The sequence below is a fragment of the Actinocrinis sp. genome (genome assembly GCF_035938995.1).
Taxonomy (GTDB): Bacteria; Actinomycetota; Actinomycetes; order Streptomycetales; family Catenulisporaceae; genus DASZGI01.
This window is the reverse complement of sequence record NZ_DASZGI010000053.1, coordinates 1-53,371: the sequence shown is the minus strand read 5'-3', so window position 1 is coordinate 53,371 and position 53,371 is coordinate 1. Positions and strand designations below refer to the sequence as shown.

Sequence of the window (53,371 nt, the reverse complement as noted above, 5' to 3'; positions counted from 1 at the left end):
GGCACCGTGGAGAGGTTCAGCCCGGCCAGGTCGTTCCGCGACTCGTATCCGTCGTCGCCGATGTAGGTCGCCGGGGTGAATCCGGACTCGGCGAGCATCGTCGTGTGCAGGGCCTGGCTGAGCTGGTTCGACGCGGCGTCGTTCGCTCTGCCGCCCACCGAGGCTGAGGCCTCGATGATCTGGAAGCCGTGGCCGCTGCTGGCGTACCCGTCGGCGTGGATCGAGATCGCCGCGTCGGCGTGCGCGTTGTTGCCGATGGCCGCCCGGATGTTCACGCACGGTCCGACGCCGGTGTCGTTGGGGCGGGTGAGGACGACCTTGACCCCGCGTGCGGTCAGCAGCGCGTCGAGGCGCTCGGCCACGTCGAAGTTGAAAGCGTGCTCGGTGTAGCCGTCCGGGGCCGCAGTGCCCGTCGTGTCGCACGCCTTGTACTGGCCAAAACCCATCGGGACCAGCGCGTTGACGATCGAGGGATTCGCCGCGTTCCCGCCGTTGTGGCCCGGGTCGATCGCCACGACCTTGCCGGCCAGCCCGTCGGCTGCCGGACCGGACGATCCGGCGGCGCTGGGCGAGGCGGCTTTGGCCGACGCGCTAGCGCTGGTCTGAGGGCTCGCGGTCGTGGCGCTTGCGGGAGCGGAAGGTGAAGACGCCTGACCGACCGCGCCTGCGGCAGCCGGGGCTTGCGCGGTGGCTGCGGGAGACCCGCTCGCTCCACATCCGGCCAGCGCAGTCGTCAATCCGGCGGACACGACGATCGAGAGCACGGAGGCCCTAGGGGAGGGCACCGGAATGCCGGGTCGTCGTGCCATAGTCCGGGCCTCCGCAGTCGCCTCGCGTCCTTACTCGTGCGGCGGCCGGTCATCCCGGACGACCGCATGAGCACCGACCCTAGCGTGCGGTCGTCCGTTAGGGGACCAGCGTCAGCCCTTTCGTACACACTGGATACATGTGCAGAAGTATCAAGACGCTCCGCGCGCCCATGACGCCGGAAGTCGGCGAGGACGACATCAAGGCCGCGGCCTTGCAGTATGTGCGCAAGATCTCGGGATTCCGGGCACCCTCCGCACGCAACCGCGAGGCCTTCGAACGCGCCGTGGACGCAGTCGCCGACGCGACCCGGCAGATGCTCTCCGACCTCGAGGTGCGCACGCCCGCCCCTTAGTCCTCGCGCCTAGTTGTCGTAGGGCGCGAAGCTGTAGGCCGCGGGAGCCACGTTCTGGCCGACGTCGAGCTGGATGACCGCGTGGTCGGTGAGCGGGATGGAGCGCGGGTTGCCGGAGTACTGCTTGCCGTCCACGTAGCTGGTCACCGTGCCCTCGTCGGTGCCCACGGCGGCGGTGCCCAGCGGCTGGTGCCACACGTCGAAGAAGTCGCCGAGGACGAAGGGCCGGTGCTGCGCGGTCGGTGCGGCGACGTGCACGACACCGTCGGCCGCCCCGGTGTGCAGCCAGTAGTAGCACCGCGCCGAGACAACTTCTTCGCCGGTGCCCTTGACTGCGGGCCGGGTCTGCGGCTGAACGACGCCGACGGTCGCCGGCACGGGGCTGCTTATGCCGTTCACCAGGATCGACAAGTGGACGGTGATCGGGACGTCGCCGTGCTTCGCGGTGTCGCAGCTGATGTCGCCGACCGGCGGCACCGGCGCCTGGGCGGCCGCGTTCGCGGTGCCGCCGTTGTTTCCGGACTGGGTGCCGACGCCGGAGTGTGCGCCGAGGGCGATGACGACGCCGACCGCCGCGACGAGGGGAACACCGACGATCAGCGCGGTCTTGCTCGGCGAGAGCTTCCTGGCAGGGGAGGGGGCGGCCCGCCTGCGGTCGCGCGTGCGCATGGTGCGGTTCCTGCCTTTCGACGGATTTCGGGTGAGGGAGGATGGAGCGAGAAGCACCCGGGCGAGGGGGAGTGCGGCCCCCTCACCCGGGTCGTTTTTCTCTGGACTCAGTGCGTTCGGGTCATCAGCTCTGCGGTCCGCCCGAGACGGTGTAGGCGTCCCAGTCGTAGAGGAAGCCCTTGACGTTCGGGCCGTCCGTGGACGGGTTGCCGTGGTCGTCGACCAGAAGCAGGTTCTGGTTCAGGGCCTGGCTGATGTAGCCGTGGTCCAGCTTGTACTTCAGGTCCAGCGTGCCGATGTGGTAGGCCGACTCGCTGGCGTTGGAGAGGTTGAAGTTGCCGAGGAGCATCATGGTCACCCGGCTGCCGGTGACGTTCATCCAGCCTTCGAACGTGTACAGCGCGGAGCTGCGCAGGCCGCTGGAGTCGGTCGAGTTGAACTCGTGACCCATGCAGCACTGCCCGTCGTACGGGCTGGTGCTGTTGTCCGCGATGTGCGCCGGGCTGACGACGCTCTTCGCAGTCTGGTCGAAGGTGGCGCCGGCGATCGTGCTCCAGATCCCCATCAGGTCACTGGAGTGATGGCCCGAGTAGACGAACGCCCGAGCGATCGCCGAGTTCCCTCCCGAGCCGACCGTGGTGAAGCAGCCGCCCGAGTTGGTCAGACCCGCCGCGTTCAGCTGGGAGGCGACGGTGGAGTCGTTGAACGAGGTCAGCATCGAGTCCCAGGTGGACGCTCCGAAGTACTGGATCGCCGCGATCTCGGTGTCGACGCCGCCGTCCCGGTAGTTGGGGTTGTTGCCCTTGCTGAAGTTGCCGAAGCCGCAGATGCCGGAGGAGAAGTTGTTCGCATCGTTGTAGGTGTAGTTGCTGCCGTAGCCCATGGCCGCCTCGAGCAGGTTGACCTTGTTCTGCTCGGTGGAGCTCAGCTCGGTCCACGCGGGACCGTTCTTGAGCAGCAGCAGGGCCTGGGCGACCGGGGCCTGGCCCCACATCTCCAGACCGCCGTCAGAGTCGGGTTCGTTGCCGCCGGCGATCATGTTGCGGACCTGGGCGAGCAGCGCGCTGTCCACCGAGGTGCCGCCGGAGGAGAGCGTGCCCGGCTGGACCTTGTCGACCAGGGCCAGGTAGTAGAGGACCTTGGCCTCACCGATGTTGACCGGACCGGTCCCCGGCCGCGGCACCGCCGAGGTCGGGGCCGCCCAGGCGAACAGCGGCGCGGCCACGGAGCTGTCGATCAGCGACTGCTGGAACTGGCCCGGTCCGGTGCTGCCGGACGGCGACGGGCTCGGCGAGGTCGACGGGCTCGACGACGGCGAGGTTGACGGGCTCGTCGAAGGGCTCGAAGACGGGCTGGTGGACGGGCTCGAAGACGGGCTCGACGACGCGCTCGAGGTCGGGCACGGAGACGGTGACGGCGGCGGTGGGTTGCCTCCGGAACCGGTCGCGGTCACGTTGGTCGGCGCGATGTAGTGGCTCGCATAGTCACCCGAGAAGGTGAAGCTCGTGCTGGAGCCGTTGGCGATCGTGCCGTTGGAGGAGGTGTTGGTGAAGGTCTCGTGGTTCCCGGTACTGGTCAGGTTGGCGTTCAGGAAGCTCTCGATGTTCATCGACGAGTCGAGGTCGAGATCGACCTGCCAGCCGGAGACATCGCTTCCCGAATTGTTCGCGACGGTGACCTGATCGGTGTATCCGCTCCCCCAGTCCTTGATCTTCGTGACCGTTGCCGAGAGGCTGGCGGCACCGGTGGGGGATCCGCTCGGCGACGCGGACGGGCAGCTGGAGGGACTGCTGCTCGGGGAGCTCGACGGGGACGTGGACGGGGAGGACGAGGGTGAGCTCGAGGGAGACGTCGACGGGGACGACGACGGCGAGTTCGACGGAGACGTGGACGGCGAGGACGACGGCGAGCCGGGGGTCTGCGGTCCGGCGGTGGACAGGGTGAAGTCCGCGAACTCGTCGGTGGTGGTCTTGCTCGGGCTCCAGGAGGTGTCGTGGCCGCCGTGGAAGGTGGAGAAGAACACCCCGGAGTTGGCGCCGGGCATCGGCTCTGTCTGTTGGCAGACGTTCTTGCCGTCGCTCCAGACGGTGATCGAACCGGTGGTGATGTTCACCAATTGCTCGATCGAGTGCCAGTTGCCGTCGGCAGGGAAGGTCCAGTTGCCTAGGCAGAGGTCAGCGCCGAACCCGGAGCCGGATGCGGTGTAGAAGTACACCTCTCCGTTCGGGGCGCTGCTGGAGCCGCCGCGCCACATATAGCGGGTGGACCAGCCTTGGGCGCAGTGCTGCCCGCCGCTTTCACAGCCGGGCACGCCACCGCCCCAGAGACCGGGCATCTTCCCCGCCGTCTTCTTACCGAAATCGAAGCCGACCGGGAACTTGTAGTAGTACTTCAGGTCCAGCGTCGGGCTGTTGGCCAGCGCCGTCTGCCCGTTGGTGGTCAGGTCCTGGTACATCTGGCCGCCGCCGAGACCGCACCCACAGCTGGGCGGACCGCTCGGCGCCGGATACACGACGTGGAGCGCTTGGCCTCCGCCGGGTGTGGTCGGGTCGGAGATGGGCGTCATGTTTCCGTAGCCCCAGTTGCAGGTGAAGCTGCCGGAGGCGCCGTTGCACTGCTGGGTGTCCGAGGTGAGACCCCAGTTCGAGTCCCAGCTGGACGTGTGGAAGTTGTCGAACGTCCCGGTCCACGCCGGGCTGGTGCTCGCGGGGGAGGCCGTGGTGCTCGTCCTCGGTGCGGCGACGGCGACCGCGGTCGCCGCCACCGTGAGGAAGCCCACGGTCAGCATCAGGGCGCGTATGGCTCGCCCCGACATCCTTCTTCTGAGGGGTTGCATGACTGCTTCGCCGGATCCTTTCGGTCGCATGACTGCGTCAGGTGGGAGTCCGACCGCGCGCCTGGACAACCCGGAGCAGGTCGTCGGCTTGGTGAGTGCCGACGGCTGATCCGGGCGGGGGCGGGGCTTCTCGGCAGAAGGGGGCATGCCCGTCTGACACGCGTGATCGCGTGCAGCCGCGGTATGTGCGGGGCAGGAACGTGGACGCGCCGAATCCACGTTCGGGCTCCGCAATATCGACGTAACCGTCACACGGGGTCACTGCCGTGGCAAGGTTGGCGAGAGTAAAATTTTCAGAAACGTGACTAGTATTCAGATATATGAAAACTTTCACATCGGGCTGGGCGGGTCTCGCCGACTCTTGACGCTGTACAGGGCTCCGCGTATGGTGCGGACACCAGCAAATGTTCATCATCTTGCAAAGTGTTCACGTGCATAAAAAGTTCCTCAGGGGAATCGGCCCCCGTGCGGCGGGGCCGGTCCGAACTCATCCGGTGAACGGAGCAACGATGGTATTCCTGCAAGGACGCAGGACCCGGCGTGCGGGCGGGAACAACTCTGCCGCCGGGGCGCAGCTTGCGGGCGGGGCGCGAAGCGCGGACGAGGCCCGGTCCGGCGCCGCGACCCGCGATGGCAAGCAAGAACGAGACGTGCGCAGCGGCGAAAACCCTCAGCGCCGCCCCGAATCTGGTCAGACGGGGTGTGATCGGGCGGTGCCGCGCCCGAACGCGCCGCGAGCGACAACGCCACATCGAACCGCGAGGCGCCATATGGCGCGGCGCCGACCCGCGCCGGGTCGGATGACCTCGGGCAGGGTCCGCTTCGCGGCCATCGGGCTCACCGCGCTCGCGCTGACCGCCGGAACCCTCAGCGGCTGCGGCAGCTCCTCCTCCCCGGCGGCATCTGACCCGAACGCCGCCGCGACCGGGCCGCTCACCGTCTGGGTCCGCGGCTCCGGCGACTCGCTGAAGGCCTATCAGAAGATCTTCGACGCCTTCACCGCCAAGACCGGCATCCAGATCAAGCCGTTCATGACGCTGACCGACTTCGAGACCAAGCTGTCCGCCTCGGCCGCCGCGCACAAGCTGCCGGATGTCGTCCTCGACGACGCCGCGCAGCTCGGCTCGTTCGAGACCCAGGGCATCATCCAGCCGATCAAGATGTCGGACATCACCGGCAGCGACCAGATCGTGCCCACCGCGTTGAAGTCGGCGACGGACTCGCAGGGCCAGACCTACGCCGTCCCGTTCTCCGCGCAGGCGAACGTGCTGCTGATCCGCAAGGACTGGCTGGACAAGCTGCACCTCCAGGTCCCCACTACCTGGGCCGACGTCGCGAACGTCGCAAAGGCATTCACCACACAGGACCCCGACGGTGACGGCAAGAACGACACTTACGGCATCGACGTGCCCGGCACCACCAGCCGCGGCTACATCTCCTGGTGGTGGTCATCGATGCTGTGGCAAGCCGGCGGCGACTACGTCAAGAGCGACGGCAACGGCAAGTACACCGCGACCCTCGACTCGTCCGCCGCCGTCACCGCGGCCACAGAGTTCGAGACGCTGGCGTGCACCGACAAGGTCATCGAGCCTGGCGCGCTCAACGACGACACGACCGCGACGAACAAGGCCTTCCAGACCGGCGTCGCGGGCATGTACCTCACCGGCCCGTACGCGTTCGCCACGATGGACGCGACGTCGGTGAAGGGCAAGTACATCGTCGTCGCGCCGCCCGCGGGACCGGCGAACGCCGAGACCCTCGCCGAGGGCACCGACGCGTACCTCATGACCGACTCCAAGTCGAACGAGGCCAAGCAGCTGCTCTCGTTCATGATCACGCCGCAGTCGCAGATCATGGGCATGACCGCGGTTCCCACGGCGACCATCGTGCGGCTGCCGATCAACAAGAACGTCGACGCCGCGGCCGTGCACAAGGGCGACCCGCGCTGGGCCCTGGCCGAGCAGGTCTACCAGAGCGAGGGCCACTACGAGTACGACAACATGCCCAACTGGACCGCGCTGCGCCAGGAGACCTCGAACGAGCTCAACGCGATGATCGCGAACTGCTCCGACCCGGCGTCCGCGATGGCCGGGCTCAACGGCAAGTTCGAATCCCTCCTGCACCAGCAGGGCGTAGCGGGCTGAGCGGGCGACGACGGAGACCACTGATATGGCAGTCCCGACCGGCGTGCGCGAGGACGCGACCTCCTCGCGCACGCCGCCCACGACTGGCGCGGCGTCTGGGGGCAGGCGCCGCGCCGCTCCCGCCCTCCGGGGCTCCCGGCGCGGCGGGCATCCGTTCCTGCCGTGGCTGTTCCTGGCCCCGGCGCTGGCCTTCTTCGCCGTCTTCCGCTTCTGGCCGACGGCGTGGGGCATCTACCTGAGCTTTTTCCACGTCCGGCCGTACCTCGGCAACCAATGGGTCGGGTTCGGCAACTTCACCCGCGCGTTCTCCGACGCGGACCTGCACTCGGCGGTCTGGCACTCGCTGATCGACGCCATCGGCTCCGTCGTCGGCTCGGTCTTCCTCGGGTTCTGCCTCGCGCTGCTGCTCGAGGGGCCGGCCCGGCACCTGCGTATTCTGCGCACCGCCGCGTTCCTGCCGGTGGTCGTGGCGATGGTGGCGGTCGCCGAACTCTGGAACTCGCTGCTGTTCCCCGGGCAGTACGGCGCGGTCAACTCGATCCTCGGCGACATCGGGCTCGGGCCGCTGCCGTTCCTCAGCAGCCCGCACTCGTCGCTGGCGACCGTGATCGGGGTGCAGATCTGGAAGGCCGCCCCGTACGACATGCTGATCTTCGTCGCCGGGCTGGCCGGGATCGACGAGCACCTTTACGAGGCGGCGGCGATCGACGGCGCGCGGGCCTTCCAGCGCCTGCACTACGTCACGCTCCCCTCGCTGAAGCCGATCACCACCATCGTGCTCACCCTCGGCGTGATCCGCGGACTGCGCGTCTTCACCGAGATCTACGTGCTCACCAACGGCGGCCCGGCCGGCTCCAGCCAGACCATCGTGCCCTATGACTATCTGCAGGCGACCACGAACAACGACATCGGCTACGCGTCCGCGATCTCGGTCCTGCTGCTGCTCGCCACGATCCTGCTCACGCTGCTGGTCCGCTGGTGGCGGGCGAAGGTGGAGGACTGACCCATGGCCATCGTCGGATCCTCCGCCACCGCCCTCGGGCTGCGCATGCCGCGCCCGCGCGGCGGGGTGCGCAAGCGGAACAACGCGGCCCGGCGCGCCGCGCGGCTGTTCGCCTACGCCGTCGTCCTCGCGGTCTTCCTGCTTCCGCTCTGGTCGATGGTCGCCACCGCGCTCAGCTCGGCGACTTCGAAGCTGGGCAGCATGGACCTGATCCCCAACGGGTTCACCACCGCCAACCTGTCGTCCGCATGGCATTTCGGCATCGGGCGCGGCCTGGCCAACTCCCTCATCATGGAGGGCGCGGGACTGACACTCCAGCTGTCGGTGTCCGCGCTCGCGGCCTACGCGCTGGCCCGTAAGAAGTTCCGCGGCGCCGCGATCGTCATGGTCGCCATCATGGCGACGATGATGATGCCCGAGGAGGTCATCGCCATCCCGCTCTACCTGATCATCGGCAAGATCCCGAATCCGGTCACCGGCGGCACCCTGCTCGACTCCTACGGCGGCCTGATCCTGCCGCTGGTCGGCTGGGCGCTGCCGATCTACATCCTGACCGGGTTCATGAAGCGGATCCCGATGGAGCTGGAGGAAGCCGCGCGGGTGGACGGCGCCGGGGAGCTGCGGATCTTCTTCCGCGTCATCCTGCCGCTGTGCAAGCCGGCGCTGGGCACGTGCGCCGTCTTCGGTTTCCTGATGATCTGGGACCAATACCTGCTGCCGCTGCTGGTGATCCAGACCCCGTCGATGAACCCGCTGACGGTCGTGGTCACCTCGCTGCAGTCCAGCCAGGAGCTTGGCGACGGGGTCAAGCTCGCCGCGGCGACCATCCTGATGGTGCCGAGCGTCCTGTTCTACCTGGCCCTCCAGCGCTACTTCGAGCGCGGCGTGCTCACCGGTTCGATCAAGGGATAGATAGGTTCGTCAGATGCCCCCAGACAACCCACCCGCCACTGCGCCGTACACCACAGCACGCCACGACGGCCCGAAGATCGTCGAGGTGACCGTCACCCCGGTGGCGGTGCTGGACCCGCCGCTGCTCAACGCGTCCGGCGTCCACCAGCCGTACCAGCTGCGGGCCGTCATCGAGCTGCGCACCGACGCCGGTATCGTCGGGCTCGGCGAGGCGTACGGCGACGATCCCACGCTGGCCAACCTGCGCCGGGCCGCGCCCGCGCTGGCCGGCCTGGACGTGTTCGACCTCAACGGACTGACGAAGCGGGTGGCGGTGGCGCTCGGCGCGGTCGAGCCCAGCGCCCCGACCGACCTGGTCGGCGCCGCCTCCCGGCAGAAGACCGTCGCCCAGACCGTCGGCGCGTTCGAGGTCGCCTGCTACGACGCGCAGGGCAAGGCGACCGGCCTGAGGGTGTGCGACCTGCTCGGCGGCGCGGTGCGCGAAGCAGTGCCCTACAGCGCCTACCTCTTTTACCGCTGGGCCGTGCACCCCAAGGGCGCGACGCCGGACGACTATCCCGACGACGACTGGGGCGACGCGCTCGACCCGGACGGCATCGTCGCCCAGGCCAAGCGTCTGGTGGACACGTACGGTTTCGGCTCGCTGAAGCTGAAGGGCGGAGTGTTCGAGCCGGAGGCCGAGGCGGACGCGATCGTGGCGCTGTACGAGGCCTTCCCGGGCCATCCGCTGCGCCTCGACCCCAACGCGAACTGGACGGTGGAAACCTCGAAGCGCATCGCGCCGCGGCTCGAGCCCTACCTCGAGTACCTGGAGGACCCGACCGCCGGGAATCCCGGTATGGCGGAGGTGGCTTTCAGCACCACGCTTCCGCTGGCCACCAACATGTGCGTGACGTCGTTCGAGGAGATCCCTGAGGCGGTGGCGCTCGGCTCGGTGGCGGTGGTGCTGTCCGACCACCACTACTGGGGCGGCTTCCGCGCCTCGCAGCGGCTGGCCGGCATCTGCGAGACCTTCTCCTGGGGCCTGTCGATGCACTCGAACACGCACCTGGGCATCTCCCTGGCGGCGATGACGCATCTGGCCGCTGCGACGCCGAACCTGACCTACGCCTGCGATACCCACTCCGTGTGGCAGCGCGAGGACCTGATCGAGCCGGGCGCCCTGCGCTGGGACGCGGGCTCGCTCAGCGTCCCCACCGGACCTGGGCTCGGCGTGGAGCTGGACCGAGACGCCCTGCGCCGTCTGAACGAGCAGTACGAGACCTGCGGCATTCGGGTGCGCGACGACGCCTCGGCCATGCGCCGGCACGACCCCACCTGGGTGCGCCGCAAGCCGAGGTTCTGATCTGACGCGGAGCGCGCCCGCCGCCCCTCGTTGGGCGGCGGGCGCGAGTCTGTAGTGCCGCACTCCCTGCGGCGCTCGCTGCTATGCGGTGCGCACCGCGGCCACCGCCTCCCGTACCGCCGCCAGGTCGGCGCGGGAGGCGAGGCCGGCATGATAAAAGCGCAACTCGGTAGAGCCCGCCTTGCGGAGGTCTGCACACCAGGCAGACAGGTCGGCGCGGTTGCCGCCCATCCCGGCCACGGCGGACACGGTGCTGACGACGGACTGGTGCGGCTCTGCGCGTTCCGCGTACGCGCGGACCATCCCCAACGAGGCTTCCGAGCGGACGTTGCAAGGGACCACGGCGCCGTCCGCGCCGAGCGGACCGAACAGGGACGCGGGGGTGGCGCCCGGGTTCGCGCTCAGTGCCAAAGGATCCGGCTGCGCGTGGACCAAGACGGTGAGATCCGGCCGGACTGCGCACACGGCTCCGATCACCTCGTCCCGGAACTGCTCGGCCGCTCGGGTGCGCATCGTGGCGACGGCCTCCGCGAGGCTGGGATCGGTCAGCTCGGCGCGCGGGCTGGCACCCGCGATGACGCGGTCGAGGGCGTCGCACACCGCGACGCGCAGCGCCTGGCTGTTGATCCCTGCTTCCTTGTAGCCGTGCGTGCAGCCTGCGCAGAAGCAGAGCGAGAGGAGCAGCTTGCTCGGCGGGTCGAACGTGACGCCGGCGGTCTTGTCGTGCGCGTGGAGGTGGTCGAAGCCGTACCAACCGCAGGATTCGAGCTCGATGCCGTCGACCCCGTCCTGCTCGGCGACCTCTGCCGCGAGGGTCGCGCAGTAGTCGCGCACCGCCTCCGAAGAGATGCACAACGCCCACGGGTAATGATCCCCGTAGGCGTTCATGATGGAGTCTTCCGGATGCAGCGTGCCAAGCCGCTGATTGTGCGCGAGGACCACCCACGCGTAGACGCTCAGGCCGGCTCGGCGGAGGTCGGCGGCGGCCTGCGGGAAACTGCGCGGCGACCAGAACGCCTCGACCGGTTGAAGCCGTTTGCCCAGCCACCGCCGGCGATCCGGGAGGTAGTAGACGGCCGAGTGCGCGGCGGTGACGACCTTGTGCTCGGGGTGCTGAGGAGTCAGTGCCCGCACGGTGTGGTACGCCGCGGCGAGAGTGACCCGGCCGGCGCCGAGGTCCTTGATGCGTGCGGCGCAGTCGGGGTCTCCGACGGCGTCCCAGGGATAGAGGTTGACGCCGACGCTCGCCGGTCGCCGGTCGACGGCGCCGTCGATGAGCTCTGACACAGAGTTGTCTAACGCAGCATTGCCTAACCCAGTGTTGCCTGACGCGGTGTTGCCGGACACAGTGTTGCCTGAAACAGCGCCGCCTGTCGTCGTCACGCCATTTTCTCCCGCGCCCGCTCCAGCAGGGCGAGCAGTTCGGCCACGTGCGCCGGGTCCGGTTCGGTGAGCGGAGCCCGCACGGGGCCGACGGCGTGGCCGACGGCACGCGTGGCGGCCTTCACCAGGGAGACCGCGTAGCCGGAGCCCTTGCGTCTCAACTCCACCAACGGCCGGTAGAAGGAGTCGACGAGCTGGGCCAGCGTCGCGGTGTCTTCCTTCTCCAGGGCGCGCTGGAAGGCGAGCGCGATGTCGGGGGCGAAGCAGAACACCGCGGAGGAGTACAGCGGGACGCCGATCGCCCGGTACGCCTGCTGCGTCATCTCCGCCGTGGGCATCCCGTTGAAGTACCGGAAACCCTTGTGCAGGCCCGCGCCGCGCACCGTGCTGACGATCCGCAGCATCAGGTCGAGATCGCCGCGTCCGTCCTTGAAGCCCACGATGTTCGGGACCTGCGCCAGCTCCACGACCGTCTCCGGAGCGAAGACGGTGGCGTCGCGCTGGTAGAGGATGAGGTCCAGCTCCGTGGCCTCGGCGAGCGCCGTGTAGTGGCGCAGGAGGCCGTCCTGGCTGGACTCGGCGCCGTACGGGGGCAGCACCAGCAGGCCGTTCGCGCCGGCCCGCTCGGCCGCGCGCGCGTACTCGATCGCGAGCGCGGTGCCGTAGCCGGTGCCGCTCACCACCGGGACGCGGCCGCGCGCCGCCTCGACCGCGACCGTGACGCACGCCTCGTACTCGGCCGGCGCGAGAGCCGGGAACTCGCCCGTCCCGCAGGCCGCGAACACCGCGCCGGGGCCGTCCTCCAGCCGGGCCGCGACATGGTCCCGATATGCCGCCGGGTCGAAGGCGCCGTCCGGGCCGAACGCGGTGACCGGGAAGAACAAGAGGCCGCCGAGCCGATCGGCGAGGCGGGCGGGCTCGGCTATAGGCGGCACCAGCGCGTGTCCCTTCGAGAAGTCCGACGGACGCGCGCGGCGCCGCGCGAACCATCGAGTCAAGCTACTTTATTCATCGTTGTGAACAATGTCCAGGAGACTGAACAACCTGAACTGTAAGGGGCTGACGCGGGGGCGTCAAGGTACCAGGTAGATTCTGAACTGTGAACAATAGTCGCACTTGTGAACGCACCGCACCGGTGCCACGATGGTCACGGCGGCGTCGCTGCGGCGTTGTCCGGACGGCGACGACTGCGTCCGCCGTGTCGGACAGCGGTGCTGTTGATCGAGCGCTACTTGATTGAGCGCCGCTTGAACGACGATATTGCTAGAAGGGCATGGACGTCGCTCGGCTTGCTCCGGGAGACGGCGGCGCCCTCGGCCTTGTCGAACCTGTGAAGAACACATTGGCACGGCCTCGACCTGGAGGGCCTATTTATGGACAGCACGCCAACCAGGGGCGGTACGCCCGACGGTTCAGGGGCGCAGCGGTCCGCGACGTCACCCGCGGCCGCGAGGGCGGGGACGAGCGCGCCCACCGCGGTGAAGTCCGCCGACCGCACCGTGGAGCTGCTCGAACTGCTCTCCCGCACCGGGGAGCCGCTCACGCTCAGCGAAATCCACCGGGAGCTGTCCTACCCCAAGTCCAGCCTCTTCGTCCTGCTGCGCACGCTGGTCGCGCGCGGGTGGGTGGAGACCGACCGGCGCGGCACCGGCTATTCAATCGGCGTGCGCGCGCTGCTGGTCGGCACCTCATACCTGGACCGCGACCCGGTCATCCGCGCGGCCACGCGCGTCCTGGAGCAACTGCGCGCCGAGGTCGACGAGACGGTGCACCTCGCCCGCCTCGACGGCTCCGACGTGGTCTACCTGGCCAGCCGGGAGTCCGCGCACCAGCTGCGGCTCACCTCCCGCGTCGGCCGGCGCCTTCCCGCGCACGCCACGTCGCTGGGCAAGGCCCTGCTGGCCGAGCGCACCGACGCCGAGGTGGACGCGCTCCTGCCGGGCGACCTCGTCGCGCTCACCCCGCTCACCCTCGCGGACCGGCCCGCGCTCTTCGCGGACCTGGCGCTGACCCGGGCCCGCGGGTACGCGGCCGAACGCAACGAGAACACCCAGGGCCTGGGCTGCTTCGCGGTCGCCCTCGACTACCGCCATCCGGCCGTCGACGCGATCAGCTGCTCGGTGCCGCTGGTGCGCTTGGACGACGCGGACCACGCGGCGACCGTGTTGGACGCGGTCCAGCGCAACGCGAAGGAACTCAGCTCGCTGCTGCGGACTGTGTAGCGCTGCGCCCGTAGTAGCGCTGTGCTCGTACCGACCCGGTGACCGCGCGGACCTGTAGCCAAAAGGCACGCAGCGTCGGCTTAGGCGCGGCGTCCGGGGAGGCTCGCGGCGTCGACTGAAAACGTTTGCTGAAACGCGGTGCCCGCTGAGCTGCTGTGCTCGATGAAACGCAGTGCTCGATGAAATACGGTGTTCGATCAAACGCAGTGCCAGCCGCGCTCTAGGGCCGCCGGGCCGATGCAATCTGAACGCACCCTCTGGAGGAGTCGGAGCTTGTCCACGATCCTGATCACCGGCGCCGCCGGTGGAGTCGGCACCTTGATGCGCCCTCGGCTGGCCCGGCCCGGCAGAACGCTGCGCCTGCTCGACATCGCACCGCTCGAACCGGCGGGGGAGGGCGAGGAGACGGTGCGGGCCTCCATCACCGACCTCGAGGCGATGACGCGGGCCTGCGACGGCGTCGAGGCGGTGATCCACCTCGGTGGGATCTCGCTGGAAGCGCCGTGGGCGCAGATCATCGACGTCAACATCAACGGCACCTACACCGTCTTCGAGGCGGCGCGGCGGGCTGGAGTGCCCCGCGTGATCTTCGCCTCGTCCAACCACGTGGTCGGCTTCCACACCCCCGACGAGTTTCCGCTGTCCGAGGCGACCATCCCGCTCCCGGACACCTACTACGGCGTATCCAAGGTGGCCGGCGAGGGGATCGGAGCGCTGTACGCCAAGCGCTACGGCCTCGACGTCATCAGTATTCGAATCCTTAGCTGCTTCCCGAAGCCGCGGTCGCTGCGCATGCTTTCCACCTGGCTTTCGCCCGACGACGGCGCCCGTCTGCTCGAAGCCTGCCTCACCGTCGAGAAACCCGGTTACCGCGTCGTCTACGGGGTATCTGCCAACACTCGGGGAGGCTGGGTCTCCCTCGACGAGGCCCGCGCCCTCGGGTACGAGCCGAAGGACGATTCCGAGGCGTACGCGGCCGAGCTGATCGCCCGCGACGGCGAGCCCGACCCGGGCGACCCGGTCTTCACCTACCTCGGCGGCGACTTCACCCTCCCCAAGCTCAACGCGGAAAACCTGTGAGGACCCGGTGACTAGCGACACTTCCACCGTTCAGGGCTACGACCCGCGTACCGGCGACCCGGCCGGCGACCCCGTCCCGCAGACGACGCCGCGCGCGGTCGCCCACATCGCCGTCGCGGCCGCGGACGCCTTCGACGCCTGGCGCGAGACCGACCGGACGACGCGCGCGGCGGCCCTCGAAGCGGTCGCGGACGCGCTCGACGCGAACGTCGCCGAGCTGGTCGCCCTCGCCGACCGCGAGACCGCGCTCGGCGAGACCCGGCTGACCGGCGAAGTCGCCCGTACCACCGGACAGCTGCGCCTTTTCGCGAGCGTGCTGCGGGACGGCGGCTACCGCGACATCGTGGTCGAACACGCCGAGGCGCCCCGGCCCGACCTGCGCCGGATCGCCCGCCCGGTCGGCCCGGTCGCCGTCTTCTCCGCCTCCAACTTCCCCTTCGCCTTCTCGGTCGCGGGCGGCGACACCGCTTCCGCCCTCGCGGCAGGCTGCCCGGTCGTGGTCAAGGCGCACGAGGCGCACCCGCGCACCTCGCTGCGCACGGCCATGATCGTCGCCGAGGCACTGGACTCGGCCGGGGCGCCCGAAGGGGTGTTCGCCATCGTCTTCGGTTTCGAGGCCGGGATCGCGCTGGTCCAGCACCCGGCGATCGCCGCGGTCGGGTTCACCGGCTCGGCGCGCGGCGGCCTGGCGCTGGCGAAGCTGTGCGCCGAGCGGCCGAAGCCGATCCCGTTCTACGGCGAGCTCGGCTCGGTCAACCCGGTCTTCGTGCTGCCCGGTGCGGCGCAGGCCCGGCCCGAGGAGATCGCGCGCGGCTACGCGGCCTCGCTCACGCTGGGCGTCGGCCAGTTCTGCACGAACCCCGGCCTGCTCTTCGTCCCCGCCGACGGCGAGCGGCTGCTCGAAGAGATCTCGGCCGCGGTCGCGGAGACCACCGGCGGCCCGATGCTGGCCCAGCGGATCCACGACGGGTTCGTCGCCGGAGCGCAGGAGCTGGCCGCCCGCCCCGAGGTGCGCACGCTGGCCGAGGGCAAGCCGGGGGACGGGCCGTGGTCCGCGACCCCCGTCGTGTACTCGGTGACCGCGGAGGACTACCTGCGCTCGGCCACGGAGCTGCGCGAGGAGCACTTCGGCCCGCTCGGGCTGGTGATCACCTACACCTTCGGTAGCGGGCCGGACCCGTTCAACCTGCTCGACGTCGGAGCGCTCGGCGACGGCCAGCTGACCGCGTCGATCCACCTCGACCCCGGCGACGAGGCGGACATCACCTTCGGGCGGACCCTGGCCGACCGGCTGACCGGGATCGCCGGGCGGATCGTCTTCAACGGCTGGCCGACCGGCGTCGCGGTGACCCACGCCCAGCACCACGGCGGACCGTTCCCCGCGACCACCTCGCCGGCCCACACGTCGGTCGGCGCGGCGGCCATCCGGCGCTGGCTCGTGCCGGTCGTCTACCAGGACTGTCCCGCGCAACTCTTGCCAGGCGACCTCGCCGATGGGGCACTATAGGTTCGCCGTTGACACCCCGGCGGCGTACCCGGGGCCGGCATCGGCGGATCGGAGCGTGGCGTGGACGGCGGGCGGGTGCCGGATTTTCCGACGATGCCGCAGGTCGACCCCGGCCTGGTACAGGAGGCCGCCGGGCTGTTCGGATTGCTCGCGTCGACCACCCGGCTGCACATCGTCTGGCTGCTCGCGCACGGCGAACAAGACGTCGGCGCACTGGCGGAGGCGGTCGGCGGGGCACTGCCGGCCGTCAGCCAGCACCTGGCGAAGCTGAAGCTGGCCGGGCTCGTCGCCGCGCGCCGCGAGGGCCGCCGCCAGGTCTACTTGATCGCCGACCCCCGGGTCGCGGACGCGGTGCGCTACCTCGTCAGCAGCATCGCGGCCCCGGCCGCGGCCGGTCGACGCCGCGCCTAGGCCGGCGGCTCCCATGGCGCTCGACGGAGCGGACGCCGCGTTGTCGGCGTTCACGCTGCTGCCCGGCGGCGCGCAGCCGCCGGACGAAGCAGAGTCTTTCGTCCTGTCTGACGAACCCTCGGCGTTCGCGGTCATGCCCCGGCACCAGCTGTTGCGCACCCTCGGCACCAGCGCACGCGGCCTCGAGGAAGCGGAGGCGGAACGGCGCGCGCTGGTCTACGGCGAAAACTCACTGGTCGCGTCGCCGCGTATGGCGACGCACGCCCGGATCCTCGCAGCCGCCCGCAACCCCTTCGTCCTGCTGCTCGCCGTCCTCGCGGTCGTCGCCGCAGCGGCCGACAACGGCGCGAGCGCGCTCGTCATCGGCACCATGGCGGCCGTGAGCTGTGTCCTGCGCGTGCGCCAGGAGCATCGCGGCGAGCGTGCCGCGGCCGCTCTGCGCGCCCTGGTCTCCGCGAGCGCGACCGTCGTGCGCCGCGCCGGCCCGGACGCCCCGCCGAGGGCGCGCGAGGTCCCGATCGAACAGCTCGTGCCCGGCGACCTCGTGAACCTGATGCCCGGCGATCTCGTCCCCGCCGACCTCTATCTCCTGCGCGGCGCCGGTCTGACGGTCGCCGAAGCGGCGCTCACCGGAGAGTCTCGTCCGGCCGCCAAGTCCGTTCCCCCAGCCTCCGGCCCCGATCGCGCCGCGCCCGACCGGCCGTGGCTGTGCCCGATGGGTGGGGTGGTCGCGCACGGCACGGGCACCGGCGTGGTCATAGCCACCGGCACCGCGACCGCATTCGGCGCGGCACACGGCGTGAGCACGCGGCCAGGACCGGCCGCCACCGCCTTCGACCGGGGCGTCAAGCGGGTGACGGCGCTGTTGCTGGCGTTCATGGCGACAGCCGTGCCGGTGGCACTGATCGCCCTCGCCAACACCCGCGGCATCGGCTCCGAAGTGCTCGAGTTCACCCTCGCCGTCGCGGTCGGCCTGACGCCCGAGATGCTGCCCGTGGTGACGACGGCGGTGATGACCAGGGCCGCGCGGGTCATGGCCGACGCCGGGATCGTCGTGCGGCGGCTGCCGGCGATTCACAACATCGGCGCGATGGACACCCTCTGCGTCGACAAGACCGGCACCCTGACCGTGGGGCGGCCGTCCGTCACCGACAGCCTGGATCCCGCGGGCGGCCCGGATCCCGCGGCGCTGCTCTGGGCGAGGCGGATCAGCGCGGCGGTCGGAGCCCTCGCACCCGGTTTGCTCGACGCTTACGACGAAGCGCTGCTCGACGACATCACCGACGCGAGTGCCGACGCCGACCCGATGGACGTCCTCGACGTTCTCCCCTTCGATCCGCAGCGCCGCCGCGCCAGCGCCCTGTTGCGCGAGCCCGGCCGCCTCGGTACGGCCGTCATCGCCACGCGTGGAGCGGTCCACGAGGTACTGGACGCGTGTGCTGATGTCCTCAAGGACGGCGAGCGGTATCCCCTGGACGACGCTGAACGCGCGCGGCTGCTCCGTTTAGGGGACGACCCGTCCGAGGGCCGACTCGGCCAGACGCGGCTGCTCGCGATCGCGGTGCGAGAGCTTTCCGGCCGGTCGCGCGGCAAGCCTCTGCGTCCGGCCGACGAGCAGGGGCTCGCCTTTGTGGGGTTCGTGGCGCTGTGCGACCGGCCGAAGAAGGCGGCCGCTCCGGCATTGGCGCGGCTGTCCGAACTCGGCGTCGAGGTGAAGGTGGTCACCGGTGACGCTCCGTCAGTCGCCGCCGCGGTATGCGCCGCGGTGGGTGTGGACGCGGCGCGGATGGTCACCGGTGCGCAGATCGACGCCTGCGACGACGAGCAACTGCGTGCTCTGGCCGTCGAGACCTCCGTGTTCGCGCGCACCACCCCGGCGCAGAAGGCCAAGGTCGTCGCCGCGCTGCGCGACGCCGGACGGGTGACCGGCTTCCTCGGCGACGGGGTGAACGACGCGCCCGCGCTGCGCGCCGCGGACGTCGGAATCGCCGTGCGCGACGGGTCGGACCTCGCCGTCGAGTGCGCGGATGTCGTCCTCGGCGAGAAGGATCTCGGCGGGCTCGCCACCGCGGTCATCCAGTGCCGGCACGCCGCCGCCAACGCGGTCAAGTATCTGAAGATCACGATCAGTGCCAACCTCGGCAACGCGCTGTCCCTGATGCTGGCCGCGCTGCTGCTGCCGTTCCTGCCGATGCTCCCGTTCCAGGTGCTGGTGCAGAACCTTTGCTTCGACCTGTCACAGATGGCCCTCTCCGTGGATCGCGTCAGCGCGCGCGAGACCGCCCGGCCACGCACCTTCTCCGTGTCCGACCTCGCGTTGTTCACCCTCTTGCTCGCCCCGGTCAACACGCTCGCCGACCTCGCGACCTTCCAGGCACTCGGCGGCATGCTGGGAGTCGGGCCGATCGGTGCCGGTGCGGGCGGAGTCCCGGCCGCCGTGAAGGCCGCCATGTACGCGGGATGGTTCATGGAGAACCTGCTGACCCAGGCCGTCGCGGTCCACCTGCTGCGGACCCGGCGCCTCGCCCGGTGCGACCGGGCGGCGGCGCCGGTCGTCCTGGCCACGCTCGCGGTGGCCGTGGCGGCCTTCATGGTGCCGCTGGTCGGCCCGGCCGCGGGGGCGCTCGGCTTCGCGGCCCCGCCGGCCCGCTTCTATCCGGTGCTCGCGGCGATCGTTCTCGGCTACTGCGCGCTGACGATCGCCGCGAAGGGCTGGTACTTCAGGCTTACGGGTGCCCGCCGTACTTGACCGGCGCCGGCAGGCTGGAGCAGATGTTCTGGTCGCCCGTGCGGCTCTCGGCGCTGATCGTCGCCGTCGGCGTTGAGCCCGCCGTGGAGCCCGCGCCCGAACCCGTCCCCACCGCGGTGGTGTCCGGCACGGCGGTGATGTTCGCCGGGGCGTTCTCGCCGATGACCAGGGTCAGGGTGCCGACCGAACTGCTCGGCTTGACCACGGCGCCCGCTATCTGGTTCGCCAGCGCCTGAGCCTGCGCCTGCTGCCCGGCCGGGTAGTAGACCTCGGTCTTGGCGTATCCGCTGTAACCGCTGTAGCCGATGCTGGTGTTCACACCGAGCGCCTTCAGGTTCGCGGCGGCGTAGGCCGCGAGGTGGGCCGTCGCGGTTCCGTTGTAGACCTTCACCGTGAGCGACGAGAGCGGAACAGTGTTCGTCGATGCGCCAGTCGATGTGGAGGCCGGCGCGGTCGGGCCCCCCGCGGTCACCGACTTGGCCGAGGTCCCGAAGGCTGACGCGGCGTTGGATCCGGGCAGTGGCTGGTCGTTGCGAAGATCCGTCCACACGGTGCCGAACCCCGGGCCCGGATCGACGCGGTTCTGGTTCGCCGGGTCGAAGACGTAGGGCGCGGTGACGAACTGGATGTAGTGGCTCTTCAAGCTCTGCACGCTCTGGGCCAGGCCCACCATCGTCGAGACCGACTTGAGCCCGTCGTCCACGGTCAGGTTGCTGGTCACCGCGTTCGCGATCTTGTAGAGCGTGATCGGGTCGGCCAACGTGCCCGCGCTCGTGACCTTGGTGAACAGCGATGAGACGAACATCTGCTGGTACTGGATGCGGCCGAGGTCGGTGCCGGTGCCGACGCCGTGCCGGTCCCGGATGAACTCCAGCGCCTGGCCGCCGCTGATGGTGTGCAGCCCGGCGCTGAGCACCAGGCCGCTGTAGTTGGGGTCGTTGATTCCTGGCTCCGGGATGCAGACCTGGACCCCGCCGACGGCTGTGGTCAGCTCCTGGAAGGCGTTGAAGGTGACCTCGACGAAGTGGTCGATGCGGATGCCGGTCATCTGCTCGACGGTGGCCACCGCGCAGGCCGGCCCGCCCAGGTTCATCGCCAGGTCGAACATGTCGGCGCTGGAGGCCTGGACAGTGGTGTTGGGGTCGTTGCGGCCCTGGCACTGCGGGCGCGGCACGATCAGGTCGCGCGGGATGGAGACGACGACGGCCCATTTGTGCTCGGCGTTGATGTGCACCAGCATCGTGGTGTCCGAGATGTTGGTGCCCAGCTTGGTGGAGTTGCCCAGGTGCGGGCCGGTCTGACCGTCGCGGGTCTGCGAACCGAGGATCAGGATGTTCTGCTGGACGTTGCCGAAGGCGTCCGGTTTGGCGGCGGCCGGGCGATTCGTGAGCGAGGACAGGCTGACGGTCTGGATGTTGCCGAACAAGTGCTCGTAGATGTACGTGCCGGTGGCGGCGACGGCGAGGATCACGCCCGCGGCGATCCCGGCGGCGATCTTGAGCCGCTTCTTCCGCCGTGCCTTCTTGTCCACAGCCTTCTTACCCGCAGCCTTGCGACGGCCGCGCTCGGCGGACCGGGTCGGGCGGGCGCTGCGGGGAAACTGGTCCCGGTCGAGGTCGGCATCGGGTCGGCCGCCAGGCGACCGCCGGGTTCCGCTCCGGCTGCGGGGCGCCCATTCGTCCGTGAACTGGTCCGCGCTTTCGCTCCTAGGGCCGCCCCGTTCGGGAGCCCACTGTGACCTGTTCCGATCAGCCGCGGCCCGCTCGCGCCCCGGTCCGGGATCGCGAGGTTCGGCAGTCCAGTAGTCACCCCGACCGTTCACGTCCGCGCCCTCTCATCGCCCCTCGGACCTCCATCTGCCGTCCTTGACGTCAGAGGCGGCTGCACGGTTGCATGTTTGCGCAAGTCATGGCCGGGTTGCGGCTTCGCACCGCCGGAAAGTACGCCCAAAGTTGGCGTAACCGTCGATCACTGGACAGGGCTTTAGCGCGGCACGTACGTGTGGTCCGTCACAATGGCTGGTGCAGACAGGCGCGGTGGAAGGGGTGCGCGTGGCGGGTCTGGGTGGTTTCCCCTCCGGGGGCGTGTGGCGACGGCCCGCCCTGAGGTGGCCGGACGTGGTGGTCGGCGCCGCTATCGTGGCGCTGCTCTACGGCCTGCTGCGGCTGGCCCCCGCGCTCAACGCCCCGTTCCTGCCGTCCACGGCGCCGTCGACCGTGTCCATGGATCCGGCGAACCTGCCGTACTACGCCATCCGCTCGCTGGTGCGGATGTTCATCGCGCTCATCGTCTCCGTGCTCTTCACGTTCGTCTACGCCACCGCCGCCGCCCGGCTGCGCCGCGCGGAGAAGGTGCTGCTGCCGGTGCTCGACATCCTCCAGTCGGTCCCGGTGCTCGGCTTCCTCTCGGTCACCGTGACCGCGTTCATCAACCTCTTCCCCGGCTCCGAACTCGGCCTCGAGTGCGCGTCGATCTTCGCCATCTTCACCGCGATGGCGTGGAACATGACGTTCGCCTTCCATTACTCGCTGATCTCGCAGCCGCGCGAGTTCGACGAGGCCGCCCGGGTGATGCGGCTCACCAAGTGGCAGCGGTTCTGGCAGCTCGACGTGCCCGGCGGCATGATCCCGATGGTCTGGAACGGGATGATGAGTTTCGGCGGGGCCTGGTTCTTCCTGGCCGCCTCCGAGTCCATCAGCGTCCTGCGGCACCAGTACGCGCTGCCCGGCATCGGCTCTTACGCCGCCGCCGCGATCCAGGCCGGGAACATGGGCCAGGTCGGCATCGCCATCGCCGTGATGATCGTGATGGTCGTCGGTGTCAATGTGCTGTTCTGGCGGCCGCTCACCGCGTGGTCCGAGCGGTTCCGGGTGGAGGAGTCCGAAGCGGCCGAGCGCCCGCGCAGCCTGGTGCTCGACCTGCTGCGCCGCTCCGAGGTGCCGCGCCTGGTCGGCCGCCCGCTGAAGCCGGTCGGCGTCGCGCTGGACCGGGTCACCCGGCCGTTCGGCCTGGCCGAGCACCCGCTGGGCGTCTCGCCGGTCCGGGAGCGCACCGGGGACGTCTTCTTCGCCGGCGTCATCACGACCCTGATCGCCTACGGGGTGTGGAAGGCCGGCGGGTACATCCGCGACACGATCGGGTTCGGCGAGTTCGGACACGCCTTCGCCCTCGGCGCGGCGACCTTCGGCCGGGTCGTCGTGCTGCTCGCGGTCGCCACGGTGATCTGGGTGCCGATCGGCGTGTGGATCGGCATGAACCCCAAGGTGACCCGGATCGCGCAGCCGATCGTGCAGGTGCTGGCCAGCTTCCCGGCGAACTTCCTGTTCCCGCTGGCCACCATCGTGTTCGTGGCGCTGCACGTCTCGCTCGATATCGGCGCGATCCTGCTGATGGCGCTCGGCTCGCAGTGGTACATCCTGTTCAACGTCATCGCCGGGGCCTCCGCCATCCCCTCGGACCTGCGTGAGGCGATGACCAGCCTGCGGGTGGACGGCAAGCTGCGTTGGCGCAAGTTCATCCTCCCGGCGATCTTCCCGTCGTACGTCACCGGGGGCATCACCGCGGCGGGTGGCGCGTGGAACGCGTCGATCGTCGCCGAGATCGTCTCCTACGGACCGCACAACCTGCGGGCCGCCGGCCTCGGCGCGTACATCGCCGACGCCACCACGAACGGCGACTTCCCGAAGATCCTCATCGGCATCCTGGTGATGAGCTTTTATGTGGTCGCGCTCAACCGGCTGTTCTGGCGCCGCATGTACCGCCTGGCCGAGACCCGCTACGCTCTGTGATCCCGGAGGGACCCGTCCGCATGAGCCAATCGCAGACCGCGGCGCCGAACCCGGCGCAGGCGCGCACCGTCGGCCCGGTCATCATCGAGGCCGAGTCGGTCACCAAGAGCTTCACCAACCCCGACGGGCGTGCTCTGCCGGTGCTCGACGCGATCAGCTTCAGCCTCGCCGAGGGCGAGATCGTGGCGCTGCTCGGGAAGTCCGGCTCCGGCAAGTCCACGCTGCTGCGCTGCGTCGCCGGGCTGATCGCGCCGTCGGGCGGTACCGTCGCGTACCGCGGGACCCCGCTGAACGGCGCGAACCCGGGCGTGGCGATGATCTTCCAGTCCTTCGCGCTGCTGCCCTGGCTGACGGTGCAGCAGAACGTGGAGCTCGGGCTCCAGGCCCGCGGCGTGCCCGAGGCGGAGCGCCGGGAGCGGGCGCTCAAGGCGATCGACCTGATCGGCTTGGACGGCTTCGAGAGCGCCTATCCCAAGGAGCTGTCCGGCGGCATGCGGCAGCGGGTCGGCTTCGCCCGGGCGATCGTCGTCGAGCCGGACGCGCTGCTGATGGACGAGCCCTTCTCCGCCCTCGACGTGCTGACCGCGGAGAACCTGCGCAACGAACTGGTCGGCCTCTGGGAGGGGCATGAGGCGCCGGTCAAGTCGATCCTCATCGTCACGCACAACATCGAGGAGGCGGTGCTGCTGGCCGACCGGATCCTCGTGCTGTCCTCCAATCCCGGGCGGATCAAGGCGGAGCTCGCCGTGGAGCTGCCGCGCCCGCGCGACCGGCACGCGCCCCGCTTCGAGTCCATCGTGGACACCGTCTACGGCATCCTGACCGGGCGCGAGGACAGGGCCACCGCGGCCATCGCCGTCGCCGAGCACCCGACCGACGGGGTCCCCCGCCCGGCCCGCCCCGCCCCGACGCCGATCAACACCCCGCTTCCGGTCGTCAGCCCCGGCGGGATGGCCGGCCTGCTGGAGATCCTGGCCGCGCGCGGCGGCGAGGACGGCCTCGCCGAGATCGCGGACGAGCTCAACTTCGAGATCGACGACCTGCTGCCCCTGGTGGACGCGGCCGTGATGCTCGGCCTGGCCGGTACGAAGGGCGCCCGGCTGGAGATCACCGCCGACGGCCGCGAGTTCGCCGCCGCGGACATCCTCACCAGCAAGCAGCTGTTCGCCCGGCACGCCGTCGCGCACGCGCCGCTGGTGCGGGCGATCGCACAGGCCCTGACCGCCACCGAGGACCACACTCTGCGCGAGGGCTTCTTCCTCGATCTGCTGCGGCGCGGCTACTCGACCGAAGAGGCGCGCCAGCAGCTGGAGACGGCCATCGACTGGGGCCGCTACGGTGAGCTATTCGACTACGACCGCGACGACGCCGAATTCACCCTCGACCCCAGCGCGTATCCGGCCCTGGTCGGGACGGCCTAGGCCCCGGCGGGTGGTCAGCTGACCGGCGCCCCGGCGAACACCGCGATCACCCCGAGCGCGGCGGCTCCGGCGAGTGCGCTGACCACCCCGCGCCGGTCCCCTTCGCGCCGCGCCACCATCAGCCAGGCGGCCGCGGCAGCGAGTACGCCGATCTGCCATAGGTGCTGGAGCGCGAGGGCGAGCGGGATCGCGGATCCGGCGATCGCCCCGATCGCCGCCGGACCGGCCCCGGCGAGGAAAGCCTGGACGGTCCTGTTGGTGCGCAGGGCGTCGAAGTGCCGCGCTCCGCCGAGTACGAACAGGAACGACGGAGCGAAGGCGACCGCCACGGCCAGCAGTCCGCCGACGAGACCGGCAGCGGCGTATCCGACAACTGCGACGGTGAGCACGACCGGGCCCGGCGTGATCTGGCCGAGCGCCACCGCGTCGAGGAACTGGGCGGACGTCATCCAGTGGTAGTGGTGCACGGCGTCGCTCTGCATCAGCGGGACGATCACGAAGCCGCCGCCATAGGACAGCGCGCCGACCTTGAACGCCACCCACACCAGCGCGCCGATTCCCCCCGCGCCCGCCACCCCGGCAACCGCCGCCAAGACTGCGGTTTTCGGCGCGGCCAGCAGTCCTGGAACGACGCTCTTAAGCCGCAGCGCACGTCGAGCTGAGCTGTTGCGGATCACAGCCTCGATCAGTCCGCATCCGATCAGGACGAGCACGAGTTCCGGTCCGATCAACGCCGCCGCGCCGCCGCCCGCGCACAGCCAGCCGATCCAGCGCAGGCGGCGGTATGGATGCGCGCGTACCCGGTTCCAGGACGGAACCGCCAGGTCGGAAGCGGCCCGCACGGCGACCGCTGCGACGGCGGCCCCGGCTCCGGCTGCGGCACCCCGCACTGCGAGCGGCGGATGCCCGCCCAGCAGGACTGCGGCGAGGGCGAGGATGATCACCAGGCCGGGCAGGATGAAGCAGATCCCGCCGACGAGACCGCCCAGCACGCCGCGCACCCGCCAGGCGCAGAAGATGGTCAGCTGGGTCGAGGCCGGGCCGGGCAGCAGGTTCGCCGCGGCGATCCCGTGCTCGAATTCTTCCGCGGTCAGCCAGCGGTAGCGCTCGACGCACAGTCGCCGCAGCAGGTTGATGTGCGCCGGCGGGCCGCCGAAACCGATGCAGCCGAGGCGCGTCCATTGCGCGGCGACCATGGCGAGCGGGGGCCGTGCCGCTGGGGCGTCCGGCCGCGCGTCGGCTGGTGCCATTGCGCGCGCCCAGCTCAGCTTTCGCCGTCGCCCGCGACCTTCGCGAGCGCGTCGCCGGTGAGCCGGAAGACCGTCCACTCGTCCATCGGGACCGCGCCGAGCGCCTTGTAGAACCCGATCGACGGCTCGTTCCAATCCAGCACGGCCCACTCGAGGCGCCGGTACCCGCGCTCGACGCAGATCCTGGCCAGCTCGGTCAGCAGCGCCCGACCGTGGCCACCGCCGCGGTGTTCCGGCCGCACATACAGGTCCTCAAGGTAGATGCCGTGCCGCCCGGTCCAGGTGGAGAAGTTCAGGAACCACAGGGCGAAGCCGACGATCTGCGGTCCGTCCCCGGACTCAGTCCCGGACTCAGTCCCAGCCTCGGTCTCGGCCACATGCGCGAACACCGCCGGCGCCGGGCCGAACAGCGCCGCGTGCAGGTGCCCGGGGGTCGCCTCGACCTGGTCCCGGGACCGCTCGTACTCGGCGAGATCGCAGATCAGCCGGTGGATCGCGGGCACGTCGGCGGGGCGGGCGGGTCGGATCATGCCGTCACCTTATGACGCTGCGCTCGGATGCCGCCACGCTCGCGGGACCAGGACCACCGCAGGAGGACCAGGCTCGCCGCGGCCGCCAGCGCGCACCACGTCGAGGCGAACGCATAATGCCACAGCAAGTAGCAAGCCGGTGCGCCCACGCCGCCGACGACGCCGAGCAGGCGGACATCGGTTCGATCACTCGCCAGCAGCGCGCCGAGCGCGGCCACAAGGTAGGCGATCGAGACCAGCCAGGCCAGGCGCAGATCATGCACCCCGTAGTGCATGGTGTGGCCGACCGCCTCAGCCGTGATCGGCCCGCTCGCAAGCGCGTACGCAAACACGGCGGACGTGGCCAGGCCGACGACGGCGAACGGGACGAGGCGCGCTCGGTGCCCCGGCCCTGCGGCCAGCAGCACCACGCCCGGAACGAAGGTCGGCAGCAGCGGAAAGGCGATCACGGCCCACGCCACGACCGCCCATCCGCCCACCAGTTGCGGGCTCATCGACGCAGCGCTCGTAGTCGCGCTGGTCATGGACGCGGTGCCCGTGGGCGCGGCGCCGGGCAGATGGTCCCACTTGGCCCATACCACCGACTCGATGAGCTGGTGCGCGCCGAGCAGCAGCGGCAGCGCGGCGAGCGGCAGCTCACGCACCCGCCCGTGACTCGCCGCGCCCGCCACCGAGGCGACCCCGATCGCCGCGATGGCGCTGCCCATGACCAGATCAGCCGTCGAACTCCAGCACATGGCCGTTCCCCGCCTCGCTATTCAGCCGCGGTAGGTCTCCAAGAGCCGCAGCCAGATCTCGCTGATCGTCGGGTAGGACGGCACCGCGTGCCACAGCCGCGCGATCGGCACCTCGCCGACCACGGCCACCGTCGCCGAGTGGATCAGCTCTCCGATGCCCGGGCCGACGAATGTGACCCCGAGCAGCACCTCGCGCTCGCTATCCACGATCATCCGGGCGCGTCCGGAGTAGTCGTCGGCGTAGAGGGAGGCGCCGGCCACCGAACCGAGATCGTAGTCCACCACCCGGGTCTTGTAACCGGCGCGCTCGGCCTCCTGCGAGGTCAAGCCGACAGACGCGACCTCCGGCTCGGTGAAGACCACCTGCGGCACGGACTGCTTGTCCGCGGTCGCCACGTGGGCGCCCCACGGCTTGTCGTCCACCGGCCGGCCGAGCGCGCGGGCGGCGATCGCCGCGCCGGCCATCCGCGCCTGGTACTTGCCCTGGTGGGTGAGCAGCGCCCGGTGGTTGACGTCGCCCGCCGCGTAGAGCCAGCCGTCCTCCACCGCCGTGACCCGGCAGGTCTCGTCGACCTCGAGCCACGATCCGGGCTCGAGCCCGACCGTGTCCAGGCCGATCTCCTGGGTGTGCGGCAACCGTCCGGTGGCGAACAGCACCTCGTCGGCCTCGAGCGTGCGCCCGCCCTCAAGCTCGACGGTGACCGGGCCCGGGTGCACCGGCCGCCGCACACCCGTGACTTCGCCGTCGAGGTCCACGGTGACGCCCGCCTTCACCAACGCGTCCGCCACCATCTCGCCCGCGAACGGCTCCATCCGGGGCAGCAGGCCGCGGCGGGCCAGGAGGGTGACCTCCGAGCCGAGCGCCCGCCACGCGGTGGCCATCTCGACCCCGACCACTCCGCCACCCACGATCACGAGACGGCCGGGGACCGTCGCCGAACTGGTCGCCTCGCGGCTGGTCCACGGCTTCGCGTCGGCGAGCCCCGGCAGGTCGGGCAGCAGAGCGCGGGTCCCGGTGCAGACGGCCACCGCGTGCCGGGCGACCAGTTCGCGTTCGTCGCCCTCCGCGGTGCGCACGATCACCCGGCGCGGCCCGGCGAGCCGCCCCACGCCGCGCACGAGGTCGACGTGGACGGAGTCGAGCCAGCCGGCCTGGCCGTCGTCCTTCCAGTGCTTGGTGAAGGTGTCGCGCCGCTCGAGGACCGCGGCGGCGTCGAGCGCACCAGTCACCGCCTGGCGCGAGCCGGCCACGTCCCGGGCGCCGGCCAGCGCGGCGGCCGGCCGCAGCAGCGCCTTGCTCGGCATGCACGCCCAGTAGGAGCACTCGCCGCCGACCAGTTCGCTCTCCACGATCACCGTGGTCAGCCCGGCGGCGCGGGTCCGCTCCGCCAGATTCTCCCCGGTCGGCCCGGCACCCAGGACGATCACGTCGTATTCCGCTGCTTCTGCCTGGGCCATCTCGCGTTGCCTTCCGCTCGTTGGCGCGGTTCCGCGCCGCTCCGCCTCGTTGACCGCGTGCACGCCGTCCAGCGCATCCGACGCCGGCCCCCGTCGGACCGCCGCCGCGGCTCGCCCACTCATCGTTTCCTGTGCGCCGTTCGCCGTCCACTCGGACCGCGCCCGCGTAACGACCCGGTAAGCCGGGAAGTGCCTGGGCGTGATCAGGGATTGGCGCGCGGCCTTGGCGCCGCTCGCCGCCGCGGTCGTCGCCGTGGCCGGTGCCGGGAGCGTCGCCGGGTGCGGCACCCGCCTGCCGAGCAGCGCATTCAGCAGCGCGGCGACCGACGGAGCGGGGCCCGCCGTCGACGGGGTCACCGCCGACACCGTCAAGGTCGGGATGATCGACTCGATCACCAGCCCGGTCGGCACGGACGCCTTCTCTGGTCCCGGATACGGCGCGCAGGCCTTCTTCAAAGCGCTCGACGCGGCCGGAGGCGTCAACGGCCGTAAGATCATCGTTGATCAGTGTGATGACAGCGGCAGCGGTCTCGGCAACGAGCAGTGCGCGCACCAGCTCATCGACAGCGACAAGGTCTTCGCGTTCGCCGGGAACTCCATCCTCGACTACGCCGCGGCCGGTTACGTCAACTCCCGCGGCGTGCCGGACATCGGCGGCGAGCCCATCACCAACGCCTACGACCAGTACCAGCATCTTTACTCGATCTACGGGTCCGACGAACCGCGCAACGGATCGGTGGGCTGGAACGGCCGCCTCTACGGGTCGACCGAGGTGTACGCCTACTTCAAGCAGCGGTTCGGCGCGCATGTCGCGGCGGTCGTCTCGTACAACCAGTCGGACTCCGTCCGCTACGCGCAGTACGTCGCGTCCGGTTTGCGCGCGGAGGGCTACACCGTCGTCGATGAGCAACTCGACTTCGCCCTGCCGAACTTCGCCGCGGCCGCGTCGGACATGAAGGCGCACGGCGTGCAGATCGTCTTCGACGCCATCGACACCAGCGGGAACGGCAGGCTCTGCGCCGCCATCGACCAGTCCGGCCTGAATCTCATAGCGAAGGTGACGACGACCCAGAGCTGGGACCAGACCGTACGCACGACGTACGCCGACGCACCGCACTGTCGCAACGCCCTGTTCGCAACCGGCTCCGACCGGAACTACGAAGACACGCAATACCCTGCGGTAGCCGCGTTCCGCGCCGCGATGGCGAAGTACTTCCCCGACCGCCAGGACAAGCTCTCCGCCTGGGAGTTGGAGGGCTGGGCCTCGGCGCAGTGGCTCACCGACGCGATCGCCTCATGCGGCAACGCGGTGACGAGGGCGTGCGTGGAGCGTTTCATGAACCAGCCGCAGAGCTATGACGCGCACGGCCTGCTGATCCCGGCCTCCTTCACCGTGACGCCGCCCGCCGCGACCACACGCGCCTGCCTCGATGTCGTTCGGTGGCAGGATTCCGCGAACTCCGGCGCGGGCGGCTGGGTGACACAGGTCCCGGACATGAACACGAACTGCTTCACCGTGCCGGTGATCTCGTACGCTCCCTGAACAGTTCGGAGGGTTCCCCGGCGAACGTGATCCGCCCGCGGTCGAGCTGCCACACGAAATCGCAGACCGCCAAGGCCCGCTCCGCGGCCGGTTCTGCGACGAGCACGGCCCGGTCCGGCGAGACGAACGCCGCCAACTGCTGATATACGCGCTCTGCCAGCTCGGCCGCGAGTCCCTGTACCGGCTCGTCGACCAGGAGCACCTGCCACTTCCCGGTCAGCCCACCGGCGACCGCGAGGAGCTGCCGCTCCCCGCCGGACAGCGTCGCGGCCTGGTGCTCCGCGAGCGCCGCGAGTTCGGGGAAAAGCTCGAACGCGCGGTCCGGGCGGCCGGTCGCGCGCAGATTGTCCGTGACCGTCAGATTTGGAAATACGTTAACGCCCGAGGGCACCACCCTCAGCGCACGACTGTCCGCCGATCGCCCATCAGGTCCCGACAACTCCAGCCGGCCCTCTTCCCGCGTCGCCGTACTGGGAACGCCGCCGCACCACTCCAACAGCGTCGTCTTGCCCGCGCCATTGGGCCCGACCAGCGCTGTCAACGCTCCGTACGGCACGACCAAGTCCACTCCGTGCAGCACCTCGACGCCTCCATAGCGGACGCGGACGCCCTGGCACCGCAACGCCGTCGTCATCGCACCGCCCCCACGGCCTCGACCGACTCGCCGCGCAGCCACGGTGCTGTGAGCGCCGCCACGCCGACGATGATCGCCGACGCCCCCGGCACCACCGTGTCCGCGACCACCATCCCCACCGCCGCGAGGATCAGTGACGGCGCGCTCGTGATCCCCACCGCCGTCGCCGCTGCCAGCCAGATCAGACCTCGAAGCGGGTCGTACGTCGCCGGATCGAAGGACAGGTCGGCATAGCACCACAGCGCCCCGCCGAACGCCGCGACAGCACCGCCGAGCACGAATACCAGGACCCTGGTGCGCTCCACGGGGATGCCCAGCATGCGCGCGGCCGGCTCGCTGTCGCGGATCGCGGCCAGGCGTCGGCCGAGTGCGCCGTGTTCGAGCGGCACCAGCAGCAGCACGACCAAGCCGAGGCCGACCGCCTCCGCTACCAGGTACGCCCTATCCCCGCTGAGGAGGCCGGGTCGGTTCACTGCGGGTGGTGGGGTGAATAAGGGCTGTTCAAACACGAATCTGCTGGCTGCCGTGGCGATCGCGAGCGTCGTCAGCGCCAGGTGCAGGGGACGTTTGCGCGCGACCGGAAGCGCGAGCACCGCGCCCAGCAGCGCTCCACCGAGGGCGGCCTCGAGCAGGCCGAGCCGGGGTTCCCACGCCGCGATCAGCGCGCCGGTGCCCACGAATGCCGTCTGGCCGAGCGAGATCAGTCCGCCCTCGTGCAGCACCCGGAAGGACAGGAGGACCACCGCCAGCGCCGGGATCTGCTGCGCCGTCCGCACATCGCCCGGCCGCAGCAGCGCTGCCGCCACCGCCAGCGCGACGACCGGCCACCACCCGCCGACTCGTTCGGCCAGCGCCGTGCGGCGCAGCGTCGCCGAGGTCCGTTCCCGCGCTTCGTGGAACGCAGGGGTCGACCACACCGCGACCAGCAGCACGGCCACGAAGAGATTCGACCGCACCGCGCCGAGCACCTCGCCGGGCCGGCCGGACAGATGCACACCGATCAGCTCGGCCTGCGCGATCCCGGTGGCGAGAGCAACCCCGACGGCGGTGAGCGGGTGCGCCAGCCGGGCCGCGACGACCACGCCCAGCGTCTCGAAGAGCAACAGCGTGAAGGTGACCGGATCGAGGCGCAGCTGCGGGGCGAGCAGCATCCCGGCCGCGGCCGCCAGCGCGGATCCGATCGCCCAACCCGCTCGCCCCAGGCCGCGCGCGGGCAGCCCGGACAGCTCCGCCAGCCTGCGGTCGTCCACCACCGCCCGGATCGTCACCCCGAACGCGGAGCCCCTGGTCAGCAGGATCAGCCCCGCCGCGATCACCGCCAGCAGCCCCAGCTCGACGAACACCCCGTCGGAGATCGAAAGGCCACCCCACCGCACCATGCTCTGTGGCAACAGGCTCGGCGCATCCGTGCGGGCGCCCGAACCCCACACCACCGTCGCGATCCCGACGAGCAGCACGGTCACCCCGAAACCGGCGGTGAGCTGGGCCCCGACTCCGGCGGCCCGCCGCTGCAAGGGATTGAACACGGCGAAGTCCAGCAGCACCCCGAACAGCGGAGCGCACACGAGAATGATCACCGCAGCGGCCACCCCGGTCGGAATGCCCCACGCGTGCACCGCCGTGTCCAGCAGGAACGCCGCCGCCATACCGATCGCGCCGAACGCCACATTCAGCACGCCGGTCACCCGGTAGGTCGTGATCACCCCCAGGCCGGACAGTCCCGCGACCGCCCCGATGCCGAGCCCCGCCACCGCCAACTGCCCGGCCCCGGCGCTCATCCCCGGTTACCCGCGCTCGTTGGGCTCGGTGCTGCCAGAAGCTACAGGCTCCGCCTCGCTGCTGACGCCGAGCGCCGCGAGGTCCGGGTCGCAGATCGGGCAGGCGCGCCGCGGTGCCGAGCCGTCCGCCACCGCCTCCTTCGTGAGCTCGAACGCTTCAGGCTTGCCGTCGATCAACGGACAGTCGGACCGATGCACATAGTTACCACCGGGCAGCCCCCAAAGGCGCCCGTCGTCTCCGCCCCGCCCGCTCGACGCACCGTCTCGGCCGCTTCCCCCAGCCACGCCATACGCCGCTGCACCTTGCCGAGTTGTGCCGTACGCATCCCCGCCGCGCCCGGCCCATCCCGCCATCCGGCGCGCGAGGATCATCATCGACCCCACGATGATCAGCGCCGATCCCGGGATCGTGGCCGATGCGAGGTACGGGAGCTGCTGGGCCTCGGTCGGCTGCCCGGAGATCTGGTACCAGCCCACGACCGCCATCCCGGCGCCCACCGCGACCACGAGCCAGCCGGGCTCCGGTCCGGGACCAATGCGGACAACCACCTGCACCCCTCTGCAAACTCACCCAACAGCACCACGATGCTATGGCAGAAACGGTGTCACGCCCGCTAAGGGTTTGCGCAAGGACTGAACGGGCGATTCCGGCGCCATCCGCTGCCGAAATATCGCACCTGAAGCCCGGGACGGACAAACCTCGCTCGCCGGAATCGAAACCGCTGGCGCCGAAGGCATCCACCACCCCTGTCGCTACCGGTAGCCGGTCGATCCAGAGTCCTGTGTTGCATGGGGATTGATTTGCCGAACACCTGACGGCGGCGGGCCGTCGCAGGCATCATGGATCCACGCCGAGAGGTCACTGGTGGGGACTTGCGTGCGGCGTGATGTGCAAGGGGGCGGAGTGCGCCGGGTCATTACCTTCGCGGTGAGTCTTGCGTTGGCAGGTCTCGCCGCGCTGCTCACATGGGTCAGCAAACTGCCCAAGGCTCCGCTCGACGTCGTCACCGCGGCGGGAGCCGTCGCCGCGGTGATCACTGCCGGAACCTCCGATCGCATCAAGCAGGAGTTCGCCGCGCTGCTGGCTCCGCAAAGCGCTCGCGCTCTCGTCCTGAAGACCCGGTTCACCACCGACCCCCGCGGCCGCAGGCCCCCGCGCGTCCGGGATGCCGACCCGCTGGATCTCGGCGTGCACGAGGCAGACCCCGTCAACGCCGGCTCGCAGGGTGCCGGGAGTGCCGACGTGCTTCCTGACTATGTGGCGCGAGATATCCATCCGTGGGTGGTCGAGCGGATCCGGTCCGGCGGATTCGTTCTCATCGAGGGCCGCTCGGCGGCGGGTAAGTCTCGCTTGGCCTTTGAGGCCATGCGCGAGGCCGTACCCCATTACCGGCTGCTGATACCCGCAGATGGTAAAGCTCTGGCTGAACTCGCCAAGCTCGGCCGCGCCCCCGCCGACAGCCTGATCTGGCTGGACGACCTGGAGCGATATCTGGGCGCTGACGCGCTCACCCGCGCTGTGCTCGACAAGCTCTGTCCTCCTGGTTCTAGCGACGTCGCAGTGTTGGCGACACTTCGCCTGGAAGAACGGCGGGCCCGCACCCAGACCGACGAAAGCGGCGCGACACATGACCTCGCCCGTCTGGTCGAAGATGTCTTAAATCGAGCGCGCACCCCGGACATCCCCCTGTCCTCCGCCCTGTCTTCCGATGAGCGGTATCGCGCCTCGTCGAGTACCGACCGGCGCATCACACGCGCCATCGAACACGATGACGACGGCTTCGGCGCCGTCCTCTGCGGTGGACCGGCCACAGTCAAGCGCTTTCAACGTGCGGAGTACGGCGAGAATCTCACCGGTGCCGCCCTCGTCACCGCAGCTGTAGACGCCCGACGCACCGGCTATCCCCATCCGTTGTCCCGGGCCGAGCTTGAGACCCTTCACGTGCACTACGTGCCGACCTCCGACCGGCACCGCAGTGACCTGCCCACACTCGACCAGGCCCTGCACTGGGCGACGACCCGCGAGCACGGCGCCAGCTGCCTGGTCCCGCGCGCAGCCGATGCATACGAACCCTTCGACTTCCTGCTCGACCACATCCAACGCCAACGCGCCACCACGCCGATTCCAGACCAGGTCTGGGAAACCGTCATCGCCGCAGCGGACGCACCAACTCGGCTCATGATCGGCACCACCGCCTACTTCACCGGTGCCATGACCCATGCCGAGCACTGCTTTCGCTCGGCCGCAGCCACTGGTAATCCCGCAGCATCCTTCACCCTCGGGATCCTGCTGGCGGAGACCGGTCGTGTCGAGGAGGCGGAGGAGTTCTACCGCCGTGCTGCCGACGCCGGGGAAGTCGGTGCGCTCAACAACCTCGGGGTTCTGTTGGTGGAGGTTGGTCGTGTCGAGGAGGCGGAGGAGTTCTACCGCCAGGCCGCTGACGCCGGGGAAACCAATGCGCTCAACAACCTCGGGACTCTGCTGGCGAAGACCGGTCGTGTTGACGAGGCCGAGCAGCACTACCGCCGTGCGATCGACGCCGGGCACCCCGGTGCGCTCAACAACCTCGCGAACCTGCTGACGAGAGTCGGTCGCGCCGAGGAGGCGGAGGAGTGCTACCGCCGTGCGATCGACGCCGGGCACCCCGGTGTGCTCAACAATCTCGGGATCCTGCTGGCGAAGACCGGTCGTGTTGAGGAGGCGGAGGAGTGCTATCGCCGTGCCGTCGACGATGGGGAAGTCGGTGTGCTCAACAATCTCGGGATCCTGCTGGCGGAGGTCGGTCGTGTTGAGGAGGCGGAGGAGTGCTACCGTCGCGCCGTCGACGATGGGGAAGCCAATGCGCTCAACAACCTCGGGAATCTGCTGACGAAGACCGGTCGTACCGAGGAGGCGGAGGAGGCCTACCGTCGTGCCATCGACGCCGAAGCGACCGGCGCACGACACAATCTCGGCCTGATGCTAGCCAGGGCTGGTCGTGTCGAGGAGGCGGAGGAGCTCTACCGCGGCGCCATCGAAGCCGGAGACGCGGATGCTCTCAGCAACTTTGGCACCGTCCTCCGACAGGCTGGCTACGCGCTCGAGGCGGAGGAGTTTTACCGTCGTGCCGTCGATGGTGGAGAGACCGGCGCGCTGAACAATCTCGGGGTTCTGCTGGCGGAGGTTGGTCGGGTTGAGGAGGCGGAGGAGTTTTACCGCCGTGCCGTCGATGCTGGAGACACAGACGCGCTGAACAATCTCGGGGTTCTGCTGGCGAGGATTGACCGTGTTGAGGAGGCGGAGGAGTTCTACCGCCGTGCCGCCGATGCTGGAGAGACCGCTGCGCTCAAGAACCTTGGGAGCCTTCTGGTGAAGGCCGATCGTACCGAGGAGGCGGAGGAGTTTTACCGCCGTGCCGCCGACACCGGAGAGACCGGCGGGCTGAACAACCTTGCGGTCCTGTTGGCGGAGAGCGGTCGTGCCGAGGAGGCGGAGAAGTTCTACCGCCGTGCCGCCAACACGGGAGACATCGACGCGCTGAACAATCTCGGGGTTCTGTTGGCGGGGGCTGACCGTGTTGAGGAGGCCGAATGGTTCTACCACCGCGCCATCGACGCCGGGCACACAACCGCACTCCACAACTTCGGGGGCTTGCTGGCGAGGATTGACCGTGTTGAGGAGGCGGAGGAGTTTTACCGTCGTGCCATTGACGCCGGAGAGGCCGGCGTGCTGAACAATCTTGGGGTTCTGCTGGCGAGGATTGACCGTGTTGAGGAGGCGGAGGAGTTTTACCGTCGTGCCATTGACGCCGGAGAGACCGGCGCACTGAACAACCTCGGGCTCCTTCTGGCGACGACCGGCCGCACGCGCGAGGCGAAGCAGACCTACCGCCGCGCCATCAAGGCCGGAGAGACCGGCGCCCTACGCAATATGGGCTACCTTCTGGCGACGACCGGCCGCAAACGTGAGGCGGAGGAGTTTTACCGTCGTGCCGTTGATACTGGCGATACCGGTGCGCTCACCAGCCTCGGGGTTCTGCTGGCGGAGGTTGGTCGTGTTGAGGAGGCGGAGGAGTTTTACCGTCGTGCCATTGACGCCGGAGAGACCGGCGCCCTACGCAGCCTCGGAGTTCTGCTGGCGGAAGACGGCCGTGTTGAGGAGGCGGAGGAGTTTTACCGTCGTGCCATTGACGCCGGAGACACCAGTGCCCTCAACAGTCTCGGGATTCTGATGGCGCATGCGGGCCGCACGCGCGAAGCGGAGGAGCTCTACCGCCGTGCCATTGACGCCGGTCTTGCCAACGCGCACCACAATCTCGGGATCCTGCTGGTGAAGGCCGGCCGGAAGCAGGAGGCCGAGGAGGCCTACCGTCGCGCTGTCGACGCCGGAGACACCGACGCCCTACGGGATCTCGGGATCCTGTTGGCGAAGGCCGGCCGCGAGCATGAGGCGGAGGAGGCCTATCGTCGCGCTGTCGATGTCGGCGAAACCAGCGCGCTGAACAACCTCGGGCTCCTTCTGGCGAAGGCCGACCGTGTCCAGGAGGCGGAGGAGGCCTACCGTCGTGCCGTCGACGCCGGGCACAAAGACGCCCTGAACAACCTCGGGAATCTGCTCGCGAAAGCCGGCCGCAAACGCGAGGCGCAGCAGGTCTACCGCCGCGCCATCAATGCGGGGCAGACCAATGCCCTGAACAACCTCGGCATCCTGCTGGCAGACAGCAATCGGGTGCGCGAGGCGAAACAGGTCTACCGTCGTGCGATCAACGCTGGAGACACCGGCGCATTGAACAACCTCGGAATCCTCCTGGTCAATGATGGTCGCGTGCATGAGGCGGAGGAGCTCTACCGTCGTGCGATCGACGCTGGAGACACCGGCGCATTGAACAACCTCGGGATCCTCTTGGCGAATGCCGACCGTGTCGAGGAGGCGGAAGAGCTCTACCGCCGCGCCATCGACGCCGAGGAGGCCGACGCCCTGAACAACCTCGGCATCTTGCTGTCGAAGATCGGCCGCAAACGTGAGGCTGAGGCGTTTTATCGTCGTGCTGTCGACGCCGGGGTAACCGACGCCCTCACCAACCTCGGGCGGATTCTGGTGAAGACCGGTCGCAAACGCCGGGCGGAGACTTTCTTTCGTCGTGCCATTGACGCTGGAGACACTGACGCCTTATTCGACCTCGGGAACGTGCTGGCTCGCACGCGTCGTAAGCGTGAGGCCGAGGGGTTCTTTCGTCGTGCGATCGACGCTGGAGACACGAACGCCCTGCTCAATCTCGGGAACGTGCTGGCTCGCACACGCCGCAAGCCCGAGGCTGAGGAGATCTTTCGTCGTGCGATCGACGCTGGAGACACGAACGCCCTGCTCAATTTGGGGAACCTGCTAGCCCGCATGGGCCGCAAGCCTGAGGCTGAAGAGTTCTTTCGTCGTGCGATCGACGCTGGAGACGTCATCGCCCTCCTCAACCTTGCGGCGCTGCTGGCTCGAACTCGCCGTATACGCGAGGCGGTACAGGTTTACCGCCGCGTCTTCGAAGCCGAACACACCGAGGCTTTACTGCGTGCGGCCAGCAGGATGTTCAAATTCAAACACGCGTAGAGCTCATGCGTTAACGCGGCATCCCCGTCATTGACTTCGCCGCCGCCGATCGTCGGCCCGGTGCACCGCGTGCGCCGAGTGGTCGGGAACGTGGGCTGAGCGACCTGGGCATCAATTGGCCTGAAGAGCATACTTTTAAGCAGTATTGCGACTTGTTTGGACGGCCCTGCCACGGCAGGCCAGGCGGCGACCACTGACGCGGGAGGCTGCATGCACGGGTCTTGGTGGCGGCTGACGGGAGTTCCGCCGTTCTCTGACCGCTCGAATGTCAGCCCTCACAGCGTTCGATCCGGGGCGTCTGAGCGACTTGCGTCGGGGGATACAGAATGAAACATCGTCCCGCCTCAGAGACGAGATGAGGCATTGCAATGATCACTAGTCGACAACGATACTATCAGAGCAGCTCAGAGGTAGTGCGCAAGCCAGTATTGACACTGCTCATCCGTGTCCTCATCCCATTGCCGTTGACGGGAGTGGCGCTTCTGGCCTCCTGCAGCTCAAGCGGCGGCGGTTCCTCCGGTGCCGCGGCGAGTTCGGCGGCGGCTTCCCCGAGCTTCAACCAGGCAGCCGCGACGACGCAGGTCACGCAGGTGTGGCAGTCCTTCTTCTCGAAGGACACGCCGATCAGCCAGAAGGAGATGCTGCTGCAGAACGGTACGACCACGATGATGCCCGCGGTCCAGGCGTTCGCCAACGACCCGCGGGTGGGACAGGCGACCGCGACCGTTCAGCAGGTGACATTCCCGTCGCCGACAGACGCCGACGTCACGTATCAGATCTCGCTGAACGGCGCGGTGATGGAGAGCGGAATGGCCGGCAAGGCGGTCAACCAAGGCGGCCATTGGCTGGTGTCCGACGTGACGCTGTGCGGACTGCTTCAGCTCGCGGCCGCCGCCGGTGGCGGAAGCGCGCCCGCGATACCCGGTTGCTCGTAACGGGGCCACGATTCTGAGCGGGGACTGCCGCGGCCTAGGCGCCCACGGTGGTCGTCCGCTCAGGTCCTCCATTCGGGTGAGCAACCGGTGAGCACGGACTGCCTGGCCGTATGCCGCCGCGAACGCGGTCGCCCGTCCCTCGATCGAATGGTTGATCGTGCTCCACCGCCCGCCGACGCTCCCCGGTCCGGCAGACTGGCACCACCTGCTGTTCCGGGCGGGGCGGGGGATTCGAGCGCATCCGCTCGTCCAGGCCGCCGACCGGGCGCTGAAGCGGCGCGCGCTCATCTGGGCTTAAGAGCGGCGGGTACTGTGAGAGGACGCCACCACCCGTGTCTTGGAAGCCTGACGCGCCGTCCGGGGCGCTGTCCGACGCAGCCGCCGTGCCCGCCGCGAGGGGGGCGGGCGGCCGTACCGCGTTGCGCGAGCCTGCCTATGACCGGTACAGCACCGACCTGGCCGGGGAGCTGTTCGGTCCCGCCGACCACGCCTATCGCTATCCGGGTGGGGACGAACGGATCGGAACGCTGCTGAGCGCGGCTCTCGCGGCTGCCCCAGGAGCCATCGCGCTGGTGCGGGATCACGATCACCGGGTGGATTTCGTCAATCGGGCCTTCCGCGACGCCTTCGGTCTGCCCGCCGACGCCTGCGGCCCGCTGGCCGGACTGGTGCCGCAGTTCGAACAGCTCGGACTGCTCGACGCGCTCGATCACGTCTACGCGACCGGCACTGTGTTCACCGCGCCCGAGGTCCGCGTCTCCGGGTACGGTCCGGGTCGGCGGCCCGCGGTGCTGCGGGTCACCTGCTCGGCGGTCCGGCATCCTGAGGACGGTCCGGTTACCGGCGCGCTGATCAGCATCGTGGACTGCACCGACCAGAGCTCGGCGGTGGACCGGTTGCGCGCAGGGGAGCGCAGGCACCGATACGCGGCGGTCGCGCTGCAGCGGTCGCTGCTGCCGCAACGTCTTTCGCAGCCTGATGATCTGAGGATCGCCGGGTGCTACCTGCCGGGGGCTGCGGAGGACCACGGGGACGGCGCTCGGGAGGCCAGGCGGCGTGGCGCGGTCGAGCCGGGCGAGTTCCAAGTCGGCGGCGACTGGTACGACGTGATCCCGCTGGGTGCCGGGCGGACCGCGCTCGTCATGGGCGACGTCATGGGGCGCGGCGTGCACGCGGCGGCCGTGATGGGCCAGCTCCGTGCGGCGGTCCGGGCGTATGCGGCGGCGAACCTTCCGCCGGGGGAGTTGCTGTTGCACCTGGACCGGCACGCCTCGGAACTCGAGGGCGTCGCCTACGCGGCCACGTCGGCGAGCGCGGGCGCGACCGACTTCGGCGCGTTGGCCACCGCCGTCTACGCGGTCTATGACCCGGACGATCGGGTGCTGACATACGCGCGCGCAGGACACCTGGCCCCGCTGCTGCGGCTGCCGGACGGCGCGGTGGTCGAACTCGACGCCGCGGGCGGACCGCCGCTCGGCATCGGCGAGTGGACCTGGCAGGAAGCGTGTATCGCGATTCCGGCGGGGTCGTATCTCGCGATGTTCACCGACGGCCTGGTCGAGCGCAGAGGCACGGACCTGGACGTGCGGCTCCACAAGCTGCGCGAGGTGTTCGCGACGGCCCCGCAGGCGCCGGTCCCCCGGCTCCCCGATCCGCACAGCAGACTCGGAGCGCGCAGACCGGGGCCGGTGGACCTGGTGCGCGATCAGCTGCTCGACGGAATGGACCTGCCCACAGACCACGATGACGACGTCGCGCTGCTGGTCGTGCACGTGCCGCGCTGGCAAGGCGACAGGGCTGAGCTGTTCCGCTCGGCAGACGTGGAGCTGGTCGGTGGCACGGAGATCGCGGCCCACGCGAGGGCGTTCGCATCCGGGGTGCTCAGAAGCTGGCACGTCGGCGACGACCTGTGTGACGCGGGAGTCCTGGCGGTCAGCGAACTGGTGGCGAACGCGGCAATCCACGGCCGCCCCCCGGTGAGGCTCAGGCTGAGAAGGACCGATCGGCGCCTCATCGTCGACATCAGCGACGGAGACGACCACCTCCCGCGCCGCCGCCTCGCCAACGACACGGACGAAGACGGCCGCGGCATCGGCATCGTGGCCAGCCTCGCGGACTCCTGGGGTGCCCGCCAACTCGACACCGGCAAGTCGGTCTGGTGCGAGTTCGCCCTGGATCAGCACTGAGGGACCTTGCCCACACGGCGCGTCGACCGTCGGCCTCCCGCGCCCCTCGGCGTCGCGTGGTCGCGATGTCGATGAAGATGACGATGACGACACCTGAGCGCTCGCCGCGCCGGCTACGCGTGCAACTGCGTCTTCCATCGCCCGGCATTCGCGATTGCAGTGTTCTTCCCAGCGGCCGGCCCTCGCCGGACTCCCCGCGCTGTGGGATATCCCGTCGCTACTTCTATGAGCCCCTGCACCGCCACATGACCGCTCTCTGTCCGACCCACGATCCACGAGGACCGGGCGGACAGGTGCTCGCCTGCACCGACCAGCCAGCCCGTGTTCTTTGCCGCCCCCACCCCACGCCGGTGCGATTATCGGACGGCCGCATGATCCACGTGAAACAGTGTCAGATCAAGCAGTGTCAGATCGAACAGTGTCAGATCGCGGGCGGGATGTCGCCGCGCGGTTTGCAGCTCAGCTGACGATGGCGTGGGTGGCGTAGTAGACGATCGCCGCGCAGGCGCCCGAGGCCGGGATTGTCAGGAACCACGCGTAGACGATGTTCTTGGCGACGCCCCAGCGGACCGCGTTCCTTCCCCTGGTCGCCCCGGCGCCCATGATCGAACCGGTGATGACGTGGGTCGTGGACACCGGGGCCGCGTAAAGGAACGCGGTGACGTAGAGCACCAGCGACGCCACCGTCTCGGCCGCGAAGCCGCGGGGCGGGTCGAGCTCGATGATCCTTCGGCCGAGCGTGCGCATGACCCGCCAGCCGCCCGAATACGTTCCCAGCGAGATCGCGATCGCCGCGGACCACAGCACCCACCACGGCACGGCGCTGGAGCCGGACGCGTGCCCGCCCGCGATCAGGGCGAGCATCACCACGCCCATCGTCTTCTGCGCATCCTGGATGCCGTGGCCCAGCGCCATCCCGGCCGCGGAAACGGTCTGCGCCATCCGGAAGTTGCGGGTCACCCGGCTCGGATTCGCCCTGCGGAACGCCCAGAGGATCCCGATCATGACCGCGAACGCCAGCACGAAGCCGACGACCGGCGAGGTGACCATGGGCACGATGACCTTGCTCCACAGCCCGTCCCAGTGCACCGCGAGCCCGGCCGGCAGGGCCGCGCCGACCATGCCTCCGATCAGCGCGTGCGAACTGGACGAGGGGAGCCCGAAATACCACGTGGTCAGATTCCAGATGATCGCACCGGCGAGCAGCGCGAAGACCACGACCAGGCCGTTCGTGCCGTGCGCGGGGGTGGCGATGATGCCCTGGACGATCGACTTCGTCACTCCACCGCCGAGCCTCAGTCCCGCGTACGCGCCGAGCAGGTTCATCAGTCCGGCCAACATCAGCGCGGCCCGCGGCGTCAGCGCGCGGGTGGAAACGGACGTGGCGATCGCGTTGGCGGAGTCGTGGAAGCCATTGGTGTACGCGAAGCCGAGGGCGATCACGACGACCGCGATCAGGCCGAGCGTTTGCACGGTGTCAGGACTCCTTGACGACGATCGTCTCGATCGTGTTGGCCACGTGCTCGAAGTTGTCCGCCGCCGCTTCGAGCGTCTCGACGATCTCGCGCAGCTTCATCACCGTCAGCGCGTCGTACTCGCCGGAGAACAGGTGCGCCAGCAGCTTGCGGTACACCTGGTCGGCCTGGTTCTCCAGCCGGTTGACCTCGATCCAGTACTCGGTCAGGTCCTTCATCCCGCGCAGCCGGGGCATCGCCTCGGCGGTCAGCTCGGCCGCCCGCACCAGCACGTCCACCTGGTCGGCCACCCCCGCCGGCAGCGCCTCCACCTGGTAGAGCGTCGCCAGGTCGACCGCGGCCTCCATCGCGTCCATCACGTCGTCGAGCCGCCCGGCGAGCTGGTAGATGTCCTCCCGGTCGAACGGGGTGATGAACGAGGAGTTCAGCTGCCGGTAGATCGCGTGGGTGACCTCGTCCCCGGCGTGCTCGGCGTCACGCATGCGCTCGGCGATCACCGCGCGTCCGGCCTTGTCGGTGCCGAGCATCTCGGTGAGCAAAGCGGCGCCCACGACCAGGTTGTCCGCGGCCTTAGCGAACAGGTCGTAGAAGCTCGACTCCTTCGGGGTCAGACGCAGGCGCACAGGGTTCTCCGGGCGGGCTCGGGTTCGGTCCAGCAGTCTCGCCCCCGCGCCTGTGAGCGCGACAACACCCCGACCGGCATGCCGTAGTCCGATCGGGGCTGGGGCGGTGGTCCGGGAACTCCAGCGTTCCATGACCACAAGGATGCTAGACGGTAACCAGCCGGGGCGCGGTACGTGCGCCCATCTGAGCGCGGTTCGGCGCCCACCTCGTCGCCCAGCGGCTACGCTGAGTGATGACGGCGGGTGACCTCGAGTGGTAACCGGCACCGGCCGCGATCGGCTGTTGCCCGCGATCGCGGCCGGAGCGGTATTTGTGGCGATGAACAACTCAGTCGGGCGGCGCCCATCGCGCCGCCCATGACACCCAAGCTCATCCCCGTGTTCTGGTGACTTCACCGGCCCGCCGGTGCCGGCGGCGCGGCGTCCTGCGACCTGTGTTCCGATTTCCCCGTGTGTCTTGCGTTTGTGGCCTTGCCTATGCAATTGCGTTCAATTGCCGCTGCACAGATCCTGCGTAGTAGGTGTCGTGCCTGCTCAGTCGTGCTTCCGGCTCACGCTCCCACAACAGCTCGAGGCCGGACGCCGAGAATGACGTCGATGGCCTCGTGGGAGAGTGGTACATCACTGCGCTGCGCCGCGATGATGAGCTCCGCATACAACTCGATCTCGTCCAGGGCTACCCGGTCGTGTACGGAGGTTCGCGGCGGACGGCCGTGGCCGGGCGCCGGGTCTCGGCGCGGTGCCGGATCGTGTTGGGGGGTGTGCGCGTGGGGCGCGGGACGCAATCCGGTCACCTCCTTACGGTTCTGGTGATCCGCGTTCGGCGGCTCCCCGATGGCCTTCCGCTGACATTGCCAGCTTAAGGACGAGCCTGGGCAGCGACCATGGCCCGGTTGGGTCATCCGCCGCCGGTCGGGACTAGTTCGGTAAGGCCGGTCCCCGGGGCCCGTCGGTGGTGTCAGCGGGTGGTCTTCGCGGAACTCGCGCTGACCAGGTCGGCAGCCGGCGGAGTGCTCACCGTCACCGGGGTGTCGAGGTCGTAAAGGTCCGTGGTCGCCGCGATCTGCACCTCGCCGTGCGCGGGCGCCTCGGCCGGGAACGTGAAGTGCGCCACGACCCGCCGCACGTCGCCCTGCGCGTCCAGATACGCGTCGAACGGGATCGTCTTCTGGGTGAACGACCGGGACGCCGCGAGCAGGTCCGACCGGATCGGATCGGACGACTCGGCGGCGGAGGAGTCCAGGTCGAGGATGCCGGTGTAGTGGGCGACCGCGGTGCCGCGCACCGTGTCCTGGCCCACGTAGTGGACCGCGCCCGCGGTCACCCCGCGCAGCAGCGCGAAGTCGAAGACCGGGCTGGTGTATCCGGCGCTGATAACGTCCCCGTCGGGCAGCTTGGCGCCCGCGACCCAGCGCCACTTCGCCTCCTGCCCGACCCGCCGCAGGTATAGCGTGGTCGGGGTGATGACCTCCTCGAGCGGCGTGGCTACCTGCGGGATGGTCAGCACGATGACGCCGATCTGCTTGTCCAGATCGAACGAGCCCGAGCCGATGAACAGCTGGTCCTTGCCGTCGACGGACATCGTGACCGAGGTGGCGACCTTCGCGGTGTGCACTTTGTCGGCGACCGCCGCGTTGCGCACCGCGGCGACCGGGTCGGCGGAGACGGCGACGCCCTTCGCTGAGCACCCGGCCGTCGACGCGACCACACACGCTCCGAGCGCGAGCGCCCCGGAACGCAGTACCGCAGAGTGCTTCAATTTGTGGGGTGTCGCCGCGTTCACTCGTGTCACCTCGGGTACTCACTTGTAAGCCGAACGGATGATCCGCACCGGTATTCGTCCTCCCCAACGACCCGGATGGAGGATGGTTACGGAAGCGGCATGGGTCGTGACGAGGAGTGTTCAGACGATGCGGGTGTTCGTTGCGGGAGCGACCGGCGTGCTCGGGACCGCGGCGGTACGGCGGCTGGTGGCCGGTGGACACAAGGTGACCGGGATCGCGCGCACACCCGTGCGGCGACAGCGGCTTGTCGCGGCCGGCGCGACACCCGTGGACGTGGACTTATTCGATCCGGGCGCCGTGCACCGGGCTCTGGAGCACCACGACGTCGTGTGCAATCTCGCCACCAGGATTCCGGTCGGCACGGCCGCGCTGCGTACTTCATCGTGGCGGGAGAACGACCGCATTCGGACCGAGGGGAGCGCGGTGCTGGCCAAGGCCGCCGCGGACTGCGGCGTGCTCCGGCTGATTCAGGAGGCGGTGGCCTTCGCGTACGCGGACGCCGGAGAGGAGTGGGTCACCGAGAAGTCCCCGATCGCGCCCTCGCCCCGGCTGCGCTCCTCGCTGGAGGCGACCGAGAACGCCATGGGCTTCGCCGACCAGTACCGCTTCGCCGTGGTCCTGCGATTCGGCCTCTTCTACGGCGCCGACGCGAACACGCAGTGGCTGCTCGAGCGGGTGCGGCGCGGAAAGCCGGTGCTCCTCGGCGAACCGTCCGGCTACATCTCGCCGATCGCGGTCGACGACGCGGCGGCGGCCGTGGTCGCCGCGCTCGCCGCTCCCTCGGGTATCTACAACGTCGCGGGCGCGCCGGTGCACCGCACCGAGTGGGCGCGGGCGCTGGGCACCGCGGCGGGCGTCGACGGCTCGGCCAAGTTCGTGCCCGCGCTCACCCGCCGGGTGCTCGGCGGCAAAGCGACCGACCCGCTGGCCCGCTCGCTGCGCATCTCCTCCGACGCATTCCGCACGGCGACAGGCTGGAGGGCGCGCACGCCGTTGGCAGAAGGCTTCGCCTCGGCGGTCAAGGCGCGCTGACGGCGGATGGTGGGCGCCGAACCCGGCTTCCGGAATCCGCGATCAGGGTGTAGCCGACGCCGACACTGACGGCGTCGGCTGCCCGATCGGCCAGGTGGGGACCTGCGCGTAGGGCCGCACCGCGCCGATGTAGCCACCGAAGGTGTCGATCGGGTCGAAGCGGATCGACGCTCCGGTGTGCGGCGCGTCGATCATCGCCCCGCCGCCGACGTAGATGCCCACGTGGTGGATCGTCGACGGGTCGTTCACGTTGTACGCGAAGAAAACCAGGTCGCCCGGCATGAGTTGGGCCCTCGGCACGTGAGGCCCGGCGTACCACTGGTCGGCGGCGACGCGCGGGATCGTCACGCCGACGCTTCCATAGGCGGCCTGTGTCAGACCGGAGCAGTCGAACTCGCCATTGTCCGCGGCCGTGCCGGTGCCGCCCCAAAGGTAAGGCGTGCCCAGACGGTCATAGGCGAACGCGATCGCCCTTACGGCGACGTCGCTCGTAGCGACCGTACCCGCGGGCGCTGCGAAGGCCTGCTCCAGAATCCGGATATTCTTCACATAGTTCTGCGTTTCGGCGATAGCGGGCACTCCACCCGCCGCCTCCACCGCACCCGGCCCCGCGTTGTAGGCCGCGAGCATGTTGTTTATCTGGTCGCCCGCTATCTTCGAGACCTGCTGCGCCAGCGCGCAGTCGTAACGCGCCGCGGCCGGGATGGCGTCCGCCGGGTTCCAAATATCCTGTTTGCCGTCTCCGTCCTGGGGGGACGACCAGTTCGGCCACGTGCCCGGCAAGAACTGGGCGATCCCCTCGGCCCCGGCGGGCGAGACGGCCTTCGGGTCGAAGGCGCTTTCCTGATAAAGCTGCGCGGCCAGCAGCGGTGCGCTCATCTGCGGACATGCCGCGCCCGCAGCCTCGATCAGCGTCGCGTAGGCGGCCGGGACCGTTCCGGGGGTCAGGGAGGCCTGCTGGGTCTGGAGCACCGAGCCGCTGATGGCCACGGCCGCCAGCGCCACCGCGCCGACGACCCCGAACGGGATGAACAGCACGCCGATCAGGATCCAGATCCCTCGTCTCGGCATCCCGACCAGCCCCCTCCCCTTCTCCGGCGAGAGTCAATTACCCAGGTTGGCGAGCCCACAGTCCCGGTCCGTGCGCGCGCCCTATGATAGGCGCGGTAGTGATGAGGCGTCAGGCAGCTTAATCAGCGCATTTGCGCCACATACCGCTGTTCGACTGCCCAATACACCCCCATACTGGCAACACTGGACGACAACGACCGACCCGAGGACCGGGGGTGCAGAGTGCTTCTAGCTCTACTCACGTCGCTGCCTACTCATGCCGCCGCGGTGGTACCCGCGGCCGGCGGCGGCAACATCGACACCATCATCGGCGGCATCGCCCCGAACTGGGGGCCGTTCGGCCAAGTCGGAAACCAGGCGCGGGTCATGATTGAAGTCATCATGGCCGCCGCCATCCTGCTTTGTCTCGGCATCGCCATCTGGGGGGCCGCCAAACAGCGGATCGGCGCCACCGCCCTGCGCGACTCGTTCAGCGCGGAGCAGGGCAAGGGCCTGATCGTGGCCGGTCTGACCGGCGTATTCATCATCGGTTCGCTCGGCACGCTGTTCACCATCGTCTACGGCATGGCGATCTGAGCCGTGGGCGCTCAGGCGCCGCGCCCCGGCGCGCGGACCGCGACACGAGGCGGGTCTCTGGCGTGTGGGTGTGCCGCTTGCACCCCCGTTCCGGTGACACTGGTTTCCATATCCAGTCGGGGTGAGCTCTGATGGCCCTCCCCCGCCGAGCTGATCGAGGGTCGTACGAGTTGGATGACGCAGCGCAGAGCACGCCCGAAACACGAACGCGTGTCAAGCTGCCGCCGGACCCCTACGGCTTCGGCGACGCCCGGCCGAAGCGCGGCCGCCGGCCGCTGATCATCGTCGGCGCGATCGTCGTCCTCTTCGTCACGGTCGCACTCGTGAACCGAAGCACGCACCATTCCTCCGGCACATCGGCCACCGGCCAGACAGGCCAGACCGGTACGAACGCCACGACGGGTGCGAGCTCGAACGCCAACGGCTCCGCCGGGTCCCCGGTGGGATCGGCGACCGGTCCGGTGACCTCGCCGATCCAGGGCAGCGGCCTGCCCAGCGGCACCGCCGACAGCATCCCGATCGGCTACCCGCACAGCGCTCAGGGCGCCCAGTCCGCCGCGGCGAACTACGTCTCCGCGTACGGCTCGGCCACGATGGTCCACGCGGACGCGCGCCACAAGCTGGTCAACGCGATCGCGGACCCGGCTATAGCGTCCACCCTGCAGAGCCAGCTTGACGCGACCTTCACCGCCGCGAACACCTCGTTCGGGCTGACCGCGGACGGCACGGCTCCGCCCGGGCAGACCTTCGTCGCGCGCGCCGCGCCGATCGGCGTCACCCTGGTCAACGACGACGGCAACAGCGCCACCGTCGCGGTCTGGACGGTCTCGCTCTCCGGGCTGGCCGGCGACGGCTCGACCCACCCGGTCGCCGAGGCCTGGTCCACGATCACCGTCACGCTCCACTGGACCCAGGGCGACTGGAAATGGGTCTCCTTCACCTCGGTCGACGGACCCGTCCCGACCAGCGGGCAGCAGATCCCGTCCACCGGCCAGGCCTTGCAGAACGCGGTGAACCAGTTCGGGGGGTTGCGCTATGCCCGTTGAGGCCGTGATCCATCAAGCTGCCCTGTTGGCAGGTGCGCTGCCGCAGCAGACGGCGATCCACGCCGCGGCCGCCGATCCCTGCTCCCTGCTGATCGGCCCCATGAAACAGGCCTGCGAGAGCACCGGGAAACTGGTGAACGGGTCGAGCGGGGGCAGCGGCGGCGGCACCTCGACAGGCTCTCTGCTCAGCGATCCGGTCGGGTCCATCGCGCACGACTGCGCGCAGGCCGCGGCCTCGGTGATCAAGGCGGTCTCGGGCATCGTGACCGGCTCGACGTCGGTCGACTTCACCAACTCGGGCTTCCTCACCCAGTACGCGATCGTGTTCGCCGCCGCCTCGATCCTCACCCTCGTGCTGTGGCTGCTCGCGGTGGTCAAGCGGGCGGTGCGCGGCGACTCGGTGGTGACCGCGATCACCGAGGCGACCGGCTTCCTCTGGCTGGCGGTCGGCGCGTCCGCGTTCACCCCGGTCGTGCTGTACGGCATGGTGCGCCTCACCGACTCGGTCACCAGCGCGATCGGCGCCGGCACGGCGAAGGACACGAACAACTTCCTCACCTCCTTCGCCAACGCGCTCGACCCGCCGAACGGGCAGGCCTCGGATCTCGGCGGCGGACCGATCCTGCTCATCTTCGTCTCGTTGATGGCGATGATCGCCGCCGCCGTGCTGTGGGTGGAGCTGCTGATCCGGGCCGCGATGCTCTACGTCGGCGCGGCGCTGGCGGCGGCCGTCTACGCGGGCCTGGTGGACAAGTCGCTCTGGCACCACATCAGGCGCTGGGCCGGCATGATGATCGCGGTCGACCTGGCGAAACCGGTGATCGTCATCGTGCTCGGACTCGCCACGGCCATTTCCGGCGATCCAACCCAGTCGTCGGTGTCCTCCGTGCTGTCTGGGCTTGCGATCATGATCCTGTCGATCTTCGCCTCCGGTCTGATCTTCCGCTTCGTGCCCAACTTCGGCGACGACATGCTGGCGATCAACTCGGCCCGCGGCTCCGACGCCCCGGCCGAGGCCGCCGCCGGCGCCATGGCCGGGCCCGCCTCCCGGATGCGCGAGGGCATCGCCGCGCACGCCGGGCGCAGCGGCAGCGCCAGCGCGATCGGCGCCAACCCGATGGCCGGGCCGGCGACGGCCGCGCTCAGCATGTCCGCGGGCCTTGCCGTGCACGGCGCGCGCACCGCGTTCCGCTTGGGCACTACCCGCGGCCAGAGCGCACCGGGAGGCGACCAACCGCCTCCCGCGGCGCCGCCCACTCCGCCGCTGCCGCGCGACGCCGGCGCCGGCGGTCAGCGCACCGGCCGGGCGGCTGAGGCCGGTCGGGGTGCCGGGAGCGGCGCATGACGACTGAGGCACACGAGCGGCGTCGGTCGTTCCTGATCGGCAAGGCCAAGCCGAACGCGATCGTCGGGCGCAACCGGGAGACCGGGGAGCTGGCGATCCTCGTCCTCGGCTGCGCCCTGGCGATGATCGCCGGGTTCGTGGTGCCGACGCTCGCCCTGAAGATCATCACGATCGTCGGCCTGCCCACGGCCGCGGCCGGGATCGTCTTCATGCCGTACCGCAAGCGCACGGTCTACCGCTGGTTCGAGATCGACCGCAGCTATCGGCGCATGCTGCGTTCAGGCGCGGCGCGCTACGGCTCGGCCGCGGTCGAAGCGGGCACCCGGCTCGGCGGTGACGAACTGGCCGTGCCCGGACCGCCCGGCGTCGGGCGGATCCGCTGGCTGACCGCCAATTTCGGGCCGGACAAGCTGGCCGTGCTCATGCACCTGGACCGCGGCACCGTCACCTGCACGCTCGAGATCGAAGGCCCCGGCGTGGGCTCGCGCGACGCGGAGGACCAAGAAGCGCTGGTCGACCGCTTCGGAACGCTTCTGCGGCACGTGGCCAACGGCGACGGCTTCGTGACGCGCCTGCAGATGCTGGCGCGCACCCTTCCCGCCGACCCCGACGCCCACGCAAAGGACGTCATGCGGCGCGGCGATCCGGAAGCCGCGCAGTGGCTGCGGGATTCCTACGATCACCTGCTCTCCATGGTGTCGACCTCAAGCGAGCAGCACCGCGCTTATCTGACCGCCTGCATGCCCTACAGCCGCGAACTGGCCGCGGAGGCCCGCGTCATGGGCGGCGGCGTGGACGGCGACCACGGCCTCTGCGTCATCATGGTGCGCGAGATGAGCGACATCTGCGCGCGCCTCACCGACGCCGACATCAAGGTCCGCCAGCCGCTGGACGTCCCGGCGCTCTCCTCGCTGATCCACTCGATGTACGACCCCGAGCACCCGATCGACCACAGCCAGGCGATGACCGAGCGCGGCGCCTGGCCGGCCGAGTTCGACGCCTCCGCCCCGCTCTTCCTGCGCGCCAAGACCCGCGAGTCGGCCGGCCCGGACCCGTGGTGCCACGCCACCGCGTGGATCCGCGACTGGCCGCTGACCCCGGTCACCGTCAACTTCCTGGCCCCGCTGCTGGTGCACACCCCGGACGTGATCCGGACCGTCGCCGTGACGATGGACCTGGAGCCGACCGAGGTCGCGATCGAGCGGATGCTCACGGAGAAGGTGAACGTGGACGCCGAGAGTGCCCGCGCGGCCAAGATGGGCCGGATCGACGACCCGCGCGAGCGCGCCCACTCCTCCCGGGTCGACCTGCGCGGCGAGGACCTGGCGGCGGGCGCGGCCGGGGTGAACCTGGTCGGCTACATCACCGTCTCGTCCCGCTCGCCGGAGGCGCTGGCCCGGGACAAGCGCACCATCCGCGCCTCGGCCGGCAAGTCCTTCCTGAAGCTGGAGTGGTGCGACCGCGAGCACCACCGCGCCTTCATCAATACCCTGCCTTTAGCGACCGGCGTGCGGAGGTAACCCGATGGCCCGCCAGGGAAGCGTCACCGATCTGCTCGCCGAGGCGTTCACAACTGTCCTGTTCGGCAAGAAGGACACCGCGCGGCTGCCCGTGCGCACGTCCTCCAACCAGGCCGCGGCGATCTACCTGCCCACCGCCGCCCCGGGACTCGGCGACTCCGGTGTGATCATCGGACGCGAGGTGTACAGCGGCAAGGGCTACGTCTACGACCCCTTCCAGCTCTACGGCCAGCAGTTGCCGGCCCCGCACTGGCTGGTGCTCGGCGAGTCCGGCAACGGCAAGTCCTCGCTGGAGAAGACGTACGTGCTGCGCCAGCTGCGGTTCAAGGACCGCCAGGTAGTCGTGCTCGACGCGCAGGGCGAGGACGGCGTCGGCGAGTGGAACCGGATCGCCGAGGCGTTCGGCGTCACCCCGATCCGGCTCGACCCGCACCAGCGCGGCGGCCAGGGGGTGCGGCTCAACCCGCTCGACCCGGCGATCGCCATGACCGGCCAGCTCGCCCTGCTGCGCACCATCATCGAGGTCGCCCTCGGCCACCCGCTGGACGAGCGCTCCGGCTACGCCCTCAAGGTGGCCCACGCGACGGTGCGGGGCGAGTCGCTGATCGCGGGTGTCCAGCCGATCCTGCACGACATCGTCGAGGCGCTGCGCGACCCGAAGCAGATCGCGGCCGAGGACATGAACGTCGCGCTGGACGAGGTGCGCGACTGGGGTCTGGACGTCGCGCTCGTGCTGGACCGGCTGACCGACGGCGACCTGGCCGGGATGTTCGACGGGCCGACCACGGGCGGGATCGACCTCGACTCGCCGCTGATCGTGTTCGACCTGTCCACCATCGACCGCAACTCGATCGCGATGCCGATCCTGATGGCGATCGTCGGGGTCTGGCTCGAGCACACCTGGATCAAGCCGGACCGCAAGAAGCGCATCTTCCTGGTGGAAGAGGCCTGGCACATCATCAACTCGCCCTCGGTCGCCCAGCTCTTCCAGCGGCTGCTCAAGTTCGGCCGAAGGCTCGGCCTCTCCTTCGTCGCGGTGGTCCACCACCTGTCCGACGTCGTCGACGGCGCGGCTGCGAGGGAGGCGGCGGCGATCCTGAAGATGGCCTCGACCCGGACGATCTACATGCAGAAGTCGGACGAGGCCAGGGCGACCGGCCGGGTGCTCGGCCTGCCCCGGTGGGCTGTGGAGATCATCCCGACCCTCTCGCCGGGCATCGCGGTCTGGGACGTCAACGGGGATGTGCAGGTGGTCAAGCACATCGTCACCGAGCTCGAGCGGCCCCTGGTCTACACCGACCGCGCGATGACGGAGTCTTCCGCGAACCTCCGCGCGCTGCGCGACGCCGAAGCAGGCAGCGAAGCCGAGGACGACCTCTATCCACAGCTTGTGGACGACCGCGTGCCGGAACCGTCCGGCAGCAGCGGCGGCGGCGACGGAAGCGGGACCGGCGGCGCCAGCGGGACCGGCAGCGGAAGCAGGGCGCGCGTCGGCCGGGTTCCCGCGGCGACCAAGCCGGCCGACCAGGACGACCCGGACCTGACGGCCATCGCCGCCGCCGTGTTCGGCCCGCGTGCGAGTACCCCGACCCACACCCGCTGATCGGGTCCGCCGCCTTGCGGCGTCACCCGGCACCG

At 69.8% G+C, this 53,371-nt stretch carries 39 protein-coding genes; 22 read left to right on the top strand and 17 right to left on the bottom strand.

Going from position 1 to position 53,371, the window contains the following annotated elements:
* Positions 1-809: N-acetylmuramoyl-L-alanine amidase (locus VGZ32_RS03670; RefSeq protein WP_326884362.1), on the bottom strand; the 809-nt coding region annotated here is incomplete at its 3' end.
* A gap of 137 nt (positions 810-946) precedes the next feature.
* Between VGZ32_RS03670 and VGZ32_RS03665 the strand changes: the two genes are divergently transcribed.
* Positions 947-1,162, top strand: coding sequence for a DUF2277 domain-containing protein (locus VGZ32_RS03665; protein ID WP_326884361.1), 216 nt, complete (start codon positions 947-949; stop codon positions 1,160-1,162).
* A 9-nt stretch (positions 1,163-1,171) separates the two neighbouring features.
* Here VGZ32_RS03665 and VGZ32_RS03660 read toward each other — a convergent pair whose 3' ends face one another.
* Positions 1,172-1,831 carry a hypothetical protein gene (locus tag VGZ32_RS03660; protein ID WP_326884360.1) on the bottom strand — a complete coding sequence of 220 codons (660 nt, stop codon included), beginning with the start codon at positions 1,829-1,831 and terminating at the stop codon, positions 1,172-1,174.
* Positions 1,832-1,955: 124 nt separating this feature from the next.
* Positions 1,956-4,646 (bottom strand): polysaccharide lyase, encoded by a 2,691-nt coding sequence (locus VGZ32_RS03655; RefSeq protein ID WP_326884359.1) that lies wholly within the window; start codon positions 4,644-4,646, stop codon positions 1,956-1,958.
* A gap of 821 nt (positions 4,647-5,467) precedes the next feature.
* Between VGZ32_RS03655 and VGZ32_RS03650 the strand changes: the two genes are divergently transcribed.
* Genes VGZ32_RS03650 through VGZ32_RS03635 form a run of 4 tightly spaced genes read left to right on the top strand, consistent with a single transcriptional unit; the run spans position 5,468 to position 10,071 of the window.
* Complete coding sequence (locus VGZ32_RS03650) at positions 5,468-6,811, top strand: sugar ABC transporter substrate-binding protein (protein WP_326884358.1); 1,344 nt, start codon at positions 5,468-5,470, stop codon at positions 6,809-6,811.
* A gap of 25 nt (positions 6,812-6,836) precedes the next feature.
* Positions 6,837-7,814: a sugar ABC transporter permease gene (locus tag VGZ32_RS03645; protein WP_326884357.1), complete on the top strand. Its 978-nt coding sequence runs from the start codon at positions 6,837-6,839 to the stop codon at positions 7,812-7,814.
* Between the two features lie 45 nt (positions 7,815-7,859).
* Positions 7,860-8,726, top strand: a complete 867-nt coding sequence (locus VGZ32_RS03640; protein ID WP_414642467.1) for a carbohydrate ABC transporter permease — start codon at positions 7,860-7,862, stop codon at positions 8,724-8,726.
* 13 nt (positions 8,727-8,739) lie between these two features.
* Complete coding sequence (locus tag VGZ32_RS03635; protein ID WP_326884355.1) at positions 8,740-10,071, top strand: glucarate dehydratase family protein; 1,332 nt, start codon at positions 8,740-8,742, stop codon at positions 10,069-10,071.
* A gap of 81 nt (positions 10,072-10,152) precedes the next feature.
* Here the strand turns inward: VGZ32_RS03635 and VGZ32_RS03630 are convergent, their stop codons facing one another.
* Complete coding sequence (locus tag VGZ32_RS03630) at positions 10,153-11,358, bottom strand: hypothetical protein (protein WP_326884354.1); 1,206 nt, start codon at positions 11,356-11,358, stop codon at positions 10,153-10,155.
* A gap of 92 nt (positions 11,359-11,450) precedes the next feature.
* Positions 11,451-12,380, bottom strand: coding sequence for a 5-dehydro-4-deoxyglucarate dehydratase (locus VGZ32_RS03625; RefSeq protein WP_349263470.1), 930 nt, complete (start codon positions 12,378-12,380; stop codon positions 11,451-11,453).
* Between the two features lie 447 nt (positions 12,381-12,827).
* On the opposite strand from VGZ32_RS03625, the gene VGZ32_RS03620 reads away from it, so the two are divergent.
* From VGZ32_RS03620 to mgtA, 5 genes are all read left to right on the top strand, one after another.
* Positions 12,828-13,676, top strand: a complete 849-nt coding sequence (locus tag VGZ32_RS03620) for an IclR family transcriptional regulator (RefSeq protein ID WP_326884352.1) — start codon at positions 12,828-12,830, stop codon at positions 13,674-13,676.
* 237 nt (positions 13,677-13,913) lie between these two features.
* Positions 13,914-14,756 (top strand): NAD-dependent epimerase/dehydratase family protein, encoded by an 843-nt coding sequence (locus VGZ32_RS03615; protein WP_414642465.1) that lies wholly within the window; start codon positions 13,914-13,916, stop codon positions 14,754-14,756.
* A gap of 7 nt (positions 14,757-14,763) precedes the next feature.
* Positions 14,764-16,263, top strand: coding sequence for an aldehyde dehydrogenase (NADP(+)) (locus VGZ32_RS03610; protein WP_326884350.1), 1,500 nt, complete (start codon positions 14,764-14,766; stop codon positions 16,261-16,263).
* Between the two features lie 93 nt (positions 16,264-16,356).
* Positions 16,357-16,674: a metalloregulator ArsR/SmtB family transcription factor gene (locus VGZ32_RS03605; protein WP_349263469.1), complete on the top strand. Its 318-nt coding sequence runs from the start codon at positions 16,357-16,359 to the stop codon at positions 16,672-16,674.
* A gap of 13 nt (positions 16,675-16,687) precedes the next feature.
* Positions 16,688-19,423 carry a magnesium-translocating P-type ATPase gene (gene mgtA, locus VGZ32_RS03600; protein WP_326884348.1) on the top strand — a complete coding sequence of 912 codons (2,736 nt, stop codon included), beginning with the start codon at positions 16,688-16,690 and terminating at the stop codon, positions 19,421-19,423.
* Here the strand turns inward: mgtA and VGZ32_RS03595 are convergent.
* Entirely contained in the window at positions 19,401-20,954 is a 1,554-nt protein-coding gene (locus tag VGZ32_RS03595; protein ID WP_326884347.1) for an LCP family protein, read from the bottom strand. The genes mgtA and VGZ32_RS03595 overlap by 23 nt on opposite strands.
* A 520-nt stretch (positions 20,955-21,474) precedes the next feature.
* Between VGZ32_RS03595 and VGZ32_RS03590 the strand changes: the two genes are divergently transcribed.
* Both VGZ32_RS03590 and VGZ32_RS03585 read left to right on the top strand, forming a co-directional pair.
* Positions 21,475-23,211 carry an ABC transporter permease gene (locus tag VGZ32_RS03590; protein WP_326884346.1) on the top strand — a complete coding sequence of 579 codons (1,737 nt, stop codon included), beginning with the start codon at positions 21,475-21,477 and terminating at the stop codon, positions 23,209-23,211.
* A 20-nt stretch (positions 23,212-23,231) separates the two neighbouring features.
* The gene (locus VGZ32_RS03585) at positions 23,232-24,632 is read left to right on the top strand and encodes a nitrate/sulfonate/bicarbonate ABC transporter ATP-binding protein (protein WP_326884345.1); all 1,401 of its coding nucleotides are present in this window, start codon (positions 23,232-23,234) and stop codon (positions 24,630-24,632) included.
* A 14-nt stretch (positions 24,633-24,646) separates the two neighbouring features.
* Here the strand turns inward: VGZ32_RS03585 and chrA are convergent, their stop codons facing one another.
* The 4 genes from chrA to VGZ32_RS03565 are packed head-to-tail and all read right to left on the bottom strand — an operon-like array spanning position 24,647 to position 28,607.
* Positions 24,647-25,882, bottom strand: a complete 1,236-nt coding sequence (chrA, locus tag VGZ32_RS03580) for a chromate efflux transporter (protein WP_326884344.1) — start codon at positions 25,880-25,882, stop codon at positions 24,647-24,649.
* A gap of 14 nt (positions 25,883-25,896) precedes the next feature.
* Entirely contained in the window at positions 25,897-26,412 is a 516-nt protein-coding gene (locus tag VGZ32_RS03575; protein ID WP_326884343.1) for a GNAT family N-acetyltransferase, read from the bottom strand.
* The gene (locus VGZ32_RS03570) at positions 26,409-27,149 is read right to left on the bottom strand and encodes a DUF6629 family protein (RefSeq protein WP_326884342.1); all 741 of its coding nucleotides are present in this window, start codon (positions 27,147-27,149) and stop codon (positions 26,409-26,411) included. Before VGZ32_RS03570 ends, VGZ32_RS03575 begins: the two co-directional genes overlap by 4 nt.
* A gap of 21 nt (positions 27,150-27,170) precedes the next feature.
* Complete coding sequence (locus tag VGZ32_RS03565; protein WP_326884341.1) at positions 27,171-28,607, bottom strand: NAD(P)/FAD-dependent oxidoreductase; 1,437 nt, start codon at positions 28,605-28,607, stop codon at positions 27,171-27,173.
* 199 nt (positions 28,608-28,806) lie between these two features.
* Here VGZ32_RS03565 and VGZ32_RS03560 point away from each other — a divergent pair, with 199 nt between their 5' ends.
* Positions 28,807-30,150: an ABC transporter substrate-binding protein gene (locus tag VGZ32_RS03560; RefSeq protein ID WP_326884340.1), complete on the top strand. Its 1,344-nt coding sequence runs from the start codon at positions 28,807-28,809 to the stop codon at positions 30,148-30,150.
* On the opposite strand, the gene VGZ32_RS03555 is transcribed toward VGZ32_RS03560, so the two are convergent.
* From VGZ32_RS03555 to VGZ32_RS03545, 3 genes are read right to left on the bottom strand one after another with little or no spacing between them, the layout of a single operon-like run.
* A complete protein-coding gene (locus tag VGZ32_RS03555; RefSeq protein WP_326884339.1) occupies positions 30,119-30,784 on the bottom strand; it encodes an ATP-binding cassette domain-containing protein in 666 nt (221 codons plus the stop codon). The two genes, VGZ32_RS03560 and VGZ32_RS03555, sit on opposite strands and share 32 nt — an antisense overlap.
* Positions 30,781-32,562 (bottom strand): ABC transporter permease subunit, encoded by a 1,782-nt coding sequence (locus VGZ32_RS03550; RefSeq protein ID WP_326884338.1) that lies wholly within the window; start codon positions 32,560-32,562, stop codon positions 30,781-30,783. Before VGZ32_RS03550 ends, VGZ32_RS03555 begins: the two co-directional genes overlap by 4 nt.
* A 6-nt stretch (positions 32,563-32,568) precedes the next feature.
* Positions 32,569-33,111, bottom strand: a complete 543-nt coding sequence (locus VGZ32_RS03545; protein ID WP_326884337.1) for a hypothetical protein — start codon at positions 33,109-33,111, stop codon at positions 32,569-32,571.
* A 355-nt stretch (positions 33,112-33,466) separates the two neighbouring features.
* Here VGZ32_RS03545 and VGZ32_RS03540 point away from each other — a divergent pair, with 355 nt between their 5' ends.
* The 3 genes from VGZ32_RS03540 (at position 33,467) to VGZ32_RS03530 (ending at position 41,261) form a co-directional block, all read left to right on the top strand.
* Entirely contained in the window at positions 33,467-38,140 is a 4,674-nt protein-coding gene (locus VGZ32_RS03540; RefSeq protein ID WP_326884336.1) for a tetratricopeptide repeat protein, read from the top strand.
* A 458-nt stretch (positions 38,141-38,598) separates the two neighbouring features.
* Positions 38,599-39,075 (top strand): hypothetical protein, encoded by a 477-nt coding sequence (locus VGZ32_RS03535; protein WP_326884335.1) that lies wholly within the window; start codon positions 38,599-38,601, stop codon positions 39,073-39,075.
* Positions 39,076-39,407: 332 nt separating this feature from the next.
* Entirely contained in the window at positions 39,408-41,261 is a 1,854-nt protein-coding gene (locus VGZ32_RS03530; protein WP_326884334.1) for an ATP-binding SpoIIE family protein phosphatase, read from the top strand.
* A 459-nt stretch (positions 41,262-41,720) separates the two neighbouring features.
* On the opposite strand, the gene VGZ32_RS03525 is transcribed toward VGZ32_RS03530, so the two are convergent.
* The 3 genes from VGZ32_RS03525 to VGZ32_RS03515 form a co-directional block, all read right to left on the bottom strand.
* Complete coding sequence (locus VGZ32_RS03525; RefSeq protein ID WP_326884333.1) at positions 41,721-42,734, bottom strand: inorganic phosphate transporter; 1,014 nt, start codon at positions 42,732-42,734, stop codon at positions 41,721-41,723.
* Positions 42,735-42,738: 4 nt separating this feature from the next.
* Positions 42,739-43,359 carry a DUF47 domain-containing protein gene (locus VGZ32_RS03520; protein WP_326884332.1) on the bottom strand — a complete coding sequence of 207 codons (621 nt, stop codon included), beginning with the start codon at positions 43,357-43,359 and terminating at the stop codon, positions 42,739-42,741.
* 958 nt (positions 43,360-44,317) lie between these two features.
* Positions 44,318-45,067 (bottom strand): hypothetical protein, encoded by a 750-nt coding sequence (locus tag VGZ32_RS03515; RefSeq protein WP_326884331.1) that lies wholly within the window; start codon positions 45,065-45,067, stop codon positions 44,318-44,320.
* 202 nt (positions 45,068-45,269) lie between these two features.
* Here VGZ32_RS03515 and VGZ32_RS03510 point away from each other — a divergent pair, with 202 nt between their 5' ends.
* Positions 45,270-46,175, top strand: coding sequence for an NAD(P)-dependent oxidoreductase (locus tag VGZ32_RS03510; protein ID WP_326884330.1), 906 nt, complete (start codon positions 45,270-45,272; stop codon positions 46,173-46,175).
* Positions 46,176-46,217: 42 nt separating this feature from the next.
* Here VGZ32_RS03510 and VGZ32_RS03505 read toward each other — a convergent pair whose 3' ends face one another.
* Complete coding sequence (locus VGZ32_RS03505; RefSeq protein WP_326884329.1) at positions 46,218-47,246, bottom strand: bifunctional lytic transglycosylase/C40 family peptidase; 1,029 nt, start codon at positions 47,244-47,246, stop codon at positions 46,218-46,220.
* Positions 47,247-47,513: 267 nt separating this feature from the next.
* Between VGZ32_RS03505 and VGZ32_RS03500 the strand changes: the two genes are divergently transcribed.
* From VGZ32_RS03500 to VGZ32_RS03480, 5 genes are all read left to right on the top strand, one after another.
* The gene (locus VGZ32_RS03500; RefSeq protein ID WP_326884328.1) at positions 47,514-47,822 is read left to right on the top strand and encodes a hypothetical protein; all 309 of its coding nucleotides are present in this window, start codon (positions 47,514-47,516) and stop codon (positions 47,820-47,822) included.
* Between the two features lie 170 nt (positions 47,823-47,992).
* A complete protein-coding gene (locus tag VGZ32_RS03495; protein ID WP_326884327.1) occupies positions 47,993-48,868 on the top strand; it encodes a hypothetical protein in 876 nt (291 codons plus the stop codon).
* Positions 48,858-50,213 (top strand): hypothetical protein, encoded by a 1,356-nt coding sequence (locus VGZ32_RS03490; protein WP_326884326.1) that lies wholly within the window; start codon positions 48,858-48,860, stop codon positions 50,211-50,213. The genes VGZ32_RS03495 and VGZ32_RS03490 overlap by 11 nt, the downstream gene beginning before the upstream one ends.
* Positions 50,210-51,733, top strand: coding sequence for an SCO6880 family protein (locus VGZ32_RS03485; RefSeq protein ID WP_326884325.1), 1,524 nt, complete (start codon positions 50,210-50,212; stop codon positions 51,731-51,733). Before VGZ32_RS03490 ends, VGZ32_RS03485 begins: the two co-directional genes overlap by 4 nt.
* Before the next feature lie 4 nt (positions 51,734-51,737).
* Complete coding sequence (locus VGZ32_RS03480) at positions 51,738-53,336, top strand: ATP-binding protein (RefSeq protein WP_326884324.1); 1,599 nt, start codon at positions 51,738-51,740, stop codon at positions 53,334-53,336.
* Positions 53,337-53,371: the final 35 nt, after the last annotated feature.

What these genes read in the sequence shown, in the direction of transcription:
- VGZ32_RS03665 (WP_326884361.1), top strand. Translation starts at nt 947, where the DNA reads ATGTGCAGAAGTATCAAGACGCTCCGCGCGCCCATGACGCCGGAAGTC.
- VGZ32_RS03660 (WP_326884360.1), bottom strand. Translation starts at nt 1,831, where the DNA reads ATGCGCACGCGCGACCGCAGGCGGGCCGCCCCCTCCCCTGCCAGGAAG.
- VGZ32_RS03655 (WP_326884359.1), bottom strand. Translation starts at nt 4,646, where the DNA reads ATGTCGGGGCGAGCCATACGCGCCCTGATGCTGACCGTGGGCTTCCTC.
- VGZ32_RS03650 (WP_326884358.1), top strand. Translation starts at nt 5,468, where the DNA reads ATGACCTCGGGCAGGGTCCGCTTCGCGGCCATCGGGCTCACCGCGCTC.
- VGZ32_RS03645 (WP_326884357.1), top strand. Translation starts at nt 6,837, where the DNA reads ATGGCAGTCCCGACCGGCGTGCGCGAGGACGCGACCTCCTCGCGCACG.
- VGZ32_RS03640 (WP_414642467.1), top strand. Translation starts at nt 7,860, where the DNA reads ATGCCGCGCCCGCGCGGCGGGGTGCGCAAGCGGAACAACGCGGCCCGG.
- VGZ32_RS03635 (WP_326884355.1), top strand. Translation starts at nt 8,740, where the DNA reads ATGCCCCCAGACAACCCACCCGCCACTGCGCCGTACACCACAGCACGC.
- VGZ32_RS03620 (WP_326884352.1), top strand. Translation starts at nt 12,828, where the DNA reads ATGGACAGCACGCCAACCAGGGGCGGTACGCCCGACGGTTCAGGGGCG.
- VGZ32_RS03615 (WP_414642465.1), top strand. Translation starts at nt 13,914, where the DNA reads ATGCAATCTGAACGCACCCTCTGGAGGAGTCGGAGCTTGTCCACGATC.
- VGZ32_RS03605 (WP_349263469.1), top strand. Translation starts at nt 16,357, where the DNA reads ATGCCGCAGGTCGACCCCGGCCTGGTACAGGAGGCCGCCGGGCTGTTC.
- mgtA (WP_326884348.1), top strand. Translation starts at nt 16,688, where the DNA reads ATGGCGCTCGACGGAGCGGACGCCGCGTTGTCGGCGTTCACGCTGCTG.
- VGZ32_RS03585 (WP_326884345.1), top strand. Translation starts at nt 23,232, where the DNA reads ATGAGCCAATCGCAGACCGCGGCGCCGAACCCGGCGCAGGCGCGCACC.
- chrA (WP_326884344.1), bottom strand. Translation starts at nt 25,882, where the DNA reads ATGGCACCAGCCGACGCGCGGCCGGACGCCCCAGCGGCACGGCCCCCG.
- VGZ32_RS03575 (WP_326884343.1), bottom strand. Translation starts at nt 26,412, where the DNA reads ATGATCCGACCCGCCCGCCCCGCCGACGTGCCCGCGATCCACCGGCTG.
- VGZ32_RS03570 (WP_326884342.1), bottom strand. Translation starts at nt 27,149, where the DNA reads ATGTGCTGGAGTTCGACGGCTGATCTGGTCATGGGCAGCGCCATCGCG.
- VGZ32_RS03565 (WP_326884341.1), bottom strand. Translation starts at nt 28,607, where the DNA reads ATGGCCCAGGCAGAAGCAGCGGAATACGACGTGATCGTCCTGGGTGCC.
- VGZ32_RS03555 (WP_326884339.1), bottom strand. Translation starts at nt 30,784, where the DNA reads ATGACGACGGCGTTGCGGTGCCAGGGCGTCCGCGTCCGCTATGGAGGC.
- VGZ32_RS03550 (WP_326884338.1), bottom strand. Translation starts at nt 32,562, where the DNA reads ATGAGCGCCGGGGCCGGGCAGTTGGCGGTGGCGGGGCTCGGCATCGGG.
- VGZ32_RS03510 (WP_326884330.1), top strand. Translation starts at nt 45,270, where the DNA reads ATGCGGGTGTTCGTTGCGGGAGCGACCGGCGTGCTCGGGACCGCGGCG.
- VGZ32_RS03505 (WP_326884329.1), bottom strand. Translation starts at nt 47,246, where the DNA reads ATGCCGAGACGAGGGATCTGGATCCTGATCGGCGTGCTGTTCATCCCG.
- VGZ32_RS03490 (WP_326884326.1), top strand. Translation starts at nt 48,858, where the DNA reads ATGCCCGTTGAGGCCGTGATCCATCAAGCTGCCCTGTTGGCAGGTGCG.
- VGZ32_RS03485 (WP_326884325.1), top strand. Translation starts at nt 50,210, where the DNA reads ATGACGACTGAGGCACACGAGCGGCGTCGGTCGTTCCTGATCGGCAAG.
- VGZ32_RS03480 (WP_326884324.1), top strand. Translation starts at nt 51,738, where the DNA reads ATGGCCCGCCAGGGAAGCGTCACCGATCTGCTCGCCGAGGCGTTCACA.